Origin of the sequence: Bradyrhizobium zhengyangense, from assembly GCF_022012435.1 — a bacterium.
GTDB classification, from domain to species: Bacteria; Pseudomonadota; Alphaproteobacteria; order Rhizobiales; family Xanthobacteraceae; genus Bradyrhizobium; species Bradyrhizobium zhengyangense.
In genome coordinates, this window is sequence record NZ_JAKLUA010000003.1 from 452,100 (window position 1) to 508,045 (window position 55,946).

At 64.3% G+C, this 55,946-nt stretch carries 55 protein-coding genes and 1 riboswitch (2 of these 56 cut by a window edge); of the genes, 33 read left to right on the plus strand and 22 right to left on the minus strand.

The annotated features are described in order from the left end of the window. Positions 1–529: the 5' portion of a S1C family serine protease gene (locus L6637_RS13615; RefSeq protein WP_237863944.1), read on the minus strand. The gene continues 461 nt to the left of window position 1, outside the view; only the first 529 of its 990 coding nucleotides appear in the window; it begins with the start codon at positions 527–529; the stop codon falls past the left edge of the window. 285 nt (positions 530–814) lie between these two features. Between L6637_RS13615 and L6637_RS13620 the strand changes: the two genes are divergently transcribed. From L6637_RS13620 to L6637_RS13650, 7 genes are all read left to right on the plus strand, one after another. Further along, positions 815–2,233 carry a M20 family metallopeptidase gene (locus tag L6637_RS13620; RefSeq protein WP_237863943.1) on the plus strand — a complete coding sequence of 473 codons (1,419 nt, stop codon included), beginning with the start codon at positions 815–817 and terminating at the stop codon, positions 2,231–2,233. 263 nt (positions 2,234–2,496) lie between these two features. Next, complete coding sequence (locus tag L6637_RS13625) at positions 2,497–4,287, plus strand: peptide ABC transporter substrate-binding protein (RefSeq protein ID WP_237863942.1); 1,791 nt, start codon at positions 2,497–2,499, stop codon at positions 4,285–4,287. A 29-nt stretch (positions 4,288–4,316) separates the two neighbouring features. Continuing rightward, a complete protein-coding gene (locus L6637_RS13630; RefSeq protein WP_237863941.1) occupies positions 4,317–5,276 on the plus strand; it encodes an ABC transporter permease in 960 nt (319 codons plus the stop codon). Beyond that, complete coding sequence (locus L6637_RS13635; RefSeq protein ID WP_237863940.1) at positions 5,242–6,159, plus strand: ABC transporter permease; 918 nt, start codon at positions 5,242–5,244, stop codon at positions 6,157–6,159. The genes L6637_RS13630 and L6637_RS13635 overlap by 35 nt, the downstream gene beginning before the upstream one ends. Further along, complete coding sequence (locus tag L6637_RS13640; RefSeq protein ID WP_237863939.1) at positions 6,159–7,154, plus strand: ABC transporter ATP-binding protein; 996 nt, start codon at positions 6,159–6,161, stop codon at positions 7,152–7,154. The genes L6637_RS13635 and L6637_RS13640 overlap by 1 nt, the downstream gene beginning before the upstream one ends. Then, entirely contained in the window at positions 7,151–8,119 is a 969-nt protein-coding gene (locus L6637_RS13645) for an ABC transporter ATP-binding protein (RefSeq protein ID WP_237863938.1), read from the plus strand. Before L6637_RS13640 ends, L6637_RS13645 begins: the two co-directional genes overlap by 4 nt. A 65-nt stretch (positions 8,120–8,184) precedes the next feature. Then, a complete protein-coding gene (locus L6637_RS13650; RefSeq protein WP_237863937.1) occupies positions 8,185–9,432 on the plus strand; it encodes an MFS transporter in 1,248 nt (415 codons plus the stop codon). 6 nt (positions 9,433–9,438) lie between these two features. On the opposite strand, the gene L6637_RS13655 is transcribed toward L6637_RS13650, so the two are convergent. From L6637_RS13655 to L6637_RS13665, 3 genes are all read right to left on the minus strand, one after another. Then, complete coding sequence (locus L6637_RS13655; RefSeq protein WP_377802850.1) at positions 9,439–10,062, minus strand: HAD family hydrolase; 624 nt, start codon at positions 10,060–10,062, stop codon at positions 9,439–9,441. A gap of 142 nt (positions 10,063–10,204) precedes the next feature. Beyond that, positions 10,205–10,426: a dodecin gene (locus L6637_RS13660; protein WP_237863936.1), complete on the minus strand. Its 222-nt coding sequence runs from the start codon at positions 10,424–10,426 to the stop codon at positions 10,205–10,207. A 137-nt stretch (positions 10,427–10,563) separates the two neighbouring features. Then, entirely contained in the window at positions 10,564–11,820 is a 1,257-nt protein-coding gene (locus L6637_RS13665; RefSeq protein WP_237863935.1) for a glycosyltransferase family 87 protein, read from the minus strand. Positions 11,821–12,147: 327 nt separating this feature from the next. Between L6637_RS13665 and L6637_RS13670 the strand changes: the two genes are divergently transcribed. Continuing rightward, positions 12,148–13,149, plus strand: coding sequence for a glycoside hydrolase family 16 protein (locus L6637_RS13670; RefSeq protein WP_237863934.1), 1,002 nt, complete (start codon positions 12,148–12,150; stop codon positions 13,147–13,149). 2 nt (positions 13,150–13,151) lie between these two features. Next, entirely contained in the window at positions 13,152–14,633 is a 1,482-nt protein-coding gene (locus L6637_RS13675) for a GH1 family beta-glucosidase (RefSeq protein WP_237863933.1), read from the plus strand. A gap of 13 nt (positions 14,634–14,646) precedes the next feature. On the opposite strand, the gene L6637_RS13680 is transcribed toward L6637_RS13675, so the two are convergent. From L6637_RS13680 to L6637_RS13700, 5 genes are all read right to left on the minus strand, one after another. Next, the gene (locus tag L6637_RS13680; RefSeq protein ID WP_028134115.1) at positions 14,647–15,204 is read right to left on the minus strand and encodes an HNH endonuclease; all 558 of its coding nucleotides are present in this window, start codon (positions 15,202–15,204) and stop codon (positions 14,647–14,649) included. A gap of 214 nt (positions 15,205–15,418) precedes the next feature. Next, positions 15,419–16,396, minus strand: a complete 978-nt coding sequence (locus L6637_RS13685; protein ID WP_237863932.1) for a peptidyl-alpha-hydroxyglycine alpha-amidating lyase family protein — start codon at positions 16,394–16,396, stop codon at positions 15,419–15,421. Between the two features lie 136 nt (positions 16,397–16,532). Continuing rightward, positions 16,533–18,308 carry a flavin-containing monooxygenase gene (locus tag L6637_RS13690; protein ID WP_237870917.1) on the minus strand — a complete coding sequence of 592 codons (1,776 nt, stop codon included), beginning with the start codon at positions 18,306–18,308 and terminating at the stop codon, positions 16,533–16,535. A gap of 77 nt (positions 18,309–18,385) precedes the next feature. After that, positions 18,386–19,471 (minus strand): DUF2855 family protein, encoded by a 1,086-nt coding sequence (locus tag L6637_RS13695; RefSeq protein ID WP_237870919.1) that lies wholly within the window; start codon positions 19,469–19,471, stop codon positions 18,386–18,388. Then, positions 19,468–20,208, minus strand: coding sequence for a DNA-3-methyladenine glycosylase family protein (locus L6637_RS13700; protein WP_237870921.1), 741 nt, complete (start codon positions 20,206–20,208; stop codon positions 19,468–19,470). Before L6637_RS13700 ends, L6637_RS13695 begins: the two co-directional genes overlap by 4 nt. A gap of 86 nt (positions 20,209–20,294) precedes the next feature. Here L6637_RS13700 and gluQRS point away from each other — a divergent pair, with 86 nt between their 5' ends. Both gluQRS and L6637_RS13710 read left to right on the plus strand, forming a co-directional pair. Continuing rightward, positions 20,295–21,167: a tRNA glutamyl-Q(34) synthetase GluQRS gene (gene gluQRS, locus L6637_RS13705; protein WP_237863928.1), complete on the plus strand. Its 873-nt coding sequence runs from the start codon at positions 20,295–20,297 to the stop codon at positions 21,165–21,167. A 105-nt stretch (positions 21,168–21,272) separates the two neighbouring features. After that, positions 21,273–22,541 (plus strand): ATP-binding protein, encoded by a 1,269-nt coding sequence (locus L6637_RS13710; RefSeq protein WP_237863927.1) that lies wholly within the window; start codon positions 21,273–21,275, stop codon positions 22,539–22,541. Here the strand turns inward: L6637_RS13710 and L6637_RS13715 are convergent. Further along, the gene (locus L6637_RS13715) at positions 22,468–23,361 is read right to left on the minus strand and encodes a YihY/virulence factor BrkB family protein (RefSeq protein WP_237863926.1); all 894 of its coding nucleotides are present in this window, start codon (positions 23,359–23,361) and stop codon (positions 22,468–22,470) included. The genes L6637_RS13710 and L6637_RS13715 overlap by 74 nt on opposite strands. A 197-nt stretch (positions 23,362–23,558) precedes the next feature. Here L6637_RS13715 and L6637_RS13720 point away from each other — a divergent pair, with 197 nt between their 5' ends. The 6 genes from L6637_RS13720 (at position 23,559) to L6637_RS13745 (ending at position 27,581) form a co-directional block, all read left to right on the plus strand. After that, positions 23,559–23,753 (plus strand): twin transmembrane helix small protein, encoded by a 195-nt coding sequence (locus tag L6637_RS13720; protein ID WP_057746671.1) that lies wholly within the window; start codon positions 23,559–23,561, stop codon positions 23,751–23,753. A gap of 88 nt (positions 23,754–23,841) precedes the next feature. Further along, the gene (locus tag L6637_RS13725) at positions 23,842–24,414 is read left to right on the plus strand and encodes a cob(I)yrinic acid a,c-diamide adenosyltransferase (protein ID WP_237863925.1); all 573 of its coding nucleotides are present in this window, start codon (positions 23,842–23,844) and stop codon (positions 24,412–24,414) included. 126 nt (positions 24,415–24,540) lie between these two features. Then, positions 24,541–25,290 carry an electron transfer flavoprotein subunit beta/FixA family protein gene (locus L6637_RS13730; protein ID WP_237863924.1) on the plus strand — a complete coding sequence of 250 codons (750 nt, stop codon included), beginning with the start codon at positions 24,541–24,543 and terminating at the stop codon, positions 25,288–25,290. Next, positions 25,290–26,240, plus strand: coding sequence for an electron transfer flavoprotein subunit alpha/FixB family protein (locus tag L6637_RS13735; RefSeq protein ID WP_237863923.1), 951 nt, complete (start codon positions 25,290–25,292; stop codon positions 26,238–26,240). The genes L6637_RS13730 and L6637_RS13735 overlap by 1 nt, the downstream gene beginning before the upstream one ends. Before the next feature lie 193 nt (positions 26,241–26,433). Further along, entirely contained in the window at positions 26,434–27,315 is an 882-nt protein-coding gene (locus L6637_RS13740; protein ID WP_237863922.1) for a 3-hydroxybutyryl-CoA dehydrogenase, read from the plus strand. A gap of 71 nt (positions 27,316–27,386) precedes the next feature. Further along, complete coding sequence (locus L6637_RS13745) at positions 27,387–27,581, plus strand: putative motility protein (protein WP_237863921.1); 195 nt, start codon at positions 27,387–27,389, stop codon at positions 27,579–27,581. Here L6637_RS13745 and tlpA read toward each other — a convergent pair. Continuing rightward, positions 27,578–28,243, minus strand: a complete 666-nt coding sequence (tlpA, locus tag L6637_RS13750) for a thiol:disulfide interchange protein TlpA (protein ID WP_237864357.1) — start codon at positions 28,241–28,243, stop codon at positions 27,578–27,580. The genes L6637_RS13745 and tlpA overlap by 4 nt on opposite strands. A gap of 101 nt (positions 28,244–28,344) precedes the next feature. On the opposite strand from tlpA, the gene argH reads away from it, so the two are divergent. The 3 genes from argH (at position 28,345) to lysA (ending at position 31,415) form a co-directional block, all read left to right on the plus strand. Further along, complete coding sequence (gene argH / locus L6637_RS13755; protein ID WP_237863920.1) at positions 28,345–29,742, plus strand: argininosuccinate lyase; 1,398 nt, start codon at positions 28,345–28,347, stop codon at positions 29,740–29,742. 93 nt (positions 29,743–29,835) lie between these two features. Continuing rightward, positions 29,836–30,126, plus strand: a complete 291-nt coding sequence (gene lptM, locus L6637_RS13760) for an LPS translocon maturation chaperone LptM (RefSeq protein ID WP_237863919.1) — start codon at positions 29,836–29,838, stop codon at positions 30,124–30,126. A gap of 23 nt (positions 30,127–30,149) precedes the next feature. Then, on the plus strand, positions 30,150–31,415 hold the full coding sequence (gene lysA / locus L6637_RS13765; RefSeq protein WP_237863918.1) for a diaminopimelate decarboxylase: 1,266 nt from the start codon (positions 30,150–30,152) through the stop codon (positions 31,413–31,415). Between the two features lie 40 nt (positions 31,416–31,455). Here the strand turns inward: lysA and L6637_RS13770 are convergent, their stop codons facing one another. The 3 genes from L6637_RS13770 to L6637_RS13780 all read right to left on the minus strand — a co-directional run bounded on the left by L6637_RS13770 (position 31,456) and on the right by L6637_RS13780 (position 34,757). Then, positions 31,456–33,180, minus strand: a complete 1,725-nt coding sequence (locus L6637_RS13770) for a tannase/feruloyl esterase family alpha/beta hydrolase (RefSeq protein WP_237863917.1) — start codon at positions 33,178–33,180, stop codon at positions 31,456–31,458. A 139-nt stretch (positions 33,181–33,319) separates the two neighbouring features. Continuing rightward, on the minus strand, positions 33,320–34,228 hold the full coding sequence (locus L6637_RS13775; protein WP_237870923.1) for an NAD(P)-dependent oxidoreductase: 909 nt from the start codon (positions 34,226–34,228) through the stop codon (positions 33,320–33,322). Between the two features lie 145 nt (positions 34,229–34,373). Beyond that, positions 34,374–34,757 carry a carboxymuconolactone decarboxylase family protein gene (locus L6637_RS13780; RefSeq protein ID WP_008567285.1) on the minus strand — a complete coding sequence of 128 codons (384 nt, stop codon included), beginning with the start codon at positions 34,755–34,757 and terminating at the stop codon, positions 34,374–34,376. A 182-nt stretch (positions 34,758–34,939) separates the two neighbouring features. Between L6637_RS13780 and L6637_RS13785 the strand changes: the two genes are divergently transcribed. Next, positions 34,940–37,558 carry a TIGR02302 family protein gene (locus tag L6637_RS13785; protein ID WP_237863915.1) on the plus strand — a complete coding sequence of 873 codons (2,619 nt, stop codon included), beginning with the start codon at positions 34,940–34,942 and terminating at the stop codon, positions 37,556–37,558. Between the two features lie 154 nt (positions 37,559–37,712). Here L6637_RS13785 and L6637_RS13790 read toward each other — a convergent pair whose 3' ends face one another. After that, positions 37,713–38,087 carry a response regulator gene (locus tag L6637_RS13790; protein WP_128954176.1) on the minus strand — a complete coding sequence of 125 codons (375 nt, stop codon included), beginning with the start codon at positions 38,085–38,087 and terminating at the stop codon, positions 37,713–37,715. A 61-nt stretch (positions 38,088–38,148) separates the two neighbouring features. After that, positions 38,149–39,027 carry an MJ0042-type zinc finger domain-containing protein gene (locus tag L6637_RS13795; protein WP_237863914.1) on the minus strand — a complete coding sequence of 293 codons (879 nt, stop codon included), beginning with the start codon at positions 39,025–39,027 and terminating at the stop codon, positions 38,149–38,151. A gap of 218 nt (positions 39,028–39,245) precedes the next feature. Between L6637_RS13795 and ftsE the strand changes: the two genes are divergently transcribed. The 4 genes from ftsE (at position 39,246) to L6637_RS13815 (ending at position 42,428) form a co-directional block, all read left to right on the plus strand. Beyond that, positions 39,246–39,905 (plus strand): cell division ATP-binding protein FtsE, encoded by a 660-nt coding sequence (gene ftsE / locus L6637_RS13800; protein WP_237863913.1) that lies wholly within the window; start codon positions 39,246–39,248, stop codon positions 39,903–39,905. Then, positions 39,898–40,866 (plus strand): cell division protein FtsX, encoded by a 969-nt coding sequence (locus L6637_RS13805; protein WP_237863912.1) that lies wholly within the window; start codon positions 39,898–39,900, stop codon positions 40,864–40,866. Before ftsE ends, L6637_RS13805 begins: the two co-directional genes overlap by 8 nt. Before the next feature lie 72 nt (positions 40,867–40,938). Beyond that, positions 40,939–41,643: a YdcF family protein gene (locus L6637_RS13810; protein ID WP_237863911.1), complete on the plus strand. Its 705-nt coding sequence runs from the start codon at positions 40,939–40,941 to the stop codon at positions 41,641–41,643. Positions 41,644–41,654: 11 nt separating this feature from the next. Next, positions 41,655–42,428, plus strand: a complete 774-nt coding sequence (locus tag L6637_RS13815) for a lysophospholipid acyltransferase family protein (protein ID WP_237863910.1) — start codon at positions 41,655–41,657, stop codon at positions 42,426–42,428. On the opposite strand, the gene L6637_RS13820 is transcribed toward L6637_RS13815, so the two are convergent. Beyond that, complete coding sequence (locus L6637_RS13820) at positions 42,425–43,036, minus strand: gamma-glutamylcyclotransferase (protein ID WP_237863909.1); 612 nt, start codon at positions 43,034–43,036, stop codon at positions 42,425–42,427. The two genes, L6637_RS13815 and L6637_RS13820, sit on opposite strands and share 4 nt — an antisense overlap. A 110-nt stretch (positions 43,037–43,146) precedes the next feature. On the opposite strand from L6637_RS13820, the gene L6637_RS13825 reads away from it, so the two are divergent. The 4 genes from L6637_RS13825 to L6637_RS13840 all read left to right on the plus strand — a co-directional run bounded on the left by L6637_RS13825 (position 43,147) and on the right by L6637_RS13840 (position 46,941). After that, the gene (locus L6637_RS13825) at positions 43,147–44,331 is read left to right on the plus strand and encodes a DUF2125 domain-containing protein (protein WP_237863908.1); all 1,185 of its coding nucleotides are present in this window, start codon (positions 43,147–43,149) and stop codon (positions 44,329–44,331) included. Between the two features lie 133 nt (positions 44,332–44,464). Next, positions 44,465–44,662: a hypothetical protein gene (locus L6637_RS13830; RefSeq protein WP_237863907.1), complete on the plus strand. Its 198-nt coding sequence runs from the start codon at positions 44,465–44,467 to the stop codon at positions 44,660–44,662. A gap of 279 nt (positions 44,663–44,941) precedes the next feature. After that, complete coding sequence (locus L6637_RS13835) at positions 44,942–46,513, plus strand: hypothetical protein (protein WP_237863906.1); 1,572 nt, start codon at positions 44,942–44,944, stop codon at positions 46,511–46,513. A 17-nt stretch (positions 46,514–46,530) separates the two neighbouring features. Next, on the plus strand, positions 46,531–46,941 hold the full coding sequence (locus L6637_RS13840; protein WP_237863905.1) for a hypothetical protein: 411 nt from the start codon (positions 46,531–46,533) through the stop codon (positions 46,939–46,941). On the opposite strand, the gene L6637_RS13845 is transcribed toward L6637_RS13840, so the two are convergent. Genes L6637_RS13845 through L6637_RS13855 form a run of 3 tightly spaced genes read right to left on the minus strand, consistent with a single transcriptional unit; the run spans position 46,938 to position 49,854 of the window. Beyond that, on the minus strand, positions 46,938–47,879 hold the full coding sequence (locus L6637_RS13845) for a prephenate/arogenate dehydrogenase family protein (RefSeq protein WP_237863904.1): 942 nt from the start codon (positions 47,877–47,879) through the stop codon (positions 46,938–46,940). The genes L6637_RS13840 and L6637_RS13845 overlap by 4 nt on opposite strands. Then, complete coding sequence (gene hisC / locus L6637_RS13850; protein WP_237863903.1) at positions 47,876–48,970, minus strand: histidinol-phosphate transaminase; 1,095 nt, start codon at positions 48,968–48,970, stop codon at positions 47,876–47,878. The genes L6637_RS13845 and hisC overlap by 4 nt, the downstream gene beginning before the upstream one ends. A gap of 35 nt (positions 48,971–49,005) precedes the next feature. Further along, the gene (locus L6637_RS13855; protein WP_237863902.1) at positions 49,006–49,854 is read right to left on the minus strand and encodes a chorismate mutase; all 849 of its coding nucleotides are present in this window, start codon (positions 49,852–49,854) and stop codon (positions 49,006–49,008) included. 206 nt (positions 49,855–50,060) lie between these two features. Beyond that, positions 50,061–50,140: riboswitch (SAM riboswitch) on the plus strand. Positions 50,141–50,233: 93 nt separating this feature from the next. On the opposite strand from L6637_RS13855, the gene metX reads away from it, so the two are divergent. Together metX and metW are read left to right on the plus strand one after the other, a co-directional pair. Beyond that, entirely contained in the window at positions 50,234–51,451 is a 1,218-nt protein-coding gene (metX, locus tag L6637_RS13860) for a homoserine O-acetyltransferase MetX (protein WP_237863901.1), read from the plus strand. A 2-nt stretch (positions 51,452–51,453) separates the two neighbouring features. Next, positions 51,454–52,116: a methionine biosynthesis protein MetW gene (metW, locus tag L6637_RS13865; protein ID WP_237863900.1), complete on the plus strand. Its 663-nt coding sequence runs from the start codon at positions 51,454–51,456 to the stop codon at positions 52,114–52,116. A 145-nt stretch (positions 52,117–52,261) separates the two neighbouring features. Here the strand turns inward: metW and L6637_RS13870 are convergent, their stop codons facing one another. Beyond that, positions 52,262–53,125: an alpha/beta fold hydrolase gene (locus L6637_RS13870; RefSeq protein WP_237863899.1), complete on the minus strand. Its 864-nt coding sequence runs from the start codon at positions 53,123–53,125 to the stop codon at positions 52,262–52,264. A gap of 218 nt (positions 53,126–53,343) precedes the next feature. Between L6637_RS13870 and L6637_RS13875 the strand changes: the two genes are divergently transcribed. Continuing rightward, the gene (locus L6637_RS13875) at positions 53,344–53,982 is read left to right on the plus strand and encodes a TIGR02594 family protein (RefSeq protein ID WP_237863898.1); all 639 of its coding nucleotides are present in this window, start codon (positions 53,344–53,346) and stop codon (positions 53,980–53,982) included. Between the two features lie 153 nt (positions 53,983–54,135). Here the strand turns inward: L6637_RS13875 and L6637_RS13880 are convergent, their stop codons facing one another. Beyond that, positions 54,136–54,924, minus strand: coding sequence for an MOSC domain-containing protein (locus L6637_RS13880; protein WP_237863897.1), 789 nt, complete (start codon positions 54,922–54,924; stop codon positions 54,136–54,138). 242 nt (positions 54,925–55,166) lie between these two features. Here L6637_RS13880 and clpB point away from each other — a divergent pair, with 242 nt between their 5' ends. Continuing rightward, positions 55,167–55,946, plus strand: the 5' end (the start) of a protein-coding gene (clpB, locus tag L6637_RS13885; RefSeq protein ID WP_237863896.1) for an ATP-dependent chaperone ClpB. The gene runs 1,860 nt beyond the window's last position; the window shows 780 of its 2,640 coding nt (coding positions 1–780); the start codon lies at positions 55,167–55,169; its stop codon lies off the right edge, out of view.

The following is a 55,946-nucleotide window of genomic DNA, read 5'->3' on the forward strand; positions in this document are numbered from 1 at the left end:
TCAGTCCCGTGCCGCCCCAATTCGGATGGGCGGGATAAGTGAACAAGGCCTCGTCGAGCAGATACTCCCAGTATCCGGCGAATTCCTGCTTGGCGACGATCTGGCTTGCGACCGAACGCGTCCGACCACCGGCGCCGCCGACCACGACGCGGTCGCCGAGCCTGACGCCCGCCGAGGAGCCGAGCGGCAGCGGCTCGACGTCGAGCCGTCCGAGCGCCTGCACCAGGCCGAAGCCGGTGACGGCATCGAAGCCGAGCACATGTCCCTCCACGACGTGTCCGTCGCCGCGATGAAGCCAGACGGATTCCGCCTCGGTGATGAGATAGCCGATCGTGAGCACCAGCCCGTCATCGATCACGACGCCGTTGCCGGCGCGCTCGGTGCCGAGCGTTTCCGCACTGAAGGCGTCCGGAGGGATGATAGCGTGGAGGCCGACGATGGAAGCGAGCGCACGGTCGAGGTCGAAACCGTAGTCGCTCGCTCGCGGCTGATTTGCCGGCGGCACTCTCCATTCGGTCAGAACGGTCATGGAGTTCTCCTGGCTGAGAGCATCGCTCCGCTGTGGCTGCGGAACAACGCGCGAAGCAAGCATAATTTAGGCCGGAGGAGGCCATCTTGAAAGACTTGACCGCAACTATTCCAGATGTCGTGACGCGAATTTCCGAAGATGACACAAATTGTTCGCCCAAAGTCGGTGGCGGTTGGCCATTCGGCACGAACCGCATGGCTGCTGTCCCGCGAGGTGCTAGGCGGGCTTCAATGAAGCTGCTAACGGTTGCCGCTTCGCTTGACCAAGAGATCACGGACGGCAACCATGGACAATCGCAGCGACATCTGGCGTGGCATCGACACGATCAAGGGGCGTTTCATCGACCTCAGCGACAAGGTCTGGGGCATGCCCGAGGTCTGCTACACCGAAGCGCGCTCGTCCGCCGAGCATCTCGCTGAGCTGCGCCACCAGGGTTTCCGCATCACCGAGAAGGTGGCGGGTATTCCGACGGCGGTGATGGGCGAATGGGGCGAGGGCGGCCCGGTCATCGCCTTCATGGGCGAATACGATGCGCTGCCAGGCCTCAGCCAGGAGGCGGGTGTTGCCGAACACCGTCCGGTCGAGACCGGCGGTCACGGTCATGGTTGCGGTCACAATCTGCTCGGCTCGGCGGCGCTGCTCGCTGCGACCGCGGTCAAGGACTGGCTCGCCGAAAACAAGGTGCCCGGCCGCGTGCGCTATTACGGCTGCCCGGCGGAAGAAGGCGGCGCGGCCAAAGCCTTCATGGTGCGCTCGGGCGCGTTCGAGGACGCCGATATCGCCATTACCTGGCATCCGCACAGTTTCTGGGAAGTCGCGGTGACGCCGTCGCTCGCCAATACCCGCGCCGACTTCACCTTCACCGGCCGCACTTCGCATGCGGCGGCTTCGCCCCATCTCGGCCGCTCCGCGCTCGACGCGGTCGAGCTGATGAATGTCGGCGTGAACTACATGCGCGAGCACATGCCGAGCGATGCGCGCGTGCATTACGCGCTGCTGGACACCGGCGGCATTGCGCCCAACGTGGTGCAGGCCCATGCCCGCGTGCGCTATTCCATTCGCGCCCGGGACCTTCCCGGCATGAACGAGCTCGTCGGGCGCGTCAGCAAGATCGCGGAGGGCGCGGCCTTGATGACCGAGACCAAGGTCGAGATGAAGATCATCTCCGCGGTTTCCAACATCCTGCCGAACACGCCGCTGGAGCAGGCGCTGCATCGGGTCATGGAAGAACTCGGACCGCCGCATTTCGACGACACCGACAAGGGCTTTGCCAGCGAGATCCGCGCGACGCTGACCGACAAGGACATCGCGTCGGTCTATTACGCGATCGGCATGGAGCCGACGGAGCGGCCGCTGGCTGACTTCCTGGTGCCGCTGGATGCCAAGCGCAACCCGTTAGTCGGTTCGACCGATGTGGGTGATGTCAGCTGGGTCGTGCCGACCGTGCAGGTACACGCACCGACGGTTGCAATCGGCACGCCGTTCCACACTTGGCAGGTGGTGGCGCAGGGCAAGAGCGCTCACGCCCACAAGGCGATGGTGCAGGCGGCCAAGGCTATGGCCGGCCTCGGCATCAAGGCGTTGACTGAACCGGAACTGATCAAGGCTGCGAAGGCCGATTTGACGAAGCGGACGGCCAAGACGCCTTATGTCTGCCCGCTGCCGGACCACGTCGCGCCGCCGCTCAATATGTCCGTAGCGTAGAATTCCATCTCGATACTTCGTCTGATCTCGCGAACAAATTTTTCGCAGTGCAACTAGGTTTCCAGCGGATTTTGGCGCTGGTATGCCGAACCGTTGGGCTGCGGAATGAAGTTTTGCCCAACAGACAGCCAGAACATCGTTTGCACACACACGGCTGCAGTTGACGTGCGGCCTATTCGGTGTGCCATCTACCGCCAGCCAAAACCCGGTGGCCGTTCCGCGCGGCCGCCTACAAGCATATGGGAACCAGACGGGGGACAACCATGCTGGACAAAGAACTGCGTTCGATGATCGGTAAGGTGAAGGACGGGCGGATGGATCGCCGCGCCTTCATTCAGCGCTTGGCCGCGGTCGGCCTCACCGCCCCCCTGGCGAATCAGATTCTCGCCATCGGCGGCGTCGCCATGGCCCAGAGCCCGTCGCCATATCCCCCGACCAAGCGCGGCGGCGGTGGCCCGCTCAAGCTGTTGTGGTGGCAAGGACCGACCTTGCTCAATCCGCATTTCGCCACCGGCACCAAGGATCAGGATGGCTCGCGTCTGTTCTATGAGCCGCTCGCCAGCTGGGATGTCGACGGCCACCTCAATCCGATCCTCGCCGCCGAGATCCCGTCAATCAAGAATGGCGGCCTTACCGCTGACGGCAAGTCGGTGACCTGGAAGATCAAGCCCGGTGTCAAATGGCACGACGGCAAACCCCTGACGGCCGACGATTTCGTCTTTACCTGGGCTTATGTCAGCGACCCTGCCACGGCGGCCGTCTCCATCAGCACCTATGCCGACATGACGGTCGAAAAGGTGGATGACTTGACCATCCGTATCCTGTTCAAGAATCCGACTCCGTTCTGGGCGAATGCGTTCGTCGGCGCCTATGGATGCGTTATCCCGAAACATCTGTTTGCGGACTACAAGGGATCGAAGTCCCGCGAAGCGCCGGCCAACCTGGCTCCGGTCGGCACCGGCCCCTACAAGTTCGTCGAGTTCAAGCCGGGCGACCTGATCCGCGGTGAGCTCAATCCCGACTACCACATGCCCAACCGTCCACATTTCGACACCATTGAGATGAAGGGGGGCGGCGATGCCGTCTCCGCGGCGCGAGCGGTGATCCAGACCGGCGAGTTCGATTTCGCCTGGAACATGCAGGTCGAGGACGAAGTGCTGCTGCGTCTCGAGAAGGGTGGCAAGGGCAAGACCACCTATGCCGTGGGCGGCGACATCGAGTTCATTGCGATCAACTTCACCGATCCGAACACCGAGGTCGATGGTGAGCGGTCCTCGATGAAGACCAAGCACCCGATTCTGTCGGACCTCGCGGTCCGTCAGGCGCTCGCGTTGCTGGTCGACCGCGAGTCCGTCAAGAAGGCGATTTACGGCCGCGCCGGTCGCACCACCGCGAACTACCTCAATGGTCCCGACGACTTCGTGTCCAAGAACACCAAATGGGAGTTCAGCGTCGACAAGGCGATCGCGCTGCTGGAGAAGGCCGGATGGAAGGCCGGTGCCGACGGCATCCGGGAGAAGGACGGCAAGAAGCTGAAGTTCGTCTACCAGACCTCGATCAACGGTCCGCGCCAGAAGACTCAGGCGATCGTCAAGCAGGCCTGCCAGAAGGCGGGCATCGACGTCGAGCTGAAATCGGTCGTCGCCTCGGTGTTCTTCTCCTCCGACGTCGCCAATCCCGACACCTACTCGAAGTTCTACACCGACATCGAGGAGTTCCAGATCCCGATGACGCAGCCGGATCCTGCGCTGCACATGAAGCGCTACACCTCGAGCCAGATCGCCAGCAAAGACAACAAATGGCAAGGGCAGAACTTCCCGCGCTGGGTCAACAAGGATTACGACGCCGCGATTGAGGCTGCGGAGACCGAGACCGACCCGGTCAAGCGGGCCGCGCTCTACATCAAGTGCAATGACATGCTGTGGCAGGAAACCGTATTCATCCCGGTGATGCACCGCCTGACGGTGGATGCCTGCGCCACCACGCTGCAGCCGGTCGTCTCGGGCTGGGCCAACCGGACCGACAACATCCAGGACTGGTACAGGGGAGCATGATCGCGCGGGCATAGACGGGATTCTTCCCCATGAGCCAGTATGTCCTGCGCCGCCTTCTGATCGCTATTCCGAGCCTGCTCGGCATTTCGGCGGTCCTGTTCTTCGTGCTGGCTCTTGCGCCCGGCGATCCGTTTTCGGAGTTGGCGACCAATCCGAACGTGCCACCCGAAGTGCAGGCTGCACTTCGGGCCAGGTTCGGCCTCGACGATCCGATCTATCTCCGCTACCTGCACTGGCTCTCTGCCATGGCGCATGGGGATTGGGGCTTCTCCTTCGTCAGCAGGATGGACGTCGACAGGCTGATCCTCCAGCGCCTGCCGGCCACGCTCTACGTGATCGGCTCCGCGCAGGTCCTGGCGCTCCTGATCGCAATCCCCGTCGGGGTCTACGCCGCCACAAAGCCCTATTCGCTGTTCGACCAGATCGCGAATACGCTCGCCTTCATCGGCTTCTCGCTGCCGACCTTCTTCACCGGTCTCCTGTTCATCCTAATCTTCTCGGTGACGCTGGACTGGCTGCCCTTTGTCTACACCACCGACATCAAGGCCACCGGCATCCGCTGGGTGCTGGAGATGATCCGTCAGGCCATCATGCCCGTGGCGGTGCTCGGCCTGTTCCAGGCGGCATCGATGACGCGCTTCGTCCGTTCGGCGATGCTCGACGTCATCAGGCTTGACTACGTCACCACGGCGCGCGCCAAGGGTCTCGGCCAGGCCAAGGTCATCGTCAAGCACGTGATGCGCAACGCCATGATCCCGGTCGTCACGCTGATTGCGCTGCAGATGCCCGCCGTGTTCGGCGGCGCCATCGTCACCGAGCAGATCTTCCGTATTCCTGGCATCGGATCGCTGCTGATCTCCTCCATCCTTTCCAACGACACGCCGGTGGTGATGGCCGTCACTTTCGTCTTCGCCTGCCTTGTCGTGCTGTTCAATCTCATCGCGGACGTCCTGTATGGCTGGCTTGATCCTCGCATCTCCCTCCGCTAAGCGGGGCGTCTACTCGCCCTGGCGCGAGACGTGGCGGCGCTATAGCCGCCACAAGCTCGCCGTGGTCAGCGCCTTCCTGCTTCTCGTTCTGATTTTGGCCGTCGTCGTCGGCCCTTTGATCTGGCGCGTCAAGATCAACGACATCGACATCGTCGCCGGCCTGCAGGGGCCGTCGCTCGCCCATCCCTTCGGCACCGACGATCTCGGCCAGGACATCCTGGCGCGCATGATCTATGGCGGCCGCATCTCGCTTGCCGTCGGGCTTGCCGCGATGCTGGTGTCGGTGGTCATCGGCACGCTGGTTGGCGCGCTGGCCGGCATGTCGCGCGGCGCGCTCGGGCACGGTCTGATGTGGCTCACCGACCTCTTTCTGTCGCTGCCGCAGCTGCCGCTGCTGCTGATGCTGATCTATCTGTTTCGCGACGGGCTGAAAGCGATGTTCGGTCCCGAGGGTGGCATCTTCATCCTGATCGTGCTCGTGATCGGCGGCCTGCGCTGGATGCCGGTGGCGCGCCTCGTCCGTGCACAGTTCCTGTCGATCCGTGAGAAGGAGTTTGTCGAGGCCGCGCGTGCGCTCGGCGCGAGCCCGGTGCGGCAGGTGGTGAAGCACATCCTGCCCAATGCGCTCGGCCCGGTCATCATCGCCGGCACCATCGACGTTGCCGCCGCGATCATCGCGGAATCGACGCTGTCCTTTCTTGGTCTCGGCTTCCCGCCCGATACCCCGACCTGGGGCCGGCTGCTGTTCGACGCCAAGGACTTCCTCGACATCGGCCCGCACTGGGCCCTGTTTCCGGGCGGCGCGATCTTCATCGCGGTGGTCGCCATCAACTTCATCGGCGACGGTCTGCGCGATGCACTCGATGCGCGACGGGTGATCTGATGGTGCCGTTGCTCGAGATCAAAGGTCTCAAGACCCACTTCTCCACCGACGATGGCATCCTCCAGGCCGTCGACGGTGTCGACATCACCATCAACAAGGGCGAGACGCTCTGCGTCGTCGGCGAGTCCGGCTGCGGCAAGACCGTGACTGCAATGTCGATCCTGAAGCTGATCGCCATGCCGCCGGGCCGCATCGCGGCCGGCGAGATCATCTTTGAGGGCCGTGATCTGGTGCCGTTGACGAGCAAACAGCTCGATGACATCAGAGCCAAGGAGATCGGCTTCATTTTCCAGGAGCCGATGACCTCGCTCAATCCGGTGCTCACGGTCGGCGAACAGATCGCCGAGAGCCTGCGCCGCCACGAGAACGTCACCCGGAGGCAGGCGCTCGAGCGCACCATCGAGATGCTGAAGCTGGTGCAGATTCCGAACGCCGAAGGCCGTGTGCACAACTATCCGCACCAGTTCTCCGGCGGCATGCGCCAGCGCGTGATGATCGCGATGGCGCTGGCCTGCAAGCCCAAGCTGATCATCGCCGACGAGCCGACCACCGCGCTCGACGTCACCATCCAGGCGCAGATCCTCGACCTGCTCCAGGACATGAAGGAGCGCTTCGGCATGGCGGTGATGCTGATCACCCATGCCATGGGCGTCGTCGCCGAAACGGCTCAGCGCGTCGTCGTGATGTATGCCGGCAAGGTGGTGGAGGAGGCCGGCGTCGACGCTCTTTTCGCCGATCCGCGCCATCCCTATACGCAAGGCCTGATCCGGTCGATCCCGCGCATCGATCTCGATAGCGAGCACAAGACGCGGCTCGAGGCAATCGGCGGTTCGGTGCCGATCCTGATCAATCCGCCGGTCGGCTGCCGCTTTGCGCCGCGCTGCAAGTTCGCCATGAACGTCTGCACCGAGAAGGAGCCGCTGCTGCGCGTGATTGCGCCGGGCCACCGCATGGCCTGTCATCTCGGCGATCCGCAATCGGGAGGCGCGGCATGAGCGAGCCCTTGCTCCGCGTCAGCGGCCTGAAGAAATATTTCCCCGTGCTCGGCGGCCTGTTGTCGCGCCAGGTCGGCACTGTCTATGCGGTCGATGGCGTGTCGTTCTCCGTCAATCGCGGCGAGACTCTTGGTCTCGTCGGCGAATCCGGCTGCGGCAAGTCGACGACGGGGCGCTGCGTGCTGCGCCTGATCGAGCCGACTGACGGCGAAGTCACCTTCGACGGCCAGGACGTGCGCCAACTCGGCGGCAACGATTTGCGCGCGATGCGGCGAAACATGCAGCTGGTGTTCCAGGATCCGTTCGCCTCGCTCAATCCGCGCATGACGGTCGGCTCCATCCTCGGCGAGGCCTTCACCATCCACAATCTGGCAGCCAATGCCAGGGAGCGGGAGGAACGCGTCGCGGGCTTGCTGGTCAAGGTCGGCCTCAAGGCCGAGCACATGCGACGTTATCCTCACGAATTCTCCGGCGGCCAGCGTCAGCGCATCGTGATCGCGCGGGCGCTCGCGGTCGAGCCGAAGCTGATCGTCTGCGACGAGCCGGTATCCGCGCTCGACGTCTCGATCCAGGCGCAAGTCATCAATCTGCTGGAAGATCTCCAGGCCGAGCTGAACCTCACTTATCTCTTCGTGGCGCACGACCTGTCGGTGGTCGAGCACATCTCCGACCGCGTCGCGGTGATGTATCTCGGCCGTATCGTCGAGCTGGCGAAGGCCAGCGATCTCTATCGCAATCCGCAGCATCCCTATACCAAGGCGCTGCTCTCTGCCGTGCCGGTGCCGGATCCCAAGCTCAAGCGCAACCGCATCCGCCTCAAGGGAGACGTGCCGAGCCCGATGAAACCGCCGTCGGGCTGCCACTTCCACACCCGCTGCCCGATTGCCCAGCCCCGCTGCGCCGAAGCCGCGCCGGAGCTGAAGGAAGGCACAGGTGGGCATTTCGTGGCATGTCATCTGGCCTGAAGTTGCGCGGTGCATAGGTCCTTGGAGGCCTTGATCGCGAGGGATGGACTGGCGTAGGGGGACGTATGAGCCAGGTACAGGACGTCACTCTCGGCGCGATTGATACGGCCCCGACCGATCGCGATGCGGAAGCGCGCCGGGCGCTGTGGGGATCGGCGCTCGGCTACGCCATGGATGGGTTCGACCTCCTCATCCTCGGCTTCATGCTGACGGCGATTTCGAAGGACCTTCATCTCACGCAGCCGCAAGCGGCCTCGCTGGTGACAGGAACGCTGGTCGGCGCGGTCGTCGGCGGCGTCGGCTTCGGCATGCTGTCGGACCGGCTTGGCCGCGTTCGGGTTCTGACCTGGAGTATCGTCCTGTTCGCGATCTTCACCGGCCTCTGCGCGCTGGCGCAGGGCTATTGGGACCTCCTGGCTTATCGGGCCGTCGCCGGCATCGGCCTCGGCGGCGAGTTCGGCATCGGCATGGCGCTGGTGGCGGAGGCCTGGCCTGCGAGCAAGCGCGCGCGGGCAACGTCTTACGTGGGGCTTGGCTGGCAGTTCGGCGTGCTCATGGCGGCGCTGGTGACGCCGGTCCTGTTACCGGTCATCGGCTGGCGCGGGATGTTCGCGCTCGGCGTGTTTCCGGCGGTGATCGCATACGTGATCCGGCGCAAGCTGCACGAGCCTGACGTCTTCATCGCGCATCAGGCAAAGGCTGCAGATGCCGGTTCGTCACTTCGTGCGCTCGTGGTCGATGCGGAGACGACCCGGATCGGCATCGGCATGATCATCCTCTGCTCCGTGCAGAATTTCGGCTATTACGGCATCATGATCTGGCTGCCGAACTATCTCTCGACGCGGTTCGGCTATGGCCTGACGCAATCGGCGCTCTGGACCGCGGTGACGATTGCCGGGATGGCGCTCGGCATCTTCCTGTTCGGTCATGCGGCCGACCGTTTCGGCCGTCGTCCCGCGTTCCTGACCTACATGCTGGGCGCGGCCATCATGGTGGTGGTCTATTCGCAGTTGACATCCGCCGGTGCGCTGCTGATCGGCGGAGCGGTGATGGGCTTCTTCGTCAACGGCATGCTCGGTGGCTACGGTGCGCTGATGAGCGAGCTTTATCCGACCGCGGCGCGCGCCACTGCGCAGAACGTGTTCTTCAACATCGGTCGAGCGGTCGCCGGCTTCGGCCCGCTGGTGGTCGGCATCGTCAGTGCCGCCTACGGCTTTCCAACCGCGATCGCAGGTCTTGCGCTGCTATATCTCATCGACATCGTGGCGTTGCTCGTGCTGATCCCGGAGCGGCGCGGCGTCGATCTCGCCTGACGTCGTTCACTGCCTGCGAAGCAGGCCGTGAGCCGAAAGAGTTTGCTTGAACGTCTCCACGGACGTGTAGTGATGCGCGAGGAGACCCGCCTGCCGCGCTCCCGCGACATTGGCCGCAAGGTCGTCGACAAAGAGCACATTCTCCGGTTCGACCTCGAGCTCTGAAACGCAGAGGCGGTAGCAGAGCGGATCGGGCTTCGCCGTCTTGAACTGCGCCGAGGTGTAGATCCTGGAGCCGAACAGCGGCCGCAATTCCGGCAGCAGCGTATCGATGTGATCGGCAACCAGCGTGGTATTGTTGGTCAGGATGGCGATATCGACGGTTCGGCGCGAGTCTTCGACAATCTCCAGCATGGCGCAATCGGCCTGCATCGAGCGGCGTCGCGCCTCCACCCATTCGTCGAGCGACAGCGGATAGCCGATACGCTCGCCGAAGCCGCGCAGATAGGCAGCGCCATCGAGCGTGCCGGAATCGCCGAGCAGCTCGAAGCCACTGTCCCATATGGCTCGATGAACATATTCGTCTGTCGATCCCGCAAGCTCCGCCAGGCGCGCGATGCGCTTTCCCCTGTCATAGTCGCAGAGGACATTGTCCATGTCGAAGAGGACGAGCTTGATTTGATCAGTCACGGCGACACTCTGGACCCGGCCGGTACATCCGGCCGCGAGCAGAGTGATATCCAACACGCCACCGAGCGCAAGTCCGTCGTCATCGGATGGACGCAGACGCGAAGGTCCTATTGCCACCGCATCCGGCGAAGGAGGAGCGGGGTTAGCCTTCCAGCGTAAACCCGACGCGCAGCGTCACCTGGTAGTGACGCACCGCACCGTTCTCGATGTGGCCGCGGGTCTGCACCACCTCGAACCATTTCATCTCGCGGATGGTCTTGGACGCGCGGCTGACTGCGTTCTTGATGGCGTCCTCGATCGAGGACTCGGACGATCCGACCAGCTCCAGGATCTTGTAGACATGATCCTTCTCGGCTGTGGGCATGGGTGCGCCTCCCTTGGTTGCGGTGCGGCGGGCGCAGGCGCGTGCCTGCGCGCGCCGCCGCATCGCTCCCAATTGAACGGGGACCACCCTTTCCGGTTCCGTCAGGTTCGATGATCCGCGTGTCGGATCGAGAAGAATTATTTTGCGACGGGTGCGGCCTGCGGCAGGACCGATGCAGGCTGTGTCCCGCGCCACAGCACCCGCAACAGCAGAACCAGCAGCGCCATCAACGCGAAGCCGCCGAGGGCGGGTGCGAAATGCTGGCTGGGGTCGGCCTTTTGTCCGAACTGAACGGCGAGCCGTCCCGACTGCAACAGCCCATAGGCGCCTGCGAACAGGATCAGCCCGTACGCCACATCGCGCTCGCGCGAACTCGCCATCCCCGCGAGATCGGGCAGCGCCAGCGCCAGCCCGATCCCGAGGATCGGCAGGTCGTAATCATAGGCATAGGGGCTGATCATCACCGACACCATCACGGTGATGCCGAGTGCGAATTTCAACGATAGGCCGCGGGCCGCGCCGACGAGGACGGCGAGCAAGGCCAGGCCCCCGACGACGACCTGTCCCCAGAAGGCGGCGCTCGCCGGAAGGCCGGCCTTGTAGAGTGCAGCATAGGTCGAGATCATGCGAAACAACGGGTAGAATCCCTGCTCGAGAAAGCTCGCCGATTCCCTGATCGCCCCTAGCCACGCGATCCAGATCTGCCAGCCGAACAGTAACGTGCAGATAAGCGAGCTCGTCACCACCACGACTGCAGCGGTCGCGAGCGCGAGCCATCGCCGCGTCGCCAGCAGGTAGACGCCTAGCGCAATGGCAAGGTGCGGCTTGATGACCATGGCGCCGAGTGCGAGGCCGGCGAGCCATTGCCGCCGGTCGACGTTGAGGCAGACCAGCGCGATCAGCGCGCCGGTGAGAAAGCCGTTCTGTCCGCAGCCGATGGTGATCGCGAGTGCTGGAAACAGGATCACCAGCGCTAGCGCGAAATTCGTGCCCGAGATCGCGCGCAGCGCCAGAAGATAGAGCGCCAGTGTCGCGGTCGTGAACAGGAGATAGCCGACGCCGACCGGAAGGAACGCGAACGGCGCGAGCAGGAGACCGTATTGCGGCGGATAGGTCCAGGGCATGAAGCCGGTCACGCCGCCGGCGGCTTCCATCTGCATCTTCAGCAGCGCGTCGAAATGATAGGCCTGATCGAGATCGCCACGCCAGACGCGCTGCGCGACAATGTGGAAGGCGTCGAAATCGGCGAGCTCGCGATCCGCCCAGCCGCCCCAGCGCGCGAACCAGAACGTCTTGAACGCCACGATCGCCGCCAGTGCGGCCAGCACGAAGCGCACATAAGTCGTCCGCTTCGACGGCGAGAACCGAACCTGTTCCAGTGTTTCGGCGAGCATGGTGGCGGCGACCTCGAACCTGTCGGATTGGTGGCGGCGTGGGCGGGGTCCGCAGATTTCTGCCAAACTGCCATTGGAGGCTTAAGGGACAGTAACGAATAGGGAAGGATTTTGGCGGGGGGCGCCCAAATGGCGGAATGGAGGCGCGAGGATCGAGGCCGCTCGTTCGCTGATTTTGTGCCGAGGTGAAACGATTTTCGGCCGGTTTCTGTGAGGGGGCGCGATGTCTTTTCGAAATCGCCCGCGCGCGTCGGATGGGTGCGCTTGCCGGTTCAGTTAGTGGCGAGCTAATTTCTGCGAAGTTCCTCATATATTCGATGTACGGCGATGATCGACCGTGGGACGAAAGGCGCTCTGGCTGCGATCGGTTTGTTGACCTTGCCGGCGTTGAGTGCCGCGCAGGACGAGCTTGGTGACGCGCCGCGCGGCCTGTCGCTGCAGGTCACCACCGATCCTTCCACGATCGAGTGCCGCAAGCTGGAAGCAGTCAATACCTCTTCGCTCGAGTTCCTGCCGCTGCATCGGACCTTCAACGACGATTTCGATGAGCATCCGCTCTCGCACGGACGCTGGGTGCCGCATTATGCTGGCGGCGCCGCTTGGCCGGACGCCCGCTATTGGGGCGGCGATGGCTCCGACTTCAAGCGCAAGACCAGCGCCAATGGCGAACAGCAGATCTATGTCGATCCGCGCTACGCCGGGCGTGCGGGGGTGCCGCTCGGGCTCGATCCGTTCAAGGTCACGAACGGCGTGCTGTCGATCGTCGCCAGCCGCACGCCACCGGAACTGAAGCCAGTTCTTTTCAACAACGAGTACATCTCGGGAGTCCTGACGACGCAGGGCACGTTCGCGCAGAAGCACGGCTATTTCGAAATCCGTGCCAAGGTGCCGGTCGGCCACGCGGTGTGGCCGGCGTTCTGGATGCTGGCGGATGACGGCGGCTGGCCGCCGGAGGTCGACGTGCTGGAAGGCCGTGGCGAGAGGCCTGGCGATCTCGTCATGACCACGCATTGGCGGATTCCGTCGACCCAGAAGATCCAGTCTTGCGGCTTCGATTTTGCGGTCGGCGATGCTTCGCGCGCATTCCACAATTACGGTGTACTGTGGGAGGAGGATCGCCTGGTCTATTTCATAGACCGCAGGCCGGTCTCCGATATCAAGGTGCCGATCGGCTTCGACGATCCCATGTACATGATTGTCAATCTCGCGATCGGATCAAAATTCTTTCCCGGGGTCAGCCCGGTCGATGCGGAATCGCCCGAGAGCGTCGCGTTCGAGATCGACCGGATTTCCGCCTATCAGATCGATGTGGAGCAGGCGCGGAGATAGCGATGCCGATCGACGTCTCACGGCGCGATTTTGCAAAACTTGCGGGCCTGGCCGCGCTTGGCACAGCGACGGGCGCCAGAACTGCGGAGCAGGAAAAGGCTGCAGGGAATGAAACATCCGCTTCGGTTGAGCGCGGCGGGCCTTTCCCGAAGGGCTTCTTGTGGGGCACGGCGACCTCGTCCTACCAGATCGAAGGTGCGGTCGACGAAGATGGCCGCGGCAAGTCGATCTGGGACACTTTCAGCCACACGCCGGGCAAGATCGAGGATGGTTCCACCGGTGACCGCGCCAATGAGCACTATCGCCGCTACAAGGAAGACGTCGCGCTGATCAAGGCGCTAGGTGTCAAGGCTTACCGCTTCTCGATTGCATGGTCGCGCGTGTTTCCCGATGGATCGGGGCAGCCCAATCCAAAAGGACTCGACTTCTACAACCGTCTCGTCGACGAGCTGCTTGCAAGTGGCATCGAGCCCTATGCGACGCTTTACCACTGGGACCTGCCACAAGCGCTGCAGGATCGTGTCGGCGGATGGTCGTCGCGTGATACGTCAAAAGCGTTTGCCGATTTCGCCGGCTACGTCGCTGCGCGCCTGACCGATCGCGTCAAGAACATTTTTACTGTAAACGAGGTCGGACGCTTCGTGAACTTCGGCTATGGCTGGGGCATCGACGCGCCCGGCCTCAAGCTGCCGACCGCGCAGCTCAACCAGGCGCGCCATCACGTCGCGCTGGCGCATGGGCTTGCCGTGCAGGCGATCCGCGCCTCCGGACGCGCCGGCACCCGCGTGGGCGCAGCCGAGAACATCGCGGCATGCGTGCCGGCGATCGCGACACCGGAAAACATCCGCGCCGCCGAGATCGCAACACGCGAGCTCAACGCCGGCTTCCTCGGCGTGGTGCTGGAGGGCAAGTACACTGACGGTTTCCTCGCTTATGCCGGTGCCGACGCGCCGAAGTTCACGGCGGAGGAATTGAAGATCATCGGAACGCCGAATGATTTCGTCGGACTCAATATCTACGCGCCGCAATTCTACGTCACCGCCTCCGATCGCGCGCCGGGCTTCCATGTGCTGCCGTTCCCGACCTCGTTCCCCCACATGAATTCGGAATGGCTGCGGGTCGGCCCCGAAGTAATCTACTGGGCCCCGCGCCTCGCCGCGAAGATTTGGAACATCGAGAACATCTACATCAGCGAGAACGGTACCTCGTCCGAGGACAGGATTTCCGCCGACGGCCAGATCTACGACCTCGACCGCATCATGTTCCTGCGCAACTATCTGACCCAGATGCAGCGCGCCATCGCCGAAGGCGTTCCGATCCGCGGCTATTTCCTGTGGAGCCTGATGGACAATTTCGAGTGGATTTTCGGCTACGGCAAGCGCTTCGGCCTTTACCGGGTCGACTTCGAGACGCAGGCGAGGGTGCCGAAGCTGAGCGCGGCCTTCTATCGGGACGTGGTGGCGAGCAACGCGATCGGGGCGTGAGGCGGCGCAAGCCCTACGGATCCAGCTCCGTATCCCAGTAGAGGTAGTCCAGCCAGCTGTCGTGCAGATAGTTCGGCGGGAACAGGCGACCGTTGCGGTGGAGCTGGTGCACGGTCGGTGCGAACGCGTTCTGGCGCGGAAACATCTTTGCCTGAGCCGGCGTGAGATTGCCCTTGCGCAAATTACAGGGCGAGCACGCCGCGACCACGTTCTCCCAGGTGGTCTGGCCGCCTTTGCTGCGCGGGATGATGTGATCGAAGGTGAGGTCTTCCGGCGAACCGCAATATTGGCAGGCGAAACGATCGCGCAAGAAGACGTTGAACCGGGTGAAGGCGGGATGCGTGGTCGGCTTGACGAAGGATTTGAGCGAAACCACGCTCGGCAGCTGCATTTGCAGCGTGGGACTGTGAACCGCCTGGTCGTAATGCGCTACGATATTGACGCGGTCGAGGAACACCGCCTTGATCGCGTCCTGCCACGACCACAGAGACAGTGGGTAGTAACTCAGCGGCCGGAAGTCCGCGTTCAGGACCAGCACCGGCCAACTGCCTTGCGAGACATGTGCGTTCAAGTAACGCTCCCGGCCTCCAATATACGCTGCGAAGCAGCATGTACTGACATACTACATGCAGCGTGACGGGATTGTGAAGCCCGTTGAGCGACTTATTCAGGCGCATGCAATGCGGCGGCAGGGTGGCAAACGCCCAGAAACGCCGCGATTTTGGCACGGGGGGCGGCAGGGAGCCGGCGCGGAACAGGCCTTCTGTTGGGCTTTGCGGCAGCAGTTACTCCGACACCCTTTCCAGCTTCTGCAAGCACCGCGTCGCGCGCACCTCTGCGGGCATGTCTTGGTCTCCAAAGCTGGCCTTCCAATTGGTGACGCCGACTTCGCCGAGGTAGATGTCGCCTCTCGAATCAAGTGCGAGGCCGTGCGGCGCCAAGAACTTCCCGCTGGAAACGCCCGGGCCTTTCTCGCCGCCGAGCCGCGCGATGCGCCTTCCCTTGGCGTCGACGATCGAGAGCCGCGGGCCGAGATTGGGAACATGGCGGTTGACGTCGAGGCCGGGGCCGAGCTCGCCGATCACGAAGGTCGGGCTCTTGCGCCCGCCGCAACAGCACAGCGCACAGGGTCGATGCAGATTGTTCCATTGCGTCTCGTATTTGCCCTCGCCATCGAACACCTGCACGCGATGGTTCTCGCGGTCGGCGACATAGACCCAGCCGTCGGCGTCGGTCGCAATATTGTGCACGATGTTGAACTGGCCGGGGTCGGTGCCGGGCTCACCCCAGCTCTTCATCAGCTTGCCGTCCGGCGTATATTTGTGCACCCGCGCATTGCCGTAGCCGTCGGAGACGTAGATCTCGCCCTTCGGCGACAGCGCGGTGTGGGTGCAGCGGTGGAACGGCTCGCCGCTCATGAAGGGCGCCGGCTTTTTGGGGATACCGATCGTCAGCAGCACCTTGCCGTCGGTGGTGCATTTGCGCACGGTGTGGTCGCCGTCGTCGGTGCAGTAGAGATTGTCGTCGGCATCGATATGCAGGCCATGCGCGCGCGAGAACAGGCCTTCGCCAAAGCTGCGCAAGAAATTGCCTTCGCGGTCGAGCACCACCATCGGATGTTCGCCGCGGTTGAAGACGTAGACGTGGTCCTTGCTGTCGACCGCGACCGAAGCGACGTCACTCAGCTGCCAGCCATCGGGAAGTTTCGCAAAGTTTTCGACGACGCGGTAGCGGTGCTCGCCGGTGCCGAGAATGGCTGGCATGGGTGGCCCTTCCTTCAGTTGTCTCTGTTGCGCTTGTCTGTATCCACATCGTCATTGCGAGCGCAGCGAAGAGATCCAGACTGTCTCCGCGGAAAGATGCTGGATCGCCTCGCTGCGCTCGCAATGACGAATGGGCTTAAGCTGTCCCCACCTCACGTCCCAAAATCCCTTCCTCGATCGCCTTGATCCGGAGCGCGAGGAATTTCGAGTTGATCCGGCATTGCGCCAGGCTACCGGCGATGAACCACAGGCCGGGCTGCTTCGTGCGCGCATACATGTTGCGCAGCTCAAAGCCGTCGCCAAAGCCCCAGACCGGGCCGATGCGGTCGGCGACGCCATCGCCGAACAGCTTTCGCACCAGGTATTCCTGCGGCTTGTAGCCGGTGGAGAGCACGATCAGATCGGCTGCGACGGCCGAGCCGTCCTTCATCTGCGCGCCGCCTTCCGTGAAGCTCTCGATGTCCTCGAACTGCTTCAGCTTGATCGCGCCTTCGACGATCAGGTTGGAGCAGCCGACGTTGAAATAATAGCCGCCGCCGCGGGTCAGGTACTTGAACTGCCAGCCGGTGCCGCCCTCGCCGAAGTCGAGCTTGAAGCCGACGCGGCGAAGGCCGTCGAGCAGGTCCTTGTCGAGCTCCTTCGACTGCTCGGTCAGCATCACATGGGTCTTTTTCGCCAGCGGCGTCGGCATTGACGCGGCGATCAGATCGTTGTCCTCCAGCGTGCCGTCATTGTAGGTCGCGTAGGCCAGTTGCGCCGACGGCTCGATATTGGTGACCAGCGTCGGCGATCGCTGCACCAGCGTCACCTCAGCGCCGCTGGAATAGAGATCCTGCGCGATGTCATGGCCGCTGTTGCCGGTGCCGATGACGATGGCGCGCTTGCCTGTCCAGTTCTCGCCGTCTTCATAGCGGCTCGAATGCAGTAGCGTGCCCTTGAAACGATCGAGCGTCGGAATGTCAGGGATGTTGGCGATGCCGCTGACGCCGGTCGCCATGATCACGTGGCGCGGGTGCATGGTGCGCTCGCTGCCGTCGGCGCGGCGCAGCGTCACCGTCCAGTGATCCCCGGCCTCATCATAGGCGCCGCCCTCGAACTCAGCGCCGGTCCAGAAGTTGAGCTCCATGGCATCGACATAAGCCTCGAACCAGTTCGCGAGCTTGTCCTTGGGGATGTAGGTCGGCCAGCTCGGCGGAAACGGCATATAGGGCATGTGATTGACCTGCACCTGATTGTGCAGGGTCAGCGCGTGATAGCGCTTCCTCCAGGTATCGCCGATCCGCGCCCCGCGATCGACGATCAGCGTGTCGATCTGCAACTGCTTCAGCCGCGCGGCGATCGCAAGCCCGGCCTGGCCGCCGCCGACCACCAGCGCGACTGGCTCGCGATCGGCATAGTCGCGCGAGGCGTTGCGCTGATCGAGCCAGTTCGGTCCGCGGAAATCGCGCGAATAGGCTTGTCCTCGCGGCCGCGAGGTGCCGAGCTGTTCCTCGAATCCTTTGAGCTCCTCGAGCGCGGTGAGCAGTGTCCACGCCTTCAGCCGGTCGCCGTCGGCGATATCGGGCACGAGCCGCAGGATGCCGCTGCCGCGGCCGAGCGCGGTCTCGAAACTGAAGATGGTCTCGATAGTGTTGGTGCCGGCGCGCGTCACCCAGCGCGGCGCTGCGCGGTTTGGCGCGATCTTGAAACTGCGCGGCGCCGCGTTGAGTGAAAGTGCGGCCAGCGCCCGTACGATCCCATCGCGACCGGCGAGCGTTTGCAGGTTCCAGCTTAGCGCCAGCGCGTCGCGCCAAAAGCAGTCAGCGAGGAAGAGACGGTCGAGCGCGGCGCGATCGGGCTGGCCCAGCGCGCGCTCGAATTCATCGAGCCAGGCTTGCGCGGACACGGCCATATCCTTCGTGCGATCCAGCATGCGCGACCTCGTGGCCGTCTTCGCGGCGTTTCCTCTGAGGTGGACGCTATACTGGTTCGACCGGTGTCAAAAGCGCTTTACCCGAGCAGGGAAAGCATATGCCCCTGCTCAGGCGGAATGCTCCCCTTGAGCGTGTCGAGATAAATGCGCTGCACTGCTTCGGGGCCGCGGCTCTCGACCACGCGGAGGCTGCTCTCCAACATCGGGGTGAACCCCGACCACGCCACGCCAAACCGTTGCTCGATTCCGCCAGGACCCCAATCCTTAGCGCGCTTGCGGATGTGGTCGGGCGCGAAGAACCAGCGCGGCTTTGCGCCGGGCAAGACGCCTTCGTCGGCGTCGGTCGCGCGATGCGTCAGACCGACACGCACCGAGCAAGCCATCTGATGGCCGAAATGCCTGTGCAGTCCGGCCCGCAACGCACTGCTGCCGGCCATGTCGACGAAAGCGACCGGATTTTCCGGTGGCAACGAATGGATTCGATCGTAGGTCACCACCGCGTCGTAGCAGGGCAGCGAGCGGACGAAACCGACATTGTTCGCTGAGGTCAGCCCGATCACGTTGCGGCCACGGCTGTGCAGGAGATGAGCGAGCCCAAACGCGGTCTTGCTCGACGCGCTCGACAGCAGCACGCTGCGTGCACCGAAATCGTCGTTCTCGGCGAGGAAGTCGTCGACCAGGAACGACAGCATGAACAGCGGCCGCAGCAGTGCCTGAAGATCACCCTGATGTCCGGCGAAAGCGGGATCGCCGGTGACACGGGAATAGAGATTATAGACCGGCGCGACTTGGCTGCGGTGCGCGGTGCCGTCACGAAGTGCGCGCTTGCTGACATCTGCGGCTTCGATAACGAGATGCGTCGCCATCGGGAAATAGCCGAACAGCCGTTCGCCCACGGCGACATCCGGATGTCGCGAGCCGATAACCTCGCCGAACCCCCACACCGGGATGTTGCCAAATCCCTGCGGCGCCGGAAAGATCTGCCAATATTTCAGCTCGTCGCCCATCACGGCATAGGTGATGTTTTTGGCGGTGAACGCGAAGCGCTCGACCTTCACCAGGAGCGCATCTGCGGGCAGGAGTGCTGCATCGGGAAGGGTGGTCTCGATCAGCTTGTATTGCGCGAGATCGTTGCGTGCGACGACGAAGTCGGTCGATGTCATGGTGAAGGTCCCGGCTTTTTCCGTGCCGGCATCTTCTCCTTTACGGCTGCGCGCTTTGCAACAGCAACATTGTTTGAAACGGCGTTCGCTCCGCCGGCGATGACGCCCTCGCGGTTCTTCATCGCGCGGTAGTAGCTCCACCACAGATGTGCGGCGGCGCCACGCAGCGGACGCCAGGGTTCGGCGAGCGGCGCCATCTGCTTTTCCGTCGGCCGCGCCTTCAGGCCGAGGCCGATCCTGATTCCCTCCTGCACGGCGAGGTCGCCGGCGGGCCAGGCATCGCCATGGCCGAGGCAAAACAAGAGATAGACGTCGGCAGTCCACGGTCCGATGCCCGGCAGCGAGACCAGCGTGTGATGCGCGGCATCGGCGTCTTCCTCGGCGAGCACGTCGAGGTTCAGCCGCTCGGCGACGATCTCGCGCGCCAGATGTTTCAGCGTCTTGATCTTGGCCGCTGATAGTCCGAGCCGTCCCAGCCGGTCGGTGCGGGCGCGGCGCACCGCCTCATGGTCGAACGGATCGAAGGCCGCAGACAGCCGTCCCCAGATCGCGGCGGCGCTCGCGGTCGAGAGCTGCTGCCCGCAAACGATATGCGCAAGCCCCGCAAAGCCCGGCTCGCGCCGCCGCAACGCCGGCATGCCTGCGATTTCTAGCACAGGCTTGAGGCGTGGATCGCGCTTGACCAGCGTGTGAACGGCTTCTTCGAGGTCGGACTGGGTTTCGAGGTGGATGGTCATTGGCGCTCTACTTGTCACGCACGGGCTTGACCCGCGCATCCATCTCCTATCGTAACAGAGTCTTGGCCATGACGAGATCTTGCCAGATGCCGCCACCCGTTTTCCGATTTGCCCCCAGCCCGAACGGCCTCTTGCATCTCGGCCACGCTTATTCTGCGCTGCTCAATTTCGACCGCGTGCGCGAAACCGGCGGGCGGCTGTTGCTGCGGATCGAAGACATCGACGCGACGCGCTGCCGGCCGGAATTCGAGGCTGCGATCTACGAAGACCTCGCCTGGCTCGGGATCGCATGGGAAACGCCGGTGCGGCGGCAATCGGAGCGTCTCGCCGACTATCGCGCCGCGCTGGAAAAACTCTCCGCACTCGGTCTCGTCTATCCAGCTTTTGAGAGCCGCGCCGAGATCGCAAAGCTGGTCGCCGCCCGTGAGGCGGATGGGCCGTGGCCGCGCGATCCCGACGGCGCGCCGCTCTATCCTGGCGAGGCGAATTCGCTGCCGGCCAGCGAGCGATCGCGCCTGATTGCCTCTGGCGCGCCTTACGCCTTGCGCCTCGACATGGCGGCGGCCTGCCGGCAGGTCTCCGGTCTGACCTGGAACGAGTTGGGTGAGGGGCCCGACGGCGAGCGTGGCCTGGTCGCCGCGCGACCTGAGGCATGGGGCGACGTCATCCTGGCCCGTAAGGAGACGCCGACCAGCTATCATCTGTCTGTGGTGGTCGACGACGCGCTCCAGGACGTGACCGAGATCGTGCGTGGCCAGGACCTGTTTCACGCCACCTCGGTTCACCGACTGCTTCAGGCTCTGCTCGGCCTGACCGAACCCATCTATCGGCATCACGGCCTGATTCGCGGCACGGATGGCCGGAAGCTGTCGAAATCGGACCGCTCGACCGGCCTCCGGGAGTTGCGTGCGGCCGGTATCTCGCCCGCCGCCATCCGCACGACCGTGGGATTAGGCTAAGTTTCTCTGGGGGTTAGCACAGCAGCGCCGTGACTCCGGGGTGGCCGCCGTGCCATGGTCGCTCTTGAGCCCGGGGGTTCGAAGAGGATACTTCGAAGGGGATTTATGGCGGCGAAAACGCGCGCAGCGCGCACCACGCGAAAGTCCAGGCAGCCGCCTCGGAAGCGGGCCGGGGCGGTCGGCAAAGTGCGCGAGCGCAGCACCGTTGCGCCCGACGTGATTCAGGCGGCGCTTGCAGCCTTTGCCCACGAGGTCCGCACGCCCCTGACCGGCATTCTGGCGATCAGCGATTTGCTTTCGACCTCCGATCTTGGCGAGCGGGAGCGGCGTTGGGCCGACACCATCAAGGCCGGTGCCGAGCATCTGGCTAACCTCGCTACGCTGTTCGTCGATGCCGCCAAGACCGGCAAGGGCGCCGGCAAGAGCGGCACGCTACGGCAGGATCTGTTTGATTTGCGCGCGCTCGCGCGCAGCACCGGCGATTCGCTCGCTGGTCGCGCCGCCGCCAAGGGTCTTCAGGCCGAGGTCGACATCTCGGACAAGCTCCCGGGCCTCGTGGTCGGCGATTCCGTTCGCCTCCGCGCCGCACTCGAGAACCTGATCGACAATGCAGTCAAATTCACCGAGCAGGGCGCTGTGGCCATCTCGGCCGCGCCTTGGCGGCCCGTCAAGGGCAAAGCGAGCGGCAAAGCCAAGGACAAGCGCCGGGTCGGCGTCGCCTTCTCGGTCTCCGACAGCGGCATCGGCCTGACCATGGCCGAGATCAAACGGCTGTTCCGCCCGTTCACCCAGGCCAATGTCACCATCGCCTCCCGCTTCGGCGGCGCCGGGCTCGGTCTGTCTTCGGTCAAGCAGCTGGCGCGTGCGATGGGCGGCGACATCACGGTGGCACCGCGGCGCAGCGGCGGCGCCACCTTCACCCTGACCGTCACGCTCGATGCGGCGGGGCCGGCCAAGGCACGCAAGACGGAAGGCGGCGAAGCGGAGCCGCTGGCGGCGCTGCGCGTGCTCAGCGTCGAGGACAATCCATTCGGCCGCGTCGTGCTCAACACGATCCTGACCGAGCTCGGCCATCATGCCGAGTTCATCGGGCGCGGTGAGGATGCAGTGAGCCGGCTCGCGCAGGGTGGCTTCGATGCGGTGCTGATGGACATGGTGTTGCCGGGCATCGACGGCGTCGAGGCCATCAGGCGTATCCGCACAATGCAGGCGCCGCTGGCTCGGATCCCGATCATCGGCGTGTCCGGTCGTGGCGAGGACGAGGCGGCCTCGCGCGAGGCCGGCGCCGACGCCTTCCTGGTCAAGCCTGTGTCCCCGCGGGCTTTAGCGACTGCGCTGCTTGAAGCGACACGCCGTGAGGAAGTCGCGACTTGATGATCGCGGCGTTGAGCTCGCCGCCGAAGACGAAGATCGCGGCAATGAAATACAGAAACACCAGCGCGATGATTACCGAGGCGAGCCCCGCATACATCGTGACGTAATTATTGGCGAAGCGCGCCAGATATTGGCCGAACACGATGCCCGAGATCAGCGAGGCAACGATGGTGAAGACGATGCCGGGCAGGATCTGGAAAAAGCTGCGTCGGCCCGCCGGCAGCCAGGCATGCAGGATGACCAGTGCCACCACCAGCGCGCCTATGGTGATGCCGTAACGCAGCCAGGTGAGAATACTTTCGTTTGACTCGACGAACAGTGGAATGTGTCGCCGCGCCGCCTCGATGAAGAGCGGGCCAAGCACGATCAGGAACGCCATCGCGAGCGCCGTGAAGGCCGCAACCAGCGTGTAGCCGATCGATTCCAGCCGCAGCCAATACCAGCGCCGCATCTCCACCACCGCATAGGCGCGGTTGAGCGCGACCCTGAGCGCCTCGACGCCGTTGGAGGCGAAATAGACCGACAGCACCGCGCCGATGGTCAGCACCCCCGTGCGGGTCGTGGTCAGCACGTCGTGGATCTCTCCCGACAGGGAATCGGCCACTTGCTTCGGCCAGACTTCGAGCATCAGCCCGGCTGCCTGGTCGGCAAGCTCCTTGGAGCCGAAGAAGCCGGCGAGCGAAGTCAGCACGATCAGGAACGGGAATAGCGCCATCAGCGTCGACAGTGCGATATGGCTCGAGATCGCCCAGCCGTCGTCGGCCAGGAACGTGTAGAAGGCGTCTTCCACGATGACATAGATCGTGCGGATGACTTTCACGGTGTGCCCCAGAGCAAGTTTGCTCTCACTTCGCGAGCGGCCCGGATTCGCGCCTCTCCCCGCAAGCGGGGAGACGCGAGGAGGACGGACCATGCGAGCAAATCGGAAATCATTCGGCCAGCTTCTGACATTATGGGATCAAAAGCCAGATTTGGAACGCCATGGCGGAGCGCCGCACACGGTGTTATCACCCCCAAATGGCATCTCTCCTGAGTACTTTCATTCTGCCGATCGCCGTGGCCGCCGTGGCGGTGGTGCTGCTGCTCGGCCTCGTCAACATGATGCGTGGCGGCTCGCCCAACACCTCGCAGAAATTGATGCGTTGGCGCGTGCTGCTGCAGTTCATCGCGATCGTTATCGCCATGGTCGCGGTCTGGGCGATGGGGCGATAGGGCATGATCCGGACCCGAAGGGCCGCGTTTGCGAAAAGTGTGAAGCGGTTTTCCGGCTGGATCTTGCCCTAAGAACAAGGACACTTTCATGGTCGTGCTCAACCGCATCTATACGAAGACTGGTGACGACGGCACGACAGCGCTCGGAACCGGCGAGCGCCGTCCGAAATATGATCTGCGCATCGCAGCCTATGGCACGGTCGATGAGACCAATGCCGCGATCGGCGTGGTACGCCTTCACACCAGGGATGCGCCGGAGCTCGATGCCATGCTCGGCCGCATCCAGAATGATTTGTTCGATCTCGGCGCCGATCTCGCGGTACCCGAGCGTGAAGGCAAGGCGGAGCGACTGCGGGTAGTGGCGAGCCAGGTCGAGCGGCTCGAGCATGACATCGACGCGATCAACGACAAGCTTGCGCCGCTCACTTCTTTCGTGCTCCCGGGCGGCACGCCGGCCGCCGCCTACCTCCATGTCGCGCGCACGATTTGCCGCAGGGCGGAACGCGTGATGGTGGAACTGGCCGCCCAGCCCGGCGAACCCGTCGGCACGGCTGGCATCCAGTATATGAATCGCCTGTCGGACTTCTTGTTCGTGGCCAGCCGCGCCGCTAACCATGATGGTGCCGGCGACGTGCTCTGGGTTCCGGGCCAGAATCGCTGACCCATTGAGATCAGCATTTCAGGGGGCTAAAATTAGGCCCCTTCGCGCGTTGACCGGGCCGGATCAGGCCTTTAGGTTCCGCGCCAGTTGAATAATCCCCCTCCCAAATTGAGTGAAAGAGGATCGATGAAGGTCTTAGTGCCGGTAAAGCGGGTGGTCGATTACAACGTCAAGGTCCGCGTCAAGGGCGATGGATCGGGCGTTGAACTCGCCAACGTCAAGATGTCGATGAACCCCTTCGACGAAATCGCGGTCGAGGAAGCGCTGCGCCTGAAGGAAGCCGGCAAGGCGACCGAAGTCGTGGTGGTCTCCATAGGACCTGCGCAGGCGTCGGAGACGATCCGCACGGGCCTCGCCATGGGCGCCGACCGCGGCATCCTGGTGAAGGCCGAAGGCATCGTTGAGCCGCTCGCTGTCGCAAAGATCCTCAAGAAGGTTGCTGACGAAGAGCAGCCCGGCCTGATCATCCTCGGCAAGCAGGCGATCGACGACGACAGCAACCAGACCGGTCAGATGCTGGCCGCGCTGCTGGGCTGGTCGCAGGCAACCTTCGCCTCGAAGCTCGAGGTCGAAGGCTCCGACTTCAAGGTCACCCGCGAGGTCGACGGCGGCTTGCAGACCGTCAAGCTCAAGGGGCCGGCGATCGTCACCACCGATCTGCGTCTCAACGAGCCGCGTTACGCTTCGCTGCCCAACATCATGAAGGCCAAGAAGAAGCCGATCGCGGAGAAGACCGTCGCCGATTACGGCGTCGACGTCACTGCGCGCCTCGAAGTTCTGAAGACGGCCGAGCCCGCGGGCCGCAAGGCCGGCGTCAAGGTGAAGGACGTCGCCGAGCTGGTGTCGAAGCTCAAGAACGAAGCCGGGGTGCTCTGATGACTGCGCTGTTGATTGCTGAACACGAACACGAGGTCCTCAAGGACTCCACCAACAAGGCGCTGACCGCGGCTTCCCAACTCGGCGGCGACGTCCACGTGCTGGTCGCCGGTGGCGGGCAGGGCACCAAGGCTGCGGCCGAGGCCGCCTCGAAGCTCGCTGGTGTCGCCAAGGTGCTGGTCGCCGAAGGCGAAGCCTACGCGCACGATCTCGCCGAGCCGCTGGCGGCACTGATCGTCTCGCTGGCCCCGTCCTATGACGCGATCGTCGCGCCCGCGACCTCGCGATTCAAGAACGTGATGCCGCGCGTCGCAGCCCTGCTCGACGTCATGCAGGTCTCGGAGATCACCAAGGTGGTCGCCCCCGATACCTATGAGCGTCCGATCTATGCCGGCAACGCCATCCAGACGGTGAAGTCGAAGGACGCCAAGAAGGTCATCACGGTCCGTACCTCGACCTTCGCGGCGGCAGCCAGCGGCGGCAGCGCGCCGGTCGAGAGCGTTGCGGCGGCGGCGGATCCGGGCCTGTCGACCTTTGTCGGCGAGGAAGTCGCCAAGAGCGACCGTCCGGAGCTGACCTCGGCCAAGATCATCGTTTCCGGCGGTCGGGCCATGCAGAGCCGCGAGAACTTCGCCAAGTACATCGAGCCGCTCGCCGACAAGTTAGGGGCCGGTGTCGGTGCCTCCCGTGCGGCGGTCGATGCCGGCTATGCGCCGAACGACTGGCAGGTCGGCCAGACCGGCAAGGTCGTGGCCCCCGAGCTCTACGTCGCGGTGGGCATTTCCGGTGCCATCCAGCATCTGGCCGGCATGAAGGACTCCAAGGTGATCGTCGCGATCAACAAGGACGAGGACGCGCCGATCTTCCAGGTGGCCGATTACGGTCTGGTCGCCGACCTCTACCAAGCGGTTCCGGAGCTGACCGACGAACTCGGCAAGCTCGGCAAGTAAAACGCGATAAAAACACCGGCCGGAGGTATAAACTCCGGCCGGTGTTTCATTTCTGAGCCGTTTTCTTTGGCGTGGGGCACGCCTTCGAAGCGATCCAATCTAGGTTTCGGGCCAAGGTTCTGATTAAATCGATCCTCCCGGCTCAGGGGATTAGGCAGGGCGCGATATGCGCGCCGTTCCGGTGGATGACATTATGGCGGCAGTGATCAAGAAGGTCGGCGTGATCGGCGCGGGTCAGATGGGCAACGGCATCGCGCATGTCGCGGCCCTGGCCGGTTTCGATGTGGTGCTCAACGATGTCTCGGCCGACCGCCTGAAATCAGGCATGGCCACCATCAATGGCAATCTGGCGCGCCAGGTCTCCAAGAAGGGGGTCACCGAGGACGACAAGACCAAGGCGATGGCGCGCATCTCGCTGGCCGAGAAGCTGGACGACCTCGCCGACTGCGATCTTGTGATCGAGACCGCGGTCGAGAAGGAAGAGGTCAAGCGCAAGATCTTCCACGAACTTTGCGCGATTCTGAAGCCGGAGGCGATCGTCGCCTCCGACACGTCCTCGATCTCGATCACCCGCCTTGCCGCCGCGACCGACCGGCCCGAGCGCTTCATCGGCATTCACTTCATGAATCCGGTGCCGCTGATGGAGCTGGTGGAGCTGATCCGCGGCATCGCCACCGATGATTCCACCTTCGAGGCCTCCAAGGAATTCGTCGCCAAGCTCGGCAAGCAGGTCGCGGTCTCCGAGGATTTCCCGGCCTTCATCGTCAACCGCATCCTGCTGCCGATGATCAACGAGGCGATCTACACGCTGTATGAAGGCGTCGGCAATGTCGAGGCGATCGACGCGGCGATGAAACTCGGCGCCCACCATCCAATGGGCCCGCTCGAGCTCGCCGATTTCATCGGTCTCGATACCTGCCTTTCGATCATGCAGGTGCTGCACGAGGGCCTCGCCGACTCGAAGTACCGGCCGTGCCCGCTGCTGGTGAAATACGTCGAAGCCGGCTGGCTCGGTCGCAAGACCCAGCGCGGCTTCTACGACTACCGCGGGGCCAAGCCGGTTCCGACCCGCTAATCCATCTTGTGACAATTCATGTTGCGTTAACCCCTCGCGCCTAGGCTGCGGCCGGTACAAGGGTTCGCGTAATGGACATGATGGCGATGGTCAGCACCATGCTGGCCTCTCAGCAGGGCGCGCTGCAGTCGAATATCGCGGCGACGCTGACGAAGCAGAACATGGACATGGAGAAATCCACCGTCCTGACGCTGCTGGGTGCCGGTCAGCCATCCCTTGCCAATGTCGGCCCCGGCGTCGGCGGCAACCTCAACGTCAGCGCCTAAAGCGACGCGGCAGCCGGACCTAACGCGGCCCGAAGCAGCTTGAGCGCGTCGTCGCTCGCCCATTCCGCCGGACCCGCGATCGTCGCGATCTCGCAGCCTTGCGGATCGACCAGCACCGAGGTCGGCATGCCCAAGGCCCGGCCTATCGCCTTAAGATCTTGGAAAACCTTGGCTTTCTGGTCGGTGAAATAGCCGAGCCTGGTCAGATTGGCGTCTTTCAGGAAATTCTTCGGCTTCTCGGGGTCGCGGGTGTCGATATTGATCGCCACCACCTCAAAGTCAGGGCCCGACAGCTTGGCCTGGAGCTGGTCCAGTGCTGGCATCTCTTTCCGGCAGGGCACGCACCAGGTAGCCCAGAGGTTCACCAGCAGGGTCTTGCCGCGGAAATCCGATAGCTTCCTCGGCTTGCCGTCGGCGTCCTCGAAGGTGAGGTCCGGCAGCTTCAGGGGGGCGCTCGCCATGGTCAGCGCGGCCACCTCGCCATGGGCGAGCGGGGCGATCTTCTGGGCTGTGGCGACAGCGGCCCTGCAGGCCGGATCGCCTGACGGAGCCCGGTTCAGGCCGAGCCCATACAGCGCGGCGAAGCCGGCAAGCCCACCGACCACCACGGTGGCGATGACGATGGGGATCCGGCGCGTGGCGGAGGGCTTCTGGTCGAGCATATCGTTTGTCATCCGGTCGCAGATATGGCTATCAGGGGCCTCTTAATACGGCTGGCCTCGGCCAGCAAACATGCGGCAAAGCAAGGCGTGAGCAGGGGATCATGAGCAACAAGATGTGGGGCGGCCGGTTCTCGGAGCGTCCCGATGAGATCATGGAAGAGATCAACGTCTCCATCGACGTCGATCGTCACCTCTACGCCCAGGACATTGCCGCGTCCAAGGCCCACGCCGCGATGTTGGCCGCGAACGGCATCATCACGGCCTCTGATGCGAAAAATATCGGCAAGGGTCTAGACACGATTTTGTCAGAGATCGGCAAAGGCGGCTTCGAGTTCAAGCGCGCGCTCGAGGACATTCATATGAATGTCGAGAGCCGTCTGTCGGAGCTGATCGGGCCCGCCGCCGGCCGACTGCACACCGCGCGCTCCCGCAACGACCAGGTCGCGACCGACTTCCGTCTCTATGTCCGCGACATCGTCGACGAGACCGATGCGGCGCTTGCCGCGTTCCAGCAGGCGCTGGTGGAGCGCGCGCTGGAGCACGCCGGAACCGTGATGCCCGGCTTCACCCATCTGCAGACCGCGCAGCCCGTCACTTTCGGCCATCACCTGCTTGCTTATGTCGAGATGGCCGCGCGTGATCGCGGCCGTTTCCAGGATGCGCGCAAGCGGCTCAATGAATCCCCGCTCGGTGCGGCGGCGCTCGCCGGCACTTCGTTCCCGATCGACCGGCACGCCACCGCAAAGGCGCTGGCCTTCGATCGTCCGATGGCGAACTCGCTCGACGCTGTCTCCGACCGCGACTTCGTGCTGGAGACCTTGTCGGCGGCCTCGATCTGCGCCGTGCACATGTCGCGCTTTGCCGAGGAAATCGTGATCTGGACTTCGCCGCTGGTCGGCATGATCCGCCTCAGCGACAAGTTCACCACCGGCTCCTCGATCATGCCGCAGAAGCGCAACCCTGATGCCGCGGAACTCGTGCGGGCCAAGACCGGCCGCGTCATCGGGGCGCTCAACGGCCTCCTGATTGTGATGAAGGGCCTGCCGCTCGCCTATCAAAAGGACATGCAGGAGGACAAACAGGGCGCCATGGAAGGCTTTGCCGCGCTGTCGCTGGCGATCCGCGCCATGACCGGCATGGTCCGCGACCTCGTGCCTGACGAGGCCAAGATGAGGCTTGCTGCAGGGGAGGGCTATGCCACGGCCACCGATCTCGCCGACTGGCTGGTGCGAACGCTGAAAATGCCGTTCCGCGAGGCCCATCACGTCACCGGCCGCATCGTCGCCAAGGCGGCCGAGGGCGGCGCGGCGCTGCATGAGCTGCCGCTGAAGGAGATGCAGGCGATCGAGCCCAGGATCACCAAGGACGTGCTCGGCGTGCTCTCGGTCGAATCGTCGGTCAAGAGCCGCACCAGCTACGGTGGCACCGCGCCGAAGAACGTGACGGCGCAGGCCAAGGCCTGGGCCAAGCGGCTGGAAAAAGAGCGAAAATTGGGCTGAGGGCCGAAATTTCGCCGATCTTCCGTGGCCTTCCGGCACTCGCCAGCGGGGGCCAACCTCTGTATGGTGCGGCCGCATCGTGGGGATTTCGTCGTGACGTCAAAGTTTCGCCCGGCCGGCTCGGGGTGGGCCATCATTGTCCTTAGCCTGACGGCGCTTGCGCTCGCCGGCTGTGGCCGCAGAGGCCCGCTCGACCTGCCGCCCACCGCCTCCAGCGCGTCCACGGCCAACGTCGCCGCGCCTGGTGACACCGAGACCGAAGCCCAGAAGACGCCGAGCGTGTTCAATCCGACCTATGGCGCGGACGCGCCGCCGGTGGCGACCAAGGGCAGGAAGAAACCGTTTATCCTCGACCCGCTCCTGGACGAAAAGCCCAGCCGATAGGCTGGGGCAACTGAGCCAACGCCATGAACCATTTCGACTACCGCAACGGCGTGCTGCACGCCGAGGCCGTGAACCTGTCCGAGCTGGCCGCGACCGTCGGCACGCCGTTCTATTGCTATTCGACCGCGACGCTGGAGCGGCACTACCGCGTCTTCACTGAAGCCTTTGCTGGCGAGAAGGTGCTGGTCTGCTACGCCATGAAGGCGAACTCCAACCAGTCGGTGCTGCGCACGCTGGCCAAGCTTGGCGCCGGCGCCGACGTCGTCTCCGGCGGCGAGCTGAAGCGCGCGCTCGCGGCCGGTATCCCCGCCAACAAGATCGTGTTTTCCGGCGTCGGCAAGACGGAGACCGAGCTGCGCGCAGCGCTCGCCGCGGACATCCTCTGCCTCAACGTTGAATCCGAGCCCGAGCTCGAATTGCTCTCGCGCCTCGCAACCGAGATGGGCAAGACCGCGCGCATCTCCGTGCGCGTCAATCCCGATGTCGATGCCGGCACGCATGCCAAGATCTCGACCGGCAAGTCCGAGAACAAGTTCGGCATTCCGATCGTTCACGCCCGCGAGGTCTACGCGCGCGCCGCCAAGCTGCCCGGCATCGCGGTCGCGGGCACCGACGTGCATATCGGCAGCCAGATCACCGACCTTTCCAAGATGGAGACCGCGTTCCGCATTCTCTCCGAATTCGTGCAGACATTGCGCGCCGACGGCCACAATATCAGCCACGTCGATTTCGGCGGCGGGCTCGGCATTCCCTACTACATGGACCGCGAAGCGCCGCCGGCGCCCGATGCCTATGCCGCCATGGTCAAGCGCGTCAGCCACAATCTCGGCTGCACGCTGATGTTCGAGCCGGGCCGCATGATCGTCGGCAATGCCGGCATCCTCGTCGCCAAGGTGATCTATGTGAAGCACGGCGACGGCAAGAATTTCGTCATCATCGACGCCGCCATGAACGACCTCATCCGCCCGACGCTGTACGAGGCGTATCACGACATCCTGCCGGTGATGCAGCCGGCCAAGGGCGCGGCGACCATCATGGCCGACGTCGTCGGTCCGGTCTGCGAGACCGGTGACTATCTCGCGCTCGATCGCACGCTGCCGACGCCGAAGCCCGGCGACCTCATCGCCATCATGACCGCAGGCGCCTATGGCGCCGTGCAGGCGGGCACCTACAACACGCGGCCGCTGGTACCGGAGGTGCTGGTCAAGGGCGATCAATACGCGGTCGTGCGCCCGCGCATCGAGGTCGAGCAGCTGATTGCGATGGACACGCCAGCGCCGTGGCTGTGAGGACGCCGGCGAGCTCAAGCTCGCCGACGTCGCGTATGCGTCACGGCCCGTATTTCGGAGCCGGCTTCTGATTGAAGTCGTTCTCGTCGGCGACACAGGTGAAGTTCGCAGCGTTGTTGGTGTCGCCGCTGCCGTTGTACTTCGCGACCTTCGGGAAGACGCAAAGCGGCCGGGTCATTTGCACCGTCGGCGGCGTATCGGCCACGTATTTCGTGGCGAGGATCGTATCCGGCGCCGTGCCACCCTCGACCCATTTGACCAGCGGCAACAGCGCATCGAACGAGTTGGGACCGGGGCCGCCGGAGCAGTGATACATGCCGGGCACCATGAACAGACGCGCATAGCTCTGCGTCCGCTGCAGCGCCGGATTGCCACCGAAAAAGCCGACCGGCTGCGCCCCCTGACCCTCATTTCCGACCAGGGTCAGGAAGTAGTTGATGCTACTCTGTGACGGGATCAGGGGGTCGGCCCAGCCGTGGTACATCAAGAGCTTGCCGCCATGTGCACGGAAGTCGCCGAGATCGGTGCTGGTCGCGTTCAGTACCGCGGCGAGCTGATCGTCGACCTTGTCGATGTCGCGGTGGAAATCGAAATTGGCAAAGTTGGTCGCGCTTCCCGGATAGCCGAAGCTCGGGCCGAACACCCAGTAGAACAGGCCGTCGAAGGCTGGCTCGGGCAGTTGCTCCTGGAACGCAAGGCCAAGCGCGAGGATGTCGTCGGTCTCGTTGCCGCGCTCGGAGCCAGGATTGACGAGCTGTCCGTTCACCGGATCGATCGTGCCGGCGTAATAGCGCTGCATAGTCGTGACCTGATCCGAGGTCAGGCAGGCCGGCGGCGCGTTGCCGCCCGTGCAGAGCAGGACCTTCGGATCGAAGTGACAATCGCGCGGATCGGTCAGGAACTGATCGGTCTTGGCGCCGCCGTCCTGCCCGACGCATTGCTTCAGCACGGCCTGGTTGACCAGCGTCATCTGGCCGGGCTGGATGAGCCGGCCGGGGCTCGCATGCGCGTTCTGCCAGCCATAGAGGCCTGCCATGTGCAGATGCGTGCGATTGAAGGCGGGAGCGCCGGCAAGGATGCCGTCATAATCGTTGGGGAAGCGCTGCGCCTCCATCAAGGCGTTCTGGCCGCCGGTGGAGCAGCCGGCGAAATAAGCCCGCTGCGATCGATGGCCGTAGAACGCGCTGGCGATCTCCTTGCCGCGCTCGGTCATTAAATGGATCGCACGGTAGCCGAAATCCTTGATCCGCTCGGGATGCCCGAACAGACCCGTCGACGGCACCGCTGGATCGCCGAACTCCGTGGCAAGCTGGTTGCCCATGTTGCCGGCCGAGCCGCAGAACAGCGGATTGCAACCTGACGATCCCGTGCCGAGATCGCTGTTGGTCGATGCAAATCCGGCCTGGATGCCGATGGCGAGCTCGTTGTAGGTGATCACGCCCTGGAAACCGCCGCCGCCGGTGCCAAGGAACCTGCCGTTCCAATTGGTCTCGGGCAGCCAGACCTCGATCTTGATCGCGGAGTCCGAGCTGGGGATCAAGGTTGCGGTGACGCGGCAGAACGCGGGAAGGCCGGTGATCGGGCTCCCGCCCGGGGGGACAAAGGTGCCCGTCGCGTTGTCGTCAGCCGAATTGATCACCGTGTGCTGGAATTGTAGGGATCGAAGATTGGTGCACGCCGTCGCCATGGCGGGCGAGGTGCCGAGTGCGACACAGGCAAACAGGGCCGTGGTCGCACCGACAAGTAAGTGTCGATGACGCTTCATTCCGTCCTCCCTGATTTTTTGCAGGCTTCTAGTGAGGACAGGATAGCGCACAAAGATTGCAACTCAAGGATGAAGCATCGTGTCGCGAGTTGATCGACGCTCTCGCGTACCGGTTGCGGAGATGCAGGCTGGGAGTGAGTTATTTCCCAGCCAGGCCGCCGGCCTTCCCACCGACCACCACGCCCGCCTTCTTCTCGATCGGCTTGATCGCCGCGGTGAAATCGGACTCGGCACCTTCCGCTGATATCACGGTCTCCCAGAGGCGTCCGACCGCGTCCGCGACCTCCATCGACAGGCCCAGCTGCTTCATCTCCTCCAGCGCCAGCCGCACGTCCTTCACCATCAGCCCGGTCGCGAAGCCGAAGTCGAAGCTGCGCGGCAGCACCGAGCGCGGAAACTTGTCGCGGCTCGCAGTGTTCATGCCTGAGCCCGCATTGATGACGTCGATCATCACGGCGGGATCGAGTCCGGCCTTCACGCCCATCACCACGGCTTCCGACGTCGCCACGATGGCGGTGGCCGAGAGGAAATTGTTGGCGAGCTTCATGGTCTGCGCCGCGCCCGGCTTCTCGCCGATGAAGAACACCTTTCCGATCACGTCGAGTGCCGGCCTGAGCAGCTCGAACTCAGCCTTTGGCCCCGACACCATCACCGCCAGCGTGCCCTTCTCGGCGCCGCCGACGCCGCCCGACACCGGGCAGTCGATCTGCACGATGTTGCGTTGTGCGAGCAGGCCGTGAATCTTCACAGCCATTTGCGAGCCGACCGTCGAGAGGTCGATGAAGCGTTTGGCACGGCTCCCTTCGATCACGCCGTTCGCGCCGGTGGCGACCTCGAGCGAAGCCTTGAGCGATGGCAGGCTCGCCATCACGGTCTCGACCTTGTCGGCGACATCCTTCGGCGACGTCGCAGCAGTCGCGCCGCGTGCGACAAGCTGGTCGACGGCTTCTCTGCGGGTGTCGAACACGACGAGCTTGTGCCCGGCCTCGATCAGCCGCCGCGCCATCGGGAAGCCCATGTTGCCGAGGCCGATGAATCCGATGTCCATGGTGTTTCCTTTGTTTCTTTTCGTTGTTGTGAGAGTGCCCATTTCATCCTCGGTGTCGTCCCGGATCGGCGCTACGCCCCAGACAACGCTACGCGTTGCCGAGGCTTCGCTTGTCCGGGACGACAGCGGAGATCGGCGTACCCCCTCACGCCTTCCCATCGATCTCCGCGAACACCTCGCGCGCGATGCGGAAGCTGTCGACGGCGGCCGGCATGCCGCCATAGATCGCGACCTGCATCAGGATCTCGCGGATCTCGTCGCGGGTGACGCCGTTGGTGAGCGCGCCTTTCAAGTGCGCGCGGAATTCGTGCTGGCGGTTGAGAATCGCGATCATCGCGATGTTGAGCATGCTGCGGGTCTTGCGCGGCAGCTCCTCGCGGCCCCACACCGTGCCCCAGCAATATTCGTTGAGCATCTCCTGGAACGGACGGTTGAAGTCGTCGACGTTCTTGAGCGCGTTGTTGACATAGGCCTCGCCCAGCACCGCTTTGCGGACTTCCAGGCCCTTGTCATGCATCTTCTTGTCCATGGTGTTTCCTTTATTCCCCTTGGGTATTCCTCTTGGGATGGCGCCGCGGAAATTACGGGGTTGCGCCGGGCCAGTCACGTCCTCGTGTTATGCGGGAAAAGGGGTGTCTCCCGTACAGGAACGGATGCCTCAGTGCTGCCGTTGTGGTACGCTCCACTCCGCCGGGTAACTTGGAGAGTTGATTGAACGGCGTCACCCCCGACCCGTCAGCCCCGAACCGTGATGGTGATGCTCTGTCGCGGCTGAAGCTGGCGCAGGCCCTTGTGCGGTCCACCTATGCCATCGCGTGGGAGCGTGCCTGGCCGGGTTTGGCGCGTGTTCTCACCGTTGTCGGCCTGTTTCTGGTGGTGTCCTGGGCCGGTCTTTGGCTGGCGCTGCCCTCCGTCGCCCGCGCCATCGGCCTCGTGATTTTTGCAGGGTTGGCGGTTGCCGCCCTGTTCCCGCTGATTCGGTTTCGCTGGCCGAGCCGCGAAGAGGCGCTCGCCCGGCTCGACCGCGGTTCGGGCATTCGCCATCGCCCCGCCACGACGCTCACGGACACGCTGACCTCGCAAGATCCGGTTGCACTGGCACTCTGGCAGGCGCAGCGCGAGCGCACGCTGGCTTCGCTCAAGCGCATCCGCGCCGGCTTGCCGCACCCGCGCCTCGCTATCCACGATCCCTGGGCGCTGCGCGCGTTGGTGATGGTGATGCTGGTCGCGACCTTCTTTGCGGCTGGCGACGAGCGTGCGATGCGGCTCGGCGCAGCCTTCGACTGGAACGGCGTGCTGGCGCCGACCAATATCCGCGTCGACGCCTGGGTCACGCCACCGCTCTACACCGGCAAGCCGCCGGTGATCCTGTCGGCCGCCAACAAGGAGGCTGCAGCGCTTCCGGCCTCCGGCCCGCTCGCCGTTCCCGCCGGTTCGACCCTGATCGTGCGCTCTTCCGGCGGCAGCCTGGATGTCGTGGTCTCCGGCGGCCTCAAGGAAGCCGAGCCTAAGGAAGCCGCGCCCAAGGGCACCAACGAAAAGCATTTCACCATCACGAGTGATGGCACCGCGCATGTCCGCGCGCCCTCGGGGCAGCCGCAATGGGCCTTTGCTGCGACGCCGGACCGTCCGCCGACGATCGCGCTCGCCAAGGATCCGGAGCGTCAGGCGCGCGGCGCGCTCCAGCTCGTCTACAAGATCGAGGATGATTACGGCGTCACCGGCGCTGAAGCCCAGGTCGCGCCACGGACCGCCGATGCCGGCAAGGAAGGCGACAACAAGACCGCGGCGCGCCCGCTATTCCAGCCGCCGCAGTTTCCGCTGGTGCTGCCGAACGCGCGCACCCGCAACGGCGTCGGCCAGACGGTGAAGGATCTCAGCGAGGATCCTTATGCCGGTGCCGATGTCACGCTGACACTCACCGCCAAGGACGAGGCCGGCAACGAGGCGCGAAGCGATCCGTTCAACATGCGCTTGCCCGAGCGGCTGTTCACCAAGCCGCTCGCACGCGCCTTGATCGAGCAGCGCCGCATCCTCGCGCTCGACGCCAACAAGAATTCCGACGTCTACACCGCGCTCGACGCGCTGATGATCGCGCCCGAACTGTTCACGCAGGAGACCGGGCAATATCTCGGCCTCTACAGCGTCACCCGCCAGCTCGAGGCGGCGCGCACCGATGATGCACTGCGCGAGGTGGTGGCGAGCCTGTGGGCGCTCGCAGTGACGATCGAGGACGGCAACATCTCCGATGTCGAGAAGGCGCTCCGAGCGGCACAGGACGCGCTGAAGCAGGCGCTGGACCGCGGCGCCAGCGACGAGGAGATCAAGAAGCTCACCCAGGATCTGCGGGCGGCGCTGGACAATTTCATGCGCCAGCTTGCCGAGCAGTTCCGCAACAACAAGGATGCGCAAAATCTCGCGCGTCCGCTCGATCCCAATACCAAGATCCTGCGTCAGCAGGACCTGCAGAACATGATCGACCGCATGGAGCGCCTGTCACGCTCGGGCGACAAGGATGCGGCCAAGCAGCTGCTCGACCAGCTTCAGCAGATGCTGGAGGGCCTCCAGATGGCCCAGCCGGGACAGTCCGGCGAGAGCGACATGGAGCAGGCGCTCAACGAGCTTGGCGACATGATCCGCAAGCAGCAGCAATTGCGGGACAAGACCTACAAGCAGGGCCAGGATTCCCGGCGCGATCGGATGCGCGGCAAGCAGCAGCAGGGCGACCAGTCGATGTCGGACCTGCAGCAGGACCAGCAGGCGCTGCGCGATCGCCTGAAGAAGCTCCAGGACGAAATGGCCAAGCGCGGCCTCTCGCAGAAGGGCCAGAAAGGCCAACAGGGACAGAAGGGCCAGGAAGGTCAGCAAGGCGACCAGGCGCAGTCCGGCCAGGACGGCGATCAGGATGCCGATCAGGGTGATGATGATGGCGGGCTCGATTCCGCCGACAACGCCATGGGCGATGCGGGCTCGAAGCTCGGCGAAGGCAATGCTGACGGTGCGGTGGATTCCCAGGGCAAGGCGCTGGAGGCGATGCGCAAGGGTGCGCAGAAGATGGCCGAGGCGATGCAGCAGGGCGACGGCGACGGCCAGGGCGACGGTCCCGGCAATCGTGCCGGTCGCCAGCAGAGCGGCGGCAACCAGACCGACCCGCTCGGCCGTCCGTTGCGCGGCCACGAATTCGGCGACGATTACACGGTCAGGATCCCCGGCGAGATCGACGTCCAGCGCGTCCGCCGCATTCTCGAAGAACTCCGCCGCCGCCTCGGCGACCCCTCGCGTCCGCAGATCGAGCTCGATTATATCGAGCGGCTGCTGAAGGATTTTTGAGGGGCGAAGCCACCACAAACCGGCTGTCATCGCCCGCGAAGGCGGGCGATCCAGTATTCCAGAGACGGTTGTGATTCAATCGAGAGGCTGCGGCGTACCGGATGCCCCGCCTTCGCGGGGCATGACGGCGGAATGTGTGGCGACACTATCGCTGCTAGCCCTTTTTCGCCGCGAGCGCATCGGCCACCGCCGTGCGGATATCCGCAACCGAGAACGGTTTGGTCACGACGTCATGCACCAGCGCATTCAAATTCGACGCGCGCTCGCGCTGGTCGGCAAAACCCGTCATCAAGAGAATAGTCAAATCGGGAAAGTCGCGCGCGGCGGAGAGCGCCAGAGCGATGCCGTCCATGACGGGCATCTGGATGTCGGTGAGCAACAGATCGAACGCGCCGTCCTCGCGGGTCAGTATCTCCAGCGCCTCGGCGCCGTCCTGCGCGGTGACGGTCTCGTGGCCGTCCATGGCGATGGCGCGCGCCACCAGCTGGCGCATCGAATCCTCGTCGTCGGCGATCAACACTTTTGGCATGAGACGATCCTTGGGGCGATCCTTGGGACGAACCTTCCCGCGCGGGACGTTTGCAAGCTGATTATACGCTGCCACCGGCGATGTCGCGCCGGTTAAAGAAGCGGACGTCGATATTGCGGCCTTCCGGCGGCGGCGAGGCCAGGCGCGAGCGGAAGAAGGCGCGTTCGCCGGGTTGCAGCACGGTCTGCTCCAGCACCGAATTCCAGGCGTAGATCTCGGCACCCTGCGCGTCGCGCACCGCAAAACGCAGGCGCGGAATATCGAGCGGCTTCTTGCCCTGGCCGACGATCACGCCCTCGATCACCAGCACCTGCTTACCGTCCACCGTCTCGGTCGAGAGCTTGACGTCCTTGAAGGCCAGCCCGCGCAGGTTCACCTCCAGCCCGACCAGCTTGTAGAAGGCCGCGGTCTGCGGCAGCAGGCGGACCATGTCGCCGCGCCAGATCACCAGCGCCAGCACCAGCGCGCCCATGGCGGCGCAGGCGATCGGCAGGCCGTAATAGGTTCTGCGCGGGGCGACGGCGGGTGTCGGCCGGCTCACCTTGGCCCCGCGACGGCTGAACAGGCCGCTGAACCAGGATTGGTGCTGGATCCCGACGACTTCTTCTTCCGCGGCCCGGGCCGCCGCCGACCACTCGTCCTCAGCCTCCGCGGCATCTTCGGTCGGCCAGTCGCTGGCGATCGAGGGACTGTCGACCACCGGCGTCTCGGTGGCGTTATCGTCCTTGGCGTAGGTGTTCCACTGCTCGGCGAGGTCGGACTGGTCGTCGGCCTGGCTGGCTGCGGCCATGGCCGGCACGACGGCCTCCTCGATGGCGTCCTCGGGATGGGCGATCCAGGTTTTCTTGCAGCGGGAGCAGCGGACAGTCCGCCCATTGGCCCCAAGGCTCGCAAGCTTGATGGCGTAGGATGTCATACAATGGGGGCAGACGATATGCATGGACGGCCTCGACGATGACCTTGTCGCAGGGAACCTGGCGCCAAGCTTCTCCTGCGCCAAGCTTCTCCTGAGAAGGGACTTCTAAGAATGCTGCCGGGGATGCTACAGGGCGACCGTTAACGAACCGGAAACCATAACGGTCGCACAACCCCTTGATCGCATGCGGCGAAGCCTCGCTGGCGATGCGGCCTTGAGTCCCCCTCGAACGGAGCTGAGCTTTGGTTCGGTTCGAAAATGTCGGATTGCGTTACGGTCTGGGGCCGGAGATCCTGCGCGACCTCAGTTTCCAGATTCCGGCGCATTCCTTCCAGTTCCTCACCGGCCCGTCCGGCGCCGGCAAGACGTCGCTGCTGCGCCTGTTGTTCCTGTCGCACCGGCCGACGCGAGGCCTCATCAATCTGTTCGGCCATGACATCTCGCAGCTCGGCAAGGACGAGATCGCCGATTTGCGCAAGCGCATCGGTATCGTGCTGCAGGATTTCCGCCTGCTCGATCACATGACGACCTATGAAAACGTGGCGCTGCCGTTCCGCGTCATGGGCCGCAGCGAATCCAGCTATCGCAAGGAGGTCATCGACCTGCTGCGCTGGGTCGGTCTCGGTGACCGCATGGATGCGCTGCCGCCGATCCTGTCCGGCGGCGAGAAGCAGCGCGCGGCGATCGCGCGCGCGGTCATCTCGCGGCCCCAACTTCTGCTCGCGGACGAGCCGACCGGCAGCGTCGATCCGACGCTGGGGCGACGCTTGCTGCGGCTGTTCATCGAGCTCAACAAATCAGGCACCGCCGTCATCATCGCCACCCACGATATCGCGCTGATGGACCAGTACGAAGCGCGCCGCTTCGTGCTGCATCAGGGACGGCTGCACGTCTATGAGTAGGACCGACGAGCGCGGCGTGTTGGTCGACCTCGGACAGGAGCGTCCGCCGCTGCCGGCCAGGGCGCGCAATTTGTCCCCGATCGTGCCGCGCGCCTCGATCCATGGCCGCGCACTGGTCGCCGTCGTTGCTATCATGACGTTCCTTGCCTCGATGACGACGGGCACTGTCCTCTTGGTGAGCGCTTCGGCTGCGGAATGGCAATCGGATGTCGCCAGCGAGATCACCATCCAGGTTCGCCCGCAATCCGGACGCGACATCGAGCGCGACACGGTTGCCGTCACTGAAGCAATGCGCGCGCAAGCCGGCATTGTCGAGGTCAAGCCCTTTACCAAAGAGGAGAGCGGCAAGCTGCTCGAGCCCTGGCTCGGCACTGGCCTCTCGATGGACGATCTGCCGGTCCCGCGCATGATCATCGCGCGCGTGCAGCCCGGCACGGCACTCGACCTCGCCGCGTTGCGTGCCCGCGTGACGCAGGTCGCGCCGAGCGCCAGCGTCGACGATCACCGCGCCTGGATCGAACGGATGCGTTCGATGACCAACGCCACCGTGTTCGCCGGCATCGGCATTCTCGCACTCGTCATCGTCGCGACCATCATCTCGGTCTCCTTCGCAACCCGCGGCGCGATGGCGGCGAACCGCCCGATCGTCGAAGTGCTGCATTTCGTCGGTGCCGGCGATCGCTACATCGCCAATCATTTCCTGCGGCATTTCCTCCGGCTCGGCCTCGAAGGCGGCGTCATCGGCGGCGGCGTCGCCATGTTACTGTTTGGTTTCTCCGAGTCGATCGCCGGCTGGTTTTCCGGCACCCCTGTCGGCGACCAGTTCGCAGCTTTGCTCGGCACTTTCTCGCTGCGGCCATCAGGCTACGTCGTGCTCGCGGTGCAGGCCGTCCTGATCGGCGCAATCACCGCGGTCGCCTCGCGCCAAACCCTGTTCGCGACGCTGAATGACGTGGATTGAGTGCGATAAACCGGACTCCACTTCGCCTCAAAACGTCTTAAAATCATCCGGGGAAGGGATCACCGACATCACATGACCTCGCCGACCGACGATCGATCGCCGAAAATGCCGCGCGGCTGGCTCCGCGCGACCGTCGTGTCGACGATCGCGTTCACCTTTGTCGGCGCGGCGGCGGGCTTCATCGCCTTCCTGTCGCAATTGCGCGGCGTGGAGATCGCCCCCAGCCGCAAGGCTGACGGCATCGTGGTCCTCACCGGCGGCTCCTCGCGGGTTTCGGACGCGATGGAGCTGCTCGCGGCGGGCTACGGCGAGAGGCTCCTGATCTCGGGCGTGCACCCGACCTCGACGGCGAACGATATTTCGCGCACGCTGCCGGAGAACCAGTCCTTCATGACCTGCTGTGTCGACCTCGACCGCACCGCGCTCACGACCCGCGGCAACGCGGCGGAGGCGCGGCGCTGGGCCGAGGGGCGCGGCTTCAAATCGCTGATCGTTGTCACTTCGAATTACCACATGCCCCGCGCGCTCGTGGAATTCTCGCATGCGATGCCGGAGACGACACTCGTTCCTTTCGCGGTGGTCGGTGACAAATGGCGCGAGGAGCCGTGGTGGACCTCGGCCTCGACGCTGCGGCTGCTCATGTCCGAATATGTCAAGTACATCGCGGCCGAGGTGAGGGTGCGGCTGGAAGATTTCGGGATTGACCTTTCGCCCGAGATGTCGGAGCAGCCTTTTGGCCTGCAATCCAGGCGGCCCGCCACCGCACAGGCCAATTGATCGGATTGTTGATGTTCCTGATTTTCCTGCGCTCGCTGCTGTTCAACGTTCTGTTCTATACAGTGCTGGTGTGCCTTGCGATCGTGGCGCTGCCGACCTTCGCGTTGCCGCCGCGCGCCATGCTGACGGTTGCCCAATGGTGGGCGAAGGCGACGCTGTTCCTGATGCGCGTGGTCTGCAACATCAAGGTCGAATTCCGCGGCGTCGAGAAGATTCCGGAAGGGCCGCTCGTGATCGTCGCGAAGCACCAGTCGTTTTGGGAAACCTTCGTGCTGCCGGGCTTTTTCTATCGCCCGATCTTCATCCTCAAGCGCCAGCTCATGCAGATCCCGGTGTTCGGTCAGTTCCTGGTCAAGACCGGCATGATTGCCATCGACCGCAAAGCCGGCGTGAAGGCGCTGCTCGACATGACGCGGCGCGCACGCGAGGCGGTGCGCGGCGGCGGTCAGCTCGTCATCTTTCCGGAAGGCACCCGCCGCGCGCCGGGGGCGCCGCCTGATTACAAGACCGGCTTTGCTCAGATCTATTCATCCTGCGGCGTGCAGTGCCTGCCGATCGCGCTCAATTCCGGCCTGTTCTGGCCGCGCCGCACCTTCATGCGCTATCCCGGCACGCTGGTCGTGGAGTTCCTCGATCCGCTGCCGCCGGGCCTGCCGAAGGATGAGTTTCTCGCGCGCGTGCAAGCCGTGATCGAGGATGCGACCGGTCGCATTGTCGAAGCAGGACGGAAAGAGCAGGAGCAGTTGATCGGCAGCGCGCCGAGCTATGCTCCGACGGACAGCTAGCGGCTGTCCCGGGTTTCGTCGGGAGCCGGCGCGTGCGACGAATGCACCTCGCCATGCAGCATCATGGCGAGCTGATGCAATTGCGTGTCGCGAAAACCTTCGGCCTCGATCGCCTTCACGGTCGCCGTCACATAATCGCGGTTGGCGCCGGACTGTCCGTGGCCCTGGAGCACATGGCGATGCTGATCGGCGAGCGACAGCCGGCCGGCATATTGCACATGGCCGCGGTCGACGACATAGGCGAGCGCCGAGACACGCTCACGCGCTTCATTCTCCAGCCATACCGAGCGCATCACCTCGCGATAGACCGAGGTCACCTGTTCGCGCGCGCGCAAATAGGCGACGACGTCGGCGCGGTTCTTTTCAGCGACGCGGAAGGCGATGCCGCGGCAGGCGCCGCCGCGGTCGAGCCCGAGCACGAGACCCGGCTGCTCCGGCGTGCCGCGATGCACGAAGGAATAGACGCAAAGCGCGCGGTGCTCGCCGACCAGCCGCGCCGGGACGCGCTCGTCGAATTCGAAGCCCGGCCGCCACATCAGCGAGCCATAGCCGAACACCCAGAGGTCGCCCTTGGCTGATGTGACGGTGGGGAGGGTGATTTCCGACATTTCGGGCACGGCTACCAGAAGCGGGGGCCCAAGCGAAGCGAATTCTCCGTCTTTCGTTGGAGGCCAGCCTCGCTTACATTTGACAAAATCTGGGGCCAAAGGGTCGCCGCATGTCCGATATGACCGTTGCCGCAGGCCGGCGCTCCCGTTGGGGGCTCTTCATTGCTCCCGTCATCCTCCTGATCCTCGCGGTCGCCTGGAGCGGTTTCTGGTTCTATGCGGCCTCGCAGGCCGGGATCGCCGCAGATGCCTGGCGCGTGCAGGAGGCCAAGGCCGGCCGCATCTATGACTGCGCCAAGCGCTCGATCGCGGGCTTCCCGTTCCGCTTCGAGGTCCAGTGCTCCGGCGCCAGCGTCGCCCTGGTCTCGCAGAATGCGAGCAAGACGCCGTTCACGGCCAAGCTCGACAACATCCTGGTCGTCGGGCAGGTCTACGATCCCAAACACGTCATTGCGGAATTCACGGCGCCGGCCACGCTGGTCGACGGCGTGACGCAAAACACTTTCGTGGTGAACTGGAGCAAGGGCCGCAGCAGCGTGATCGGCTTGCCGGCGGTGCCGGAGCGCGCCTCCATCGTGTTCGACGATCCCAGCATCAACAGGCTCGATGGCTCGGTGCAGGTGCCGCTCGCGCGCGCCAAGCAGATCGAGCTGCATGGTCGCCTCGCCGATGGATCGACGTCGGCTCATCCTGTGATCGAGACCGTGCTTCAGGTCTCGCAAGGCAGCATTCAGGGCGTGCATCCCTTGCTCGCCGAGCCGTTCGAAGCGGACACGCGCGCCAAGATCAGCGGCCTCTCCGATCTCACGCCAAAGCCATGGCCGCAGCGCTTCCGCGAGATCCAGGCCGCCGGCGGTCATATTGAGATCGTGCAGTCGCGCATCCAGCAGGGCGAGATGATCGCAGTCGCAGCCGGCACGCTCGGCCTCTCGGCCAATGGCCGACTGGACGGCGAATTGCAGATGACGGTGACCGGCCTCGAGCGCGTTATCCCGGCGCTCGGCATCGAGAAGATGCTGGAAGAGGGCGTGCCCCAGGCCACGCTCGATCGTGTTGCGCCCGGCGTGAAGTCGCAGGACCTCAACAATCTCTTCGGTGCGCTCGATCGTGCCGTTCCCGGCCTCGGCAAGGTCATCAAGCAGAACGCCAATGCCGGCGTTGCCGCAGGCATCAACTCGATCGGCACCGAGAGCACGCTCGAGGGCAAGAAGGCGCGCAGTTTCCCGCTGAAATTCGTCGATGGCGCCGTCCTGCTCGGCCCGTTCAAGGTCGGCCAGATTCCGCCGCTGTACTGATTCGCGGTCACGGCGCCTTCGCGCCGATGTGATGACGCGGCGGCCTCGCATCGGGAATGCGGAGCCGGAAAGTCCGGTCTCTCTCCATGTCGCCCGCCGAATGCAGCGGGCCGAGCAGGCAGGAGAGAACACCATGACGATGTCCAGATTGTTCGTGACCGCCATCGCCGTCACTGCCGCGCTTGCGACGCCTGCGTTTTCACAGTGGGAGTCGCGCGGGCCAACCGCCTTCGATCGCGCTGTCGCGAGTCGGGCAGCACGCAACACCATGGCCAATTTGCCTTCGACATCACCGCGCCCCACGGTGATCCGCGCGACCAAGGGCCAATAGCCGCCATCCCCCTTGAGATTTTGCGCGTCGTGGAGTTGGGCCCGGCCATGTCCCGGCCGGGCCCAATGCGCGTTGCGTGAGTCCCGCAGTCATCGCGCGCATGCGGATCGGGGACGCCACCAAAATATTCCGAACATGATCGTCAGGAAAACGTGATGCAGAAGATGCACGAGCCAGCGAATAACAGCAGTCCCAATCCCATCACTCCACACCAGGGAAGCACGCACGCGCCGGGGGCGCGACGGCCAGAATCTGCTTCCCAAGCGGAGGGAGGCTTACGTGCGGATCATCACACGCGGACTGATGCTGGGACTACTCGCTGCCTGTTCGGGACAGGCGCGTGCCGACGACAATGTCGCGTCCGAAATCCAGGCGCTGAAGGCGAAGCTGAAAGAGCTGCAGCAGAAGGTGGATTCGGAGGCACGTAAGACGCGCCAGGTCGAAGCGGCTCAGTCGAAGGCCGCACCGATGGCGGCAACCTACAAGGCGCTGCCCGCCGATCCCTGCGCGTCCGGCAAGATCTGCTACAAGGGCATCACGCTGACATTCGGCGGCTGGGTCGATCTCACCGGGATCTACCGCTCCCGCAACATCGCCTCCGACACCGGCTCGGTCTACAATTTCATTCCCTATCAGCAAGCCCACAATTTCTTCGTGCCGGAGACGCGCTTCTCGGCGCGCCAGAGCAGGTTCTCGGTGCTCGCCGAAGGCAACGCCAATCCCGATACGCATCTCGCCGGCTACGGTGAAATCGACTTCGAGGGCGCTGCGCAGACGGCGAGCTCGGTTGCGACCAACTCCTTCAACCCGCGCATGCGGCAGCTCAGCCTCGAGCTCGACCGCACCGATCTCGGCCTGCACTTCCTGGCCGGCCAGTCCTGGTCGCTGAACGCGCCGACAAAGTCGGGCATCGATCCCCGCGGCGTCGATGCGCCCGGCGTGATCGATTTCGAATCCGTTCCGGGATTCCTGGCAGCACGGCAACCGGGCTTGCGCGTCTGGCGGGATATCGGGCCCGAGTTCAAGATCGCGGCTTCAGTCGAAAATGCGCAGACCGCGTTTTTTGGCGGCAACACGCCGACGGTTGGTACGCCCGCGGTCGGCCCGCAGGGCGTGATCAACCCGAACGTCCAGGTCAATCTGACCGGACCGGGCGGCAGCTTCTTCAACAACCTCAACAATGTCAGCTTGAACCAGGTGCCTGACGTCACCGCCAAGGCGGCGTGGGATCCGCGGCTCGGGCCCTACAAGCTGCATGTCGAAGCCTGGGCGCTCTATCGCCAATTGTTCGATCGCTTCAACGGCGCCAACCACACCTACGACACCGGCAGCTTCGGCGGTCACGTCTTCGCGGAGCTGATTCCCAAGACCCTCGACCTCCAGCTCTATGGTGCACATGGCGTGCTCGGCCGCTTCACGGCGACGCCGTTCCCCGATGCGGCTGTGGCGCAGGATGGCACGGTGCTGCCGCTGACGATCACCGCCGCCGCGGTCGGCCTGATCTGGCACGCAACGCCTGAACTCGACGTCTACAGCTACGCCGGTCTCGAAAAGGCCAAGGCGAATTTCGCCAATGTGGGAACGGTGCCGTTCGGTTACGGCAATCCGCTCTACAATAACACCGGCTGCTTCACCGAGAACACGCTGGCCGCGACCTGTAACGGCAACACCCGGGAGGTCCGGCAAATCACCGCGGGCATCTACGACACCGTCTACCAGGGCAATTACGGCACGCTCAAAGCCGGCGTGCAGTATTCCTACACGCAGCGCTTCGCCTTCGCCGGTGTCGGCGGAGCACCCAAGACCGACGACAACATCGTCATGACGCAGATCCGCTACTACCCGTTCTAGACCATCGTGAGTGGCAATTGTCCGACGGTCTTCTGATCCTTCGGCTCGCGCAAATCGTCGCCCGGCTTGGCCTGGCGATGTCGGGCGCGGTTGGTGCGACCTTTGTCGCGGCCTTGTTGATGCGGGCCGAGCTGCCCTGGTTCGACACCGTCGAGTTCACGCTTCTTCTGATCGTGCTCGGGATGATCGGCGCATATCTCGGGATCGACATTCCGCGCGCTCCCTTGATCGGTCTTGCCAGCGCGACCGGCACGTTCCTCGCGGCGGGAGCCGGCCTGCTCGCGCTTTACGCCTTCGTGTTCGACGAGACGTCCGATGCCGCGGACAATCTGTTGTTCGGCGCCACCTGGATGCTGGGCGTGTGCCTGCAGATTGGCGCCGGTCTTGCCGGGCGGCGCCGCATCGCGCGGGTGAGGGATCGCCGCTAGCTCTGCTTCTTGTCGAGCTGCCCATGCTGGCGGCCGAAGTCTGCTGCGGCCGAATCCTGGCCGATCTCGACGATGCCGCGACGGATGGCGCGGGTGCGGGTGAAATGGTCGAACAGCGCCTCGCCGTCGCCGCGACGGATCGCGCGGGTGAGTTTTGCCAGATCCTCGGTGAAGGTGCCGAGCATCTCCAGCACCGCATCCTTGTTGGCGAGGAAGACGTCGCGCCACATCGTCGGATCTGACGCCGCGATGCGGGTGAAGTCGCGGAAGCCGCCCGCGGAGAATTTGATGACTTCGGACTCGGTCACCTGCGCCAGCTCGTCGGCCGTGCCGACGATGGTATAGGCGATCAGATGCGGCAGATGGCTGGTGATCGCGAGCACGAGATCATGATGATCCGGCGTCATCACCTCGACCTTGGCGCCCATCGCCGCCCAGAATGCGCGCAGATGCGCGGTCGCCTCGGCGTCGGTACCTTCAGGCGGTGTCAGGATGCACCAGCGATTGATGAACAGCTCGGCAAAGCCGGAATCAGGACCCGAATGCTCGGTGCCGGCGACGGGGTGCGCCGGCACGAAATGAACGTTCTTCGGCAGATGCGGCGCCATGTCCTTGACGACAGCGCCCTTGACCGAGCCGACGTCGGAGATGACGGCGCCGGGCTTCAGATGCGCAGCAATCTCCTGCGCCACCGGCCCGCAGGCGCCGACGGGAATGCAGAGGATGACGAGATCGGCATCCTTCACCGCTTCCGCATTGGTCGCCACGACTTTGTCGACGATGCCGAGCTCGAGCACGCGCGCGCGCGTCTTCTCCGAGCGCGCGGTGGTGACGATCTCGCCGGCCAGGCCTTGAAGCTTCGCAGCGCGCGCGATCGAGCCGCCGATCAGGCCGAAGCCGATCAGGGCGACGCGCTGGAAGTGCGGGTCCACGCTCATTTGCCGGCCATGAAGTCGCGCAAGGCTTCGACGACGAGGCGGTTGGCCTCCTCGGTACCGATGGTCATGCGCAGCTGATGGTGCAGGCCATAGTTCTTCAGCGCGCGCAGCACGAGGCCACGCTTGGTGAGATAGGCGTCTGCCGCATCCGACGTCTTGCCTTCTTGCGGGAAGTGGATCAGCACGAAATTGGCGACGCCGGGCGTCACCTTCAGCCCGAGCTTGGTGATCTCCTCCGTAAGCCAGTTGCGCCAGGTCTCAGTGAACTGCTTCGACATCGCCTGATGCGCGGTGTCCTCGATCGCGGCGACCGCGGCATACATTGCCGGCGTCGACACGTTGAAGGGGCCGCGGATGCGGTTGACGGCGTCGATGATGTGCTCGGGGCCGAACATCCAGCCGACGCGCAGCGCCGCAAGGCCGTGGATCTTGGAGAAGGTGTGCGTCACCACCGTGTTCTCGGTGGTGGCGACCAGCTCGATCCCCATCTCGTAATCGTTGCGCGAGACGTAGTCACAATAGGCGGCGTCAAGCACCAGCAGCACATGCGAGGGCAGGCCGGCGCGCAGGCGCTTGACCTCGTCGAACGGGATATAGGTGCCGGTCGGGTTATTGGGGTTCGCGAGCCAGACCAGCTTTGTCTTCGGCGTCACGGCATTCAGGATCGCGTCGACGTCGCAGGTGAGGTTTTTCTCGGTCGCAACGACATTCTTGGCGCCGACCGCCATGGTGGCGATCGGGTAGACCAGGAAGCCGTGCGTGGTCGAGATCGCCTCGTCGCCGTGGCTGAGATAGGTGTGAGCAAGCAGATTGAGGATCTCGTCCGAGCCGGCGCCGCAGATGATGCGGTTGGGATCGAGCCCGTAGTGGCGGCCGATCGCCTCCCGGAGCACACGCGAGGTTCCTTCCGGGTAGTCCTCCAGATGATCCGCGACGTGCCTGAAGGCCTCGATTGCCTTGGGCGAGGGTCCGAACGGCGTCTCGTTGGCCGAGAGCTTGAACACCTTGCGGCCCGGCTCGGCGACCGGAGTCTTGCCGGGCGTGTAGGGGGCAATATCGAGAATGCCGGGATTCGGCACGGGGCGGGACATCTTCAACTCCGGATAGGCTTCAGGCGGTACGCGATTTACGATTTCGGCCCGGTCGGGGGCACCGTATAGCGCGTTGCGTGGCTGCCGACGAGGGCCGTGGAGCGCACCGAGGCCCCCGCTTCGATCAAGGCAGCCCTGATCTTGTCGATGTTGGTGTCTGATGTGACCGAGACCAGCAGCGCCGCGCCGTCGAAGGCGGTATCCGGCACCGCTACGATGTCGGCGAGCGGCGACAGCGCCCGCGCGACCTCGGCGTTCCACCCCGACACGCGCACGCTGAAGGTCTCGACCTCCGTCACAACGGCGCTGTCGGCCACGCGCGAGATCGCGAACACGGGCAGTGAGGCCGGATGGTCGGCGCGCTCGACGAAGGGCATGCGCGCGATGATCTTCGGTGCGCCCACCGCTTCCAGCTCCAGCCACCACGGCGTGCGGCTAGACGTCGCCGAGACGAGTGCCAGGTCACCCTTGGATTTCGCCACCGCCTCGACCGCGGCCTGCGCACTGAAATGCGCGACGTAAGGCACCGTGAAGCCGAAATGGAAGCGCACGGAATCGCGCATCGCGGGCTCGCTCGCCGAGATGTCGGCATGCACGGAGAACGGCGCCTGGACATAGGTGAAGGTCGAGATGATGACGCGCCAGATGCTCTCGACCGTGTCGAGCGGCAGGATGCCGCGATGGCGCTGCACGATCTCGCGCATCATCGAGGCCTCGCGCGCGGGCCGGAACGCCGAGCCGACCTCCTGGGTCTGCTTCACCTGGATCAGGCGGTCGATAATGTCGCCGCGCTGCATCAACAGGCGATGCATGGCCTCGTCGATCGCGTCGATCTCCTTGCGCAATTCCTGGAGCGATGGTGGCGCGGGCGGACGTTGGGACATATCTGACTAAAGCTGTTGAGAGGCGTTCCAATGCGGATCGGCCAAGCCCGTTGGGTAGCTCGGATCCACTGCGGTCAATGTCCTGATTAGGCAGTCAGGGCGGCGAAAGCAAAGAGAAATGACGGCCTGTAAGGCTGCCAGGTGAGAGGCTGTTTTGCCCAATCCGGACCGCGACTTGACGAAATCAGCCCAAGCCAGTAGGTTTTTCCCTGTTCCGTGGTCATTTGAGCCGGCCGGCTTGCAGCCACGTTAAAAAACTCGCTAAACAGGCCGGGGACGCTTCCGATCCCGGCCGAACCTATCGTTCAGGCCGGGTTTTTCATGGCCTGATGTCAGTCGCGATCTGAAGTCCGATCGCAAACAAGGTCGATGGTCAGAGATGGTTGGCGTCAAGTCTGTCCCAAGTCCTACGGTCCCAAGTCCCACGATCAGTGCCGACGATCGGTCGCATGAGGTCGATCATCCGAGTTCGGAGGTCGCGCTGTTTGGCGCCGAGCAGCCGTTGCGGCTCGACTGCGGCATCGATCTCACCCCGTTCCAGATCGCCTACAAGACCTATGGCGAGCTCAACGCCGATCGCTCCAACGCGGTGCTGATCTGCCATGCACTGACCGGCGATCAACACGTCGCCAATGTGCATCCGGTCACCGGCAAGCCCGGCTGGTGGGAGACGCTGGTCGGTCCCGGCCGGCCGCTCGATCCCGGCAAGTACTTCATCATCTGCTCCAATGTGATCGGCGGCTGCATGGGCTCGACCGGGCCCGCCTCGATCAATCCCGCCACCGGCAAGGTGTGGGGCCTGGATTTCCCTGTCATCACCATCCCCGACATGGTGCGCGCGCAGGCTATGCTGATCGACCGGCTCGGCATCGATACGCTGTTTGCCGTCGTCGGCGGCTCGATGGGCGGCATGCAGGTGTTGCAATGGACCGCGGCCTATCCGAGCCGCGTCTACTCCGCGCTGGCGATCGCCTGTTCGACCCGGCACTCGGCGCAGAACATCGCCTTCCACGAGCTCGGCCGCCAGGCCGTGATGGCCGATCCCGACTGGCACAACGGCGCCTATGCCGATCAGGGCATCCATCCGCATCGCGGCCTCGCGGTCGCGCGCATGGCCGCGCACATCACCTATCTCTCGGACGCGGCGCTGCATCGCAAGTTCGGCCGCCGCATGCAGGACCGCGAGCTGCCGACCTTCTCGTTCGACGCCGATTTCCAGGTGGAGTCCTATCTGCGCTACCAGGGCTCGTCCTTCGTCGAGCGCTTCGACGCCAACTCCTATCTCTATCTGACGCGCGCGATGGATTATTTCGACATCGCCGCCGATCATGGCGGAGCGCTGGCGAAGGCGTTCGCGGGGATCGAGACGCGGTTCTGCGTGGTCTCCTTTACCAGCGACTGGCTGTTCCCGACCTCTGAATCGCGCGCGCTGGTGCACGCGCTGAACGCGTCGAGCGCGCGGGTGTCGTTTGCCGAGATCGAGACCGATCGCGGCCATGACGCCTTCCTGCTCGACGTGCCCGAGTTCTTCGATATCTCCCGTGCCTTCCTGCAATCGGCGGGCAAGGCGCGCGGGCTCACGAACAAGGACGGCTAGCGATGTCTGTACAGCAAGTGCTGCCGCTGAACGGCCTTGCCTCCGAGCAGTCCGGCCCATTTCGCGCCGACCATCTGCTGGTGGCCGAAATGGTCAAGCCGGGCTCGAAGGTGCTCGACGTCGGCTGCGGCGATGGCGATCTGCTTCAACTGCTGGAGACCCGCGGCATCGACGGCCGCGGCATCGAATTATCGCGCGAGGGCGTCAATCGCTGCGTCGCAAAGGGCCTCGCCGTGGTGCAAGGCGATGCCGACACCGACCTCGTCAACTATCCCGATGATGCCTTCGACTACGTGATCCTGTCGCAGACGCTGCAAGCGACGCGTCAGCCCAAGGTCGTGCTGGAAAACCTGCTGCGCATCGGCCGCCGCGCCATCGTCTCGTTCCCCAATTTCGGCTTCTGGCGGATGCGCCTCCAGCTCCTGGTCGGCGGCCACATGCCCCGCACGGAGAATCTGCCGGCGAGCTGGTACGACACCGCCAACATCCATTTCTGCACCATCAAGGACTTCGTCGAGCTCTGCGACGAGATCCACGTCAAGATGGAACGCGCCGAAGCGCTCGATCTCTACGGCCGTCCGCTGCGGCTGCGATTGCCATGGTGGGTGTGGAATCTGTTCGGCGAGCAGGGCGTGTTTCTGTTGAGCCGCGGCCAGGGGAAATAGCTTCTCGTCATTGCGAGGAGCTCGCGACAATATTGCGTAGCAATTTTGCGCCGCTGCGACGAAGCAATCCAGACTGTCTCTGCGGAGGGTCTCTGGATTGCCTCGCTGCGCTCGCAATGACGGAGTGCGCGGCGGCGCCGTCACCCTAGTGCGCGGTCAGCGACCGAGGATCGCGCGCGGGCCACCGTCCCGCTTCCACCAATGTCACGAACCGCGCCACGCTCTCGTTGAACAACGCCGGCTCTTCCAGATTGAGCACATGACCGGACTTCGGAAACATCGCGAGGCCCGCGGCCGGCAGATGTTTCTTCAAGAACAGGCTCGCCCCGATGCAGGGATCGTCCTCATCGCCGCAGATGATCAATGCCGGCGTTGCTATCTTCCTGATCGCATCCGTCAGCGTGTAGATCGACGGCCGCCCGCCCTGAAAGCCGCGCATCGTGTTGGCCGATCCCCTGGAATCGTGCCGCGCCAGTGCGGCATAGAAATCCGCATGACCGCGCGGGTCTTTCACCAGGAAGGGAATACGGCTCGGCGCCTCGCGCGTGATCTTTGCGACTTCAGCCGAGCCCAGCGTCTCGAATTGCTCGGCATTGGCGCGGCACTGCTTGCGCCAGGCGTCGAGAGTCTCGAGCTCCGAGCCTGAGCCGACACCTGCGAGTGTCATCGACATCGCGCGCTGCGGCGCGTTCAATCCGATCTGGAGCGACGAGTACGCGCCCATCGACAGGCCGACGAGATGCGCGCGCTCGATTCCGAGATGATCGAGCACAGCCAGCGCATCGGTGTAGAAGTGAGTGTAGGTGTAGACCTCGCCATTGGGCACGTCAGATGGCGTGTAGCCGCGTGCGGAATAGGTGATGCAGCGGTGGCCGCGCGAGAAGTAGCGCATCTGCGGCTCCCAATTGGTGTAGTCGGCCGCGAACTCGTGCAGAAAAATGATCGGCGTTCCCTGACCTGCCTCTTCGAAATAGATGCGGACGTCGTCCCTGGTCGTGGCGTGGGGCATTAACCGTTTCCCTCTCTTCAAGCCGCACCTTCAGGATCGCAGTTAATGCAGATGTCCGCAATAAGGCAGCTCCATCAGAGCATTGCCGCAAAATCATCGCAGCTATTCGCTGCCGCAGCGTCTTTTTCTCGCCACATCGGATGGCTTAACGGCCCTATCGATGTTGGCCATCGCACGGGCCGACTTTGGGAAGTGGGGGTGTCAACGAAGGATGAAGAATGTTTGAGTTGTTTGCGTCTCGCCTGTCGCGTCGTGTTGTCGCGCTGGCGATGTTCTTCGCGGCTCTTGCCGCGTTCGTTTCTCCGGCCTCGGCGCGGCCGCATCATCGTCATAGCGCAGAGCGGCACGCTTACGTGCATCACGCCAGCAGACATCATCACGTCAGGCACTCGGCCCGCGGCTCGCGCTTCGAGCGCAGCGCGGCTGCGTTGCAGGCGGGTGGATTCGGCAACACGCAGGCCAGCTATGATCCGAGCGCCAGTGTCGGCGCGAGCAGTGGCTTCGGTGGTGGTTCGGGCCTCGTGTCCGAGGCACGCCGCTATCTCGGCGGCAACCCGACGGGCCGCGGCAGCCTGTGGTGCGCGCGTTTCATGAACATGGTGCTCGAGAAAACCGGCCACCAAGGCACCGGATCGGACATGGCGAACTCGTTTGCGCATTACGGCACGCGCGTCTCCGGCCCGCAGGTCGGCGCCATCGCAGTGATGTCGCGCGGTCGCCGCGGCGGTCATGTCGGCATCATCACCGGCATCGATGCGCAGGGCAATCCGATCATGATTTCCGGCAACAACGGCAACCGCGTTCGCGAAGCCCCGATTTCGCGCGGCCGGATCTATGCGTATGTGATGCCGAATTGACGACGGTGCCGTAGGGTGGGTTAGCTAACGGTCGCGCGAAGCGCGATCCGCTGGCGTAACCCACCTCTTTGGTCGCCGCGGTGATAGAAGTGGTGGGTTACGCCGTGCGAATTGCGCTGGGCGCAATCGCGGGGCTAACCCACCCTACGAAGCTCACACGAGCTGCGGCTGCTCCACCGCGACCGCATCCCCCACGCCAATCTCGCCGTCGGCGACCACCTCGGCATAGATGCCGCAATCCATGTGGCCGAGATGGCGCGAGAGCGTCGGTGGTATCTCGAGATCGCGCTTCGCCGTCACCGGGTCCACGTTCGTGGCCGGGCAGCGGACGATGCGCTTGATCACCTTCAGCCGCGCCTGTCCGATTGCGAGCGTCTGGCCGACGAGGTCGAGCTCGGACCAGGCCGGCCAGCCATCCACGTAAAGATTGGCGCGGAAGCGCAGGGGATTGACGGCAACGCCACCAAGCATGGTCTCTATGGCGCGGACGCTGTTGAGATTGATGATCGAGACGACCTTGCGGGCGACGTCCGAAAAACTGTGATCGCGACCTGACAGAACCTTGGGCGGGCCCTTCAGCTCCGGCCGAAAGTTCTCCGTGAAGTAGGCCTCGATCGCCGCACGCCCGGCGGCGGTCTCGAGATCGCCGCTGACGACGATCTGGCCGTCCTTGCGGATGGTCAGGCGATTGGTCGCGTCCTCGAACCGGCTGTCGAGAGAGGCCAGGCGCTCGTTGCGCGCCAGCATCAGGAACTGGATTTTCGGCCTCCACTCGGGGGCTTCAGGGTCGAAACCGCTGGGGCCGTTCTCGATGGCATAGCGGCGGTCGGCGGGAAGGGTCTGGCCCGACCGCACGACGACCCGGAGCAGGGATTCCGGCGTCAGGCCCTTGATCGGGTAGCGGTAAAGGCCGTTGATTTCGGCAGTCTGGCTGGCTGTCATGCCGCTACTTAGGGGATTCGACCCGCACCCGCCAAGCCGGCCGATCTGCGCACGAAATTGTGAAGTCGCCTCTTTCGGTCTGCGGGCCCGCTTCCCACATCTGGGTCAGGCCGGCGCCAGCGCCGGCTGATAACGACCGTTGCCGGTTGAGGAAAGTCAACGCGGGTACCGGAAACCCAATGAAGATGCCGTTTGGGGTGCCTTAGAGGGCCCCGAGGGCAGGCCGAGGGACAGAAAAGACCATGAATATCGACAAATATACCGAACGCTCCAGGGGCTTCATCCAGTCCGCGCAGTCGCTTGCGGTGCGCGAAGGGCATCAGCAGTTTTCCACTCTGCACATGCTGAAGGTGCTGCTGGATGACAATGAAGGCCTGGCTGCCGGCCTCATCGACCGCGCCGGCGGCAATTCCCGCGCAATCCTGAAGGCGACCGAGGACGCCCTGGGCAAGGTGCCGAAGGTCAGCGGCGGCGGCGCCGGGCAGATCTATTTGGCGCCCGAGCTCGCGCGCACCTTCGACGCGGCCGAAAAGGCCGGCGAGAAGGCGGGCGACAGCTTTGTCACCGTCGAGCGGTTGCTGCTCGGGCTGACGCTCGAAAAGAACAGCGAAGCCGGCACCATCCTGAACAAGGGCGGCGTTACCCCGCAAAATCTCAACGCCGCGATCGAGGCGCTGCGCAAGGGCCGCACGGCTGACTCCGCGACGGCCGAGAACGCCTATGACGCGCTGAAGAAATATGCCCGCGACCTGACCCAGGCTGCGCGCGACGGCAAGCTCGACCCGGTCATCGGCCGCGACGAGGAGATCCGCCGTACGATTCAAGTGCTCTCGCGCCGGACCAAGAACAATCCCGTCCTGATCGGTGAGCCCGGCGTCGGCAAGACCGCCATCGCCGAAGGCTTGGCGCTGCGCATCGTCAACGGCGATGTGCCCGAGAGCCTCAAGGACAAGAAGCTGCTGTCGCTTGACCTCGGCGCATTGATCGCCGGCGCAAAGTATCGCGGCGAGTTCGAGGAGCGG

What these genes read in the sequence shown, in the direction of transcription:
- L6637_RS13620 (WP_237863943.1), top strand. Translation starts at nt 815, where the DNA reads ATGGACAATCGCAGCGACATCTGGCGTGGCATCGACACGATCAAGGGG.
- L6637_RS13625 (WP_237863942.1), top strand. Translation starts at nt 2,497, where the DNA reads ATGCTGGACAAAGAACTGCGTTCGATGATCGGTAAGGTGAAGGACGGG.
- L6637_RS13630 (WP_237863941.1), top strand. Translation starts at nt 4,317, where the DNA reads ATGAGCCAGTATGTCCTGCGCCGCCTTCTGATCGCTATTCCGAGCCTG.
- L6637_RS13635 (WP_237863940.1), top strand. Translation starts at nt 5,242, where the DNA reads ATGGCTGGCTTGATCCTCGCATCTCCCTCCGCTAAGCGGGGCGTCTAC.
- L6637_RS13640 (WP_237863939.1), top strand. Translation starts at nt 6,159, where the DNA reads ATGGTGCCGTTGCTCGAGATCAAAGGTCTCAAGACCCACTTCTCCACC.
- L6637_RS13645 (WP_237863938.1), top strand. Translation starts at nt 7,151, where the DNA reads ATGAGCGAGCCCTTGCTCCGCGTCAGCGGCCTGAAGAAATATTTCCCC.
- L6637_RS13650 (WP_237863937.1), top strand. Translation starts at nt 8,185, where the DNA reads ATGAGCCAGGTACAGGACGTCACTCTCGGCGCGATTGATACGGCCCCG.
- L6637_RS13660 (WP_237863936.1), bottom strand. Translation starts at nt 10,426, where the DNA reads ATGCCCACAGCCGAGAAGGATCATGTCTACAAGATCCTGGAGCTGGTC.
- L6637_RS13665 (WP_237863935.1), bottom strand. Translation starts at nt 11,820, where the DNA reads ATGCTCGCCGAAACACTGGAACAGGTTCGGTTCTCGCCGTCGAAGCGG.
- L6637_RS13670 (WP_237863934.1), top strand. Translation starts at nt 12,148, where the DNA reads ATGATCGACCGTGGGACGAAAGGCGCTCTGGCTGCGATCGGTTTGTTG.
- L6637_RS13675 (WP_237863933.1), top strand. Translation starts at nt 13,152, where the DNA reads ATGCCGATCGACGTCTCACGGCGCGATTTTGCAAAACTTGCGGGCCTG.
- L6637_RS13685 (WP_237863932.1), bottom strand. Translation starts at nt 16,396, where the DNA reads ATGCCAGCCATTCTCGGCACCGGCGAGCACCGCTACCGCGTCGTCGAA.
- L6637_RS13690 (WP_237870917.1), bottom strand. Translation starts at nt 18,308, where the DNA reads ATGCTGGATCGCACGAAGGATATGGCCGTGTCCGCGCAAGCCTGGCTC.
- L6637_RS13695 (WP_237870919.1), bottom strand. Translation starts at nt 19,471, where the DNA reads ATGACATCGACCGACTTCGTCGTCGCACGCAACGATCTCGCGCAATAC.
- L6637_RS13700 (WP_237870921.1), bottom strand. Translation starts at nt 20,208, where the DNA reads ATGACCATCCACCTCGAAACCCAGTCCGACCTCGAAGAAGCCGTTCAC.
- gluQRS (WP_237863928.1), top strand. Translation starts at nt 20,295, where the DNA reads ATGCCGCCACCCGTTTTCCGATTTGCCCCCAGCCCGAACGGCCTCTTG.
- L6637_RS13710 (WP_237863927.1), top strand. Translation starts at nt 21,273, where the DNA reads ATGGCGGCGAAAACGCGCGCAGCGCGCACCACGCGAAAGTCCAGGCAG.
- L6637_RS13720 (WP_057746671.1), top strand. Translation starts at nt 23,559, where the DNA reads ATGGCATCTCTCCTGAGTACTTTCATTCTGCCGATCGCCGTGGCCGCC.
- L6637_RS13725 (WP_237863925.1), top strand. Translation starts at nt 23,842, where the DNA reads ATGGTCGTGCTCAACCGCATCTATACGAAGACTGGTGACGACGGCACG.
- L6637_RS13730 (WP_237863924.1), top strand. Translation starts at nt 24,541, where the DNA reads ATGAAGGTCTTAGTGCCGGTAAAGCGGGTGGTCGATTACAACGTCAAG.
- L6637_RS13735 (WP_237863923.1), top strand. Translation starts at nt 25,290, where the DNA reads ATGACTGCGCTGTTGATTGCTGAACACGAACACGAGGTCCTCAAGGAC.
- L6637_RS13740 (WP_237863922.1), top strand. Translation starts at nt 26,434, where the DNA reads ATGGCGGCAGTGATCAAGAAGGTCGGCGTGATCGGCGCGGGTCAGATG.
- L6637_RS13745 (WP_237863921.1), top strand. Translation starts at nt 27,387, where the DNA reads ATGGACATGATGGCGATGGTCAGCACCATGCTGGCCTCTCAGCAGGGC.
- tlpA (WP_237864357.1), bottom strand. Translation starts at nt 28,243, where the DNA reads ATGCTCGACCAGAAGCCCTCCGCCACGCGCCGGATCCCCATCGTCATC.
- argH (WP_237863920.1), top strand. Translation starts at nt 28,345, where the DNA reads ATGAGCAACAAGATGTGGGGCGGCCGGTTCTCGGAGCGTCCCGATGAG.
- lysA (WP_237863918.1), top strand. Translation starts at nt 30,150, where the DNA reads ATGAACCATTTCGACTACCGCAACGGCGTGCTGCACGCCGAGGCCGTG.
- L6637_RS13770 (WP_237863917.1), bottom strand. Translation starts at nt 33,180, where the DNA reads ATGAAGCGTCATCGACACTTACTTGTCGGTGCGACCACGGCCCTGTTT.
- L6637_RS13775 (WP_237870923.1), bottom strand. Translation starts at nt 34,228, where the DNA reads ATGGACATCGGATTCATCGGCCTCGGCAACATGGGCTTCCCGATGGCG.
- L6637_RS13780 (WP_008567285.1), bottom strand. Translation starts at nt 34,757, where the DNA reads ATGGACAAGAAGATGCATGACAAGGGCCTGGAAGTCCGCAAAGCGGTG.
- L6637_RS13790 (WP_128954176.1), bottom strand. Translation starts at nt 38,087, where the DNA reads ATGCCAAAAGTGTTGATCGCCGACGACGAGGATTCGATGCGCCAGCTG.
- L6637_RS13795 (WP_237863914.1), bottom strand. Translation starts at nt 39,027, where the DNA reads ATGCATATCGTCTGCCCCCATTGTATGACATCCTACGCCATCAAGCTT.
- L6637_RS13805 (WP_237863912.1), top strand. Translation starts at nt 39,898, where the DNA reads ATGAGTAGGACCGACGAGCGCGGCGTGTTGGTCGACCTCGGACAGGAG.
- L6637_RS13810 (WP_237863911.1), top strand. Translation starts at nt 40,939, where the DNA reads ATGACCTCGCCGACCGACGATCGATCGCCGAAAATGCCGCGCGGCTGG.
- L6637_RS13815 (WP_237863910.1), top strand. Translation starts at nt 41,655, where the DNA reads ATGTTCCTGATTTTCCTGCGCTCGCTGCTGTTCAACGTTCTGTTCTAT.
- L6637_RS13820 (WP_237863909.1), bottom strand. Translation starts at nt 43,036, where the DNA reads ATGTCGGAAATCACCCTCCCCACCGTCACATCAGCCAAGGGCGACCTC.
- L6637_RS13825 (WP_237863908.1), top strand. Translation starts at nt 43,147, where the DNA reads ATGTCCGATATGACCGTTGCCGCAGGCCGGCGCTCCCGTTGGGGGCTC.
- L6637_RS13830 (WP_237863907.1), top strand. Translation starts at nt 44,465, where the DNA reads ATGACGATGTCCAGATTGTTCGTGACCGCCATCGCCGTCACTGCCGCG.
- L6637_RS13845 (WP_237863904.1), bottom strand. Translation starts at nt 47,879, where the DNA reads ATGAGCGTGGACCCGCACTTCCAGCGCGTCGCCCTGATCGGCTTCGGC.
- hisC (WP_237863903.1), bottom strand. Translation starts at nt 48,970, where the DNA reads ATGTCCCGCCCCGTGCCGAATCCCGGCATTCTCGATATTGCCCCCTAC.
- L6637_RS13855 (WP_237863902.1), bottom strand. Translation starts at nt 49,854, where the DNA reads ATGTCCCAACGTCCGCCCGCGCCACCATCGCTCCAGGAATTGCGCAAG.
- metX (WP_237863901.1), top strand. Translation starts at nt 50,234, where the DNA reads ATGGTTGGCGTCAAGTCTGTCCCAAGTCCTACGGTCCCAAGTCCCACG.
- metW (WP_237863900.1), top strand. Translation starts at nt 51,454, where the DNA reads ATGTCTGTACAGCAAGTGCTGCCGCTGAACGGCCTTGCCTCCGAGCAG.
- L6637_RS13870 (WP_237863899.1), bottom strand. Translation starts at nt 53,125, where the DNA reads ATGCCCCACGCCACGACCAGGGACGACGTCCGCATCTATTTCGAAGAG.
- L6637_RS13875 (WP_237863898.1), top strand. Translation starts at nt 53,344, where the DNA reads ATGTTTGAGTTGTTTGCGTCTCGCCTGTCGCGTCGTGTTGTCGCGCTG.
- L6637_RS13880 (WP_237863897.1), bottom strand. Translation starts at nt 54,924, where the DNA reads ATGACAGCCAGCCAGACTGCCGAAATCAACGGCCTTTACCGCTACCCG.